The 54,363-nt window shown below is 69.0% G+C and carries 54 protein-coding genes, 2 tRNA genes and 2 pseudogenes (1 of these 58 only partly in view); 27 read left to right on the forward strand and 31 right to left on the reverse strand.

Features of this window, described 5'->3' with window-relative positions; all coding sequences use genetic code 11:
- Positions 1 to 127 precede the first annotated feature (127 nt).
- Together JHD63_RS05150 and JHD63_RS05155 are read left to right on the forward strand one after the other, a co-directional pair.
- Positions 128 to 757: pseudogene (locus JHD63_RS05150) on the forward strand (sensor histidine kinase); the annotation flags it as partial.
- A gap of 33 nt (positions 758 to 790) precedes the next feature.
- On the forward strand, positions 791 to 1,531 hold the full coding sequence (locus JHD63_RS05155; RefSeq protein ID WP_198969675.1) for a LytR/AlgR family response regulator transcription factor: 741 nt from the start codon (positions 791 to 793) through the stop codon (positions 1,529 to 1,531).
- A 1-nt stretch (position 1,532) separates the two neighbouring features.
- Here the strand turns inward: JHD63_RS05155 and JHD63_RS05160 are convergent, their stop codons facing one another.
- From JHD63_RS05160 to polA, 3 genes are all read right to left on the reverse strand, one after another.
- The gene (locus JHD63_RS05160) at positions 1,533 to 2,453 is read right to left on the reverse strand and encodes a ZIP family metal transporter (RefSeq protein ID WP_198969676.1); all 921 of its coding nucleotides are present in this window, start codon (positions 2,451 to 2,453) and stop codon (positions 1,533 to 1,535) included.
- 133 nt (positions 2,454 to 2,586) lie between these two features.
- A complete protein-coding gene (locus tag JHD63_RS05165) occupies positions 2,587 to 3,483 on the reverse strand; it encodes a dienelactone hydrolase family protein (protein WP_198969677.1) in 897 nt (298 codons plus the stop codon).
- 176 nt (positions 3,484 to 3,659) lie between these two features.
- A complete protein-coding gene (polA, locus tag JHD63_RS05170; RefSeq protein ID WP_198969678.1) occupies positions 3,660 to 6,503 on the reverse strand; it encodes a DNA polymerase I in 2,844 nt (947 codons plus the stop codon).
- Between the two features lie 47 nt (positions 6,504 to 6,550).
- Here polA and JHD63_RS05175 point away from each other — a divergent pair, with 47 nt between their 5' ends.
- Genes JHD63_RS05175 through JHD63_RS05185 form a run of 3 tightly spaced genes read left to right on the forward strand, consistent with a single transcriptional unit; the run spans position 6,551 to position 8,808 of the window.
- Positions 6,551 to 6,901 carry a hypothetical protein gene (locus JHD63_RS05175; protein ID WP_198969679.1) on the forward strand — a complete coding sequence of 117 codons (351 nt, stop codon included), beginning with the start codon at positions 6,551 to 6,553 and terminating at the stop codon, positions 6,899 to 6,901.
- 55 nt (positions 6,902 to 6,956) lie between these two features.
- Entirely contained in the window at positions 6,957 to 7,943 is a 987-nt protein-coding gene (locus tag JHD63_RS05180) for a homoserine kinase (RefSeq protein WP_198969680.1), read from the forward strand.
- Positions 7,944 to 7,959: 16 nt separating this feature from the next.
- Positions 7,960 to 8,808 (forward strand): BPSS1780 family membrane protein, encoded by an 849-nt coding sequence (locus JHD63_RS05185; protein WP_198969681.1) that lies wholly within the window; start codon positions 7,960 to 7,962, stop codon positions 8,806 to 8,808.
- A 68-nt stretch (positions 8,809 to 8,876) separates the two neighbouring features.
- Here the strand turns inward: JHD63_RS05185 and JHD63_RS05190 are convergent, their stop codons facing one another.
- Positions 8,877 to 11,246, reverse strand: a complete 2,370-nt coding sequence (locus JHD63_RS05190; protein ID WP_198969682.1) for a UvrD-helicase domain-containing protein — start codon at positions 11,244 to 11,246, stop codon at positions 8,877 to 8,879.
- A gap of 39 nt (positions 11,247 to 11,285) precedes the next feature.
- Here JHD63_RS05190 and JHD63_RS05195 point away from each other — a divergent pair.
- The 6 genes and pseudogenes from JHD63_RS05195 to JHD63_RS05220 all read left to right on the forward strand — a co-directional run.
- Positions 11,286 to 11,950: pseudogene (locus tag JHD63_RS05195) on the forward strand (Bug family tripartite tricarboxylate transporter substrate binding protein); the annotation flags it as partial.
- A gap of 158 nt (positions 11,951 to 12,108) precedes the next feature.
- Positions 12,109 to 12,810, forward strand: coding sequence for a hypothetical protein (locus JHD63_RS05200; protein ID WP_233167660.1), 702 nt, complete (start codon positions 12,109 to 12,111; stop codon positions 12,808 to 12,810).
- Positions 12,811 to 13,048: 238 nt separating this feature from the next.
- Positions 13,049 to 14,026, forward strand: a complete 978-nt coding sequence (locus JHD63_RS05205) for a GMP reductase (RefSeq protein ID WP_198969683.1) — start codon at positions 13,049 to 13,051, stop codon at positions 14,024 to 14,026.
- Between the two features lie 104 nt (positions 14,027 to 14,130).
- Positions 14,131 to 14,206, forward strand: a tRNA-Ala gene (locus tag JHD63_RS05210).
- A 28-nt stretch (positions 14,207 to 14,234) separates the two neighbouring features.
- Positions 14,235 to 14,310: transfer RNA gene (locus JHD63_RS05215), tRNA-Lys, on the forward strand.
- A 61-nt stretch (positions 14,311 to 14,371) separates the two neighbouring features.
- Positions 14,372 to 15,607, forward strand: a complete 1,236-nt coding sequence (locus JHD63_RS05220; RefSeq protein ID WP_198969684.1) for a multidrug effflux MFS transporter — start codon at positions 14,372 to 14,374, stop codon at positions 15,605 to 15,607.
- A 106-nt stretch (positions 15,608 to 15,713) separates the two neighbouring features.
- On the opposite strand, the gene JHD63_RS05225 is transcribed toward JHD63_RS05220, so the two are convergent.
- The 3 genes from JHD63_RS05225 to orn form a co-directional block, all read right to left on the reverse strand.
- Positions 15,714 to 17,186 (reverse strand): sensor domain-containing diguanylate cyclase, encoded by a 1,473-nt coding sequence (locus JHD63_RS05225; protein WP_198969685.1) that lies wholly within the window; start codon positions 17,184 to 17,186, stop codon positions 15,714 to 15,716.
- A 120-nt stretch (positions 17,187 to 17,306) separates the two neighbouring features.
- A complete protein-coding gene (locus JHD63_RS05230) occupies positions 17,307 to 19,190 on the reverse strand; it encodes a DEAD/DEAH box helicase (protein WP_198969686.1) in 1,884 nt (627 codons plus the stop codon).
- 270 nt (positions 19,191 to 19,460) lie between these two features.
- Positions 19,461 to 20,060 (reverse strand): oligoribonuclease, encoded by a 600-nt coding sequence (orn, locus tag JHD63_RS05235; protein ID WP_198969687.1) that lies wholly within the window; start codon positions 20,058 to 20,060, stop codon positions 19,461 to 19,463.
- 38 nt (positions 20,061 to 20,098) lie between these two features.
- Here orn and JHD63_RS05240 point away from each other — a divergent pair, with 38 nt between their 5' ends.
- The 3 genes from JHD63_RS05240 to rsgA all read left to right on the forward strand — a co-directional run bounded on the left by JHD63_RS05240 (position 20,099) and on the right by rsgA (position 22,847).
- Positions 20,099 to 21,400: a M48 family metallopeptidase gene (locus JHD63_RS05240; RefSeq protein ID WP_198969688.1), complete on the forward strand. Its 1,302-nt coding sequence runs from the start codon at positions 20,099 to 20,101 to the stop codon at positions 21,398 to 21,400.
- On the forward strand, positions 21,397 to 21,732 hold the full coding sequence (locus tag JHD63_RS05245; protein WP_198969689.1) for a 4a-hydroxytetrahydrobiopterin dehydratase: 336 nt from the start codon (positions 21,397 to 21,399) through the stop codon (positions 21,730 to 21,732). Before JHD63_RS05240 ends, JHD63_RS05245 begins: the two co-directional genes overlap by 4 nt.
- 179 nt (positions 21,733 to 21,911) lie before the next feature.
- Positions 21,912 to 22,847, forward strand: coding sequence for a ribosome small subunit-dependent GTPase A (gene rsgA / locus JHD63_RS05250; RefSeq protein WP_198969690.1), 936 nt, complete (start codon positions 21,912 to 21,914; stop codon positions 22,845 to 22,847).
- On the opposite strand, the gene hisC is transcribed toward rsgA, so the two are convergent.
- From hisC to rpsP, 7 genes are all read right to left on the reverse strand, one after another.
- Complete coding sequence (hisC, locus tag JHD63_RS05255; RefSeq protein WP_198969691.1) at positions 22,841 to 23,953, reverse strand: histidinol-phosphate transaminase; 1,113 nt, start codon at positions 23,951 to 23,953, stop codon at positions 22,841 to 22,843. The two genes, rsgA and hisC, sit on opposite strands and share 7 nt — an antisense overlap.
- A 52-nt stretch (positions 23,954 to 24,005) precedes the next feature.
- Complete coding sequence (locus JHD63_RS05260; RefSeq protein ID WP_198969692.1) at positions 24,006 to 24,989, reverse strand: CobD/CbiB family protein; 984 nt, start codon at positions 24,987 to 24,989, stop codon at positions 24,006 to 24,008.
- A 113-nt stretch (positions 24,990 to 25,102) separates the two neighbouring features.
- Positions 25,103 to 25,822 (reverse strand): CoA pyrophosphatase, encoded by a 720-nt coding sequence (locus tag JHD63_RS05265; RefSeq protein WP_370590398.1) that lies wholly within the window; start codon positions 25,820 to 25,822, stop codon positions 25,103 to 25,105.
- Between the two features lie 77 nt (positions 25,823 to 25,899).
- Positions 25,900 to 26,292 (reverse strand): 50S ribosomal protein L19, encoded by a 393-nt coding sequence (gene rplS, locus JHD63_RS05270; protein WP_198969693.1) that lies wholly within the window; start codon positions 26,290 to 26,292, stop codon positions 25,900 to 25,902.
- Between the two features lie 109 nt (positions 26,293 to 26,401).
- Positions 26,402 to 27,106 carry a tRNA (guanosine(37)-N1)-methyltransferase TrmD gene (gene trmD, locus JHD63_RS05275; RefSeq protein WP_198969725.1) on the reverse strand — a complete coding sequence of 235 codons (705 nt, stop codon included), beginning with the start codon at positions 27,104 to 27,106 and terminating at the stop codon, positions 26,402 to 26,404.
- A gap of 14 nt (positions 27,107 to 27,120) precedes the next feature.
- On the reverse strand, positions 27,121 to 27,684 hold the full coding sequence (rimM, locus tag JHD63_RS05280; protein WP_198969694.1) for a ribosome maturation factor RimM: 564 nt from the start codon (positions 27,682 to 27,684) through the stop codon (positions 27,121 to 27,123).
- 43 nt (positions 27,685 to 27,727) lie between these two features.
- A complete protein-coding gene (gene rpsP / locus JHD63_RS05285) occupies positions 27,728 to 28,006 on the reverse strand; it encodes a 30S ribosomal protein S16 (RefSeq protein WP_198969695.1) in 279 nt (92 codons plus the stop codon).
- Between the two features lie 127 nt (positions 28,007 to 28,133).
- On the opposite strand from rpsP, the gene JHD63_RS05290 reads away from it, so the two are divergent.
- Together JHD63_RS05290 and JHD63_RS05295 are read left to right on the forward strand one after the other, a co-directional pair.
- The gene (locus JHD63_RS05290; protein WP_198969696.1) at positions 28,134 to 28,658 is read left to right on the forward strand and encodes a GNAT family N-acetyltransferase; all 525 of its coding nucleotides are present in this window, start codon (positions 28,134 to 28,136) and stop codon (positions 28,656 to 28,658) included.
- A 31-nt stretch (positions 28,659 to 28,689) separates the two neighbouring features.
- Positions 28,690 to 29,136: a hypothetical protein gene (locus JHD63_RS05295; protein ID WP_198969697.1), complete on the forward strand. Its 447-nt coding sequence runs from the start codon at positions 28,690 to 28,692 to the stop codon at positions 29,134 to 29,136.
- Between the two features lie 27 nt (positions 29,137 to 29,163).
- Here JHD63_RS05295 and JHD63_RS05300 read toward each other — a convergent pair whose 3' ends face one another.
- Positions 29,164 to 30,174, reverse strand: coding sequence for an inorganic phosphate transporter (locus JHD63_RS05300; protein WP_198969698.1), 1,011 nt, complete (start codon positions 30,172 to 30,174; stop codon positions 29,164 to 29,166).
- 19 nt (positions 30,175 to 30,193) lie between these two features.
- On the reverse strand, positions 30,194 to 30,841 hold the full coding sequence (locus JHD63_RS05305) for a DUF47 domain-containing protein (protein ID WP_198969699.1): 648 nt from the start codon (positions 30,839 to 30,841) through the stop codon (positions 30,194 to 30,196).
- Positions 30,842 to 31,080: 239 nt separating this feature from the next.
- Between JHD63_RS05305 and JHD63_RS05310 the strand changes: the two genes are divergently transcribed.
- Positions 31,081 to 31,689: an outer membrane beta-barrel protein gene (locus JHD63_RS05310; RefSeq protein ID WP_198969700.1), complete on the forward strand. Its 609-nt coding sequence runs from the start codon at positions 31,081 to 31,083 to the stop codon at positions 31,687 to 31,689.
- A 21-nt stretch (positions 31,690 to 31,710) separates the two neighbouring features.
- Here the strand turns inward: JHD63_RS05310 and JHD63_RS05315 are convergent, their stop codons facing one another.
- The 5 genes from JHD63_RS05315 to JHD63_RS05335 all read right to left on the reverse strand — a co-directional run bounded on the left by JHD63_RS05315 (position 31,711) and on the right by JHD63_RS05335 (position 37,052).
- A complete protein-coding gene (locus tag JHD63_RS05315) occupies positions 31,711 to 32,472 on the reverse strand; it encodes an ABC transporter ATP-binding protein (RefSeq protein WP_233167664.1) in 762 nt (253 codons plus the stop codon).
- Positions 32,473 to 32,610: 138 nt separating this feature from the next.
- A complete protein-coding gene (locus tag JHD63_RS05320; protein WP_198969701.1) occupies positions 32,611 to 33,381 on the reverse strand; it encodes an ABC transporter ATP-binding protein in 771 nt (256 codons plus the stop codon).
- A gap of 13 nt (positions 33,382 to 33,394) precedes the next feature.
- Positions 33,395 to 34,570, reverse strand: a complete 1,176-nt coding sequence (locus tag JHD63_RS05325; RefSeq protein WP_198969702.1) for an ABC transporter permease subunit — start codon at positions 34,568 to 34,570, stop codon at positions 33,395 to 33,397.
- A gap of 13 nt (positions 34,571 to 34,583) precedes the next feature.
- Positions 34,584 to 35,513 carry a branched-chain amino acid ABC transporter permease gene (locus tag JHD63_RS05330; protein WP_198969703.1) on the reverse strand — a complete coding sequence of 310 codons (930 nt, stop codon included), beginning with the start codon at positions 35,511 to 35,513 and terminating at the stop codon, positions 34,584 to 34,586.
- Positions 35,514 to 35,738: 225 nt separating this feature from the next.
- Entirely contained in the window at positions 35,739 to 37,052 is a 1,314-nt protein-coding gene (locus JHD63_RS05335) for a replication-associated recombination protein A (protein ID WP_198969704.1), read from the reverse strand.
- Between the two features lie 154 nt (positions 37,053 to 37,206).
- On the opposite strand from JHD63_RS05335, the gene JHD63_RS05340 reads away from it, so the two are divergent.
- On the forward strand, positions 37,207 to 37,605 hold the full coding sequence (locus tag JHD63_RS05340) for a polyhydroxyalkanoate granule-associated phasin (RefSeq protein WP_233167666.1): 399 nt from the start codon (positions 37,207 to 37,209) through the stop codon (positions 37,603 to 37,605).
- A 171-nt stretch (positions 37,606 to 37,776) separates the two neighbouring features.
- On the opposite strand, the gene lolA is transcribed toward JHD63_RS05340, so the two are convergent.
- From lolA to JHD63_RS05355, 3 genes are read right to left on the reverse strand one after another with little or no spacing between them, the layout of a single operon-like run.
- Complete coding sequence (gene lolA / locus JHD63_RS05345) at positions 37,777 to 38,442, reverse strand: outer membrane lipoprotein chaperone LolA (RefSeq protein ID WP_198969705.1); 666 nt, start codon at positions 38,440 to 38,442, stop codon at positions 37,777 to 37,779.
- 37 nt (positions 38,443 to 38,479) lie between these two features.
- Complete coding sequence (locus JHD63_RS05350; protein WP_198969706.1) at positions 38,480 to 40,819, reverse strand: DNA translocase FtsK; 2,340 nt, start codon at positions 40,817 to 40,819, stop codon at positions 38,480 to 38,482.
- Positions 40,820 to 40,856: 37 nt separating this feature from the next.
- Positions 40,857 to 41,558, reverse strand: coding sequence for a Crp/Fnr family transcriptional regulator (locus JHD63_RS05355; protein WP_198969707.1), 702 nt, complete (start codon positions 41,556 to 41,558; stop codon positions 40,857 to 40,859).
- Between the two features lie 183 nt (positions 41,559 to 41,741).
- Between JHD63_RS05355 and trxB the strand changes: the two genes are divergently transcribed.
- The 3 genes from trxB to rpmG all read left to right on the forward strand — a co-directional run bounded on the left by trxB (position 41,742) and on the right by rpmG (position 43,314).
- Complete coding sequence (trxB, locus tag JHD63_RS05360) at positions 41,742 to 42,698, forward strand: thioredoxin-disulfide reductase (protein ID WP_198969708.1); 957 nt, start codon at positions 41,742 to 41,744, stop codon at positions 42,696 to 42,698.
- Positions 42,699 to 42,892: 194 nt separating this feature from the next.
- Positions 42,893 to 43,126: a 50S ribosomal protein L28 gene (rpmB, locus tag JHD63_RS05365; protein WP_087496789.1), complete on the forward strand. Its 234-nt coding sequence runs from the start codon at positions 42,893 to 42,895 to the stop codon at positions 43,124 to 43,126.
- Between the two features lie 17 nt (positions 43,127 to 43,143).
- Positions 43,144 to 43,314, forward strand: coding sequence for a 50S ribosomal protein L33 (gene rpmG / locus JHD63_RS05370; RefSeq protein WP_198969709.1), 171 nt, complete (start codon positions 43,144 to 43,146; stop codon positions 43,312 to 43,314).
- 64 nt (positions 43,315 to 43,378) lie between these two features.
- Here the strand turns inward: rpmG and JHD63_RS05375 are convergent, their stop codons facing one another.
- Entirely contained in the window at positions 43,379 to 44,863 is a 1,485-nt protein-coding gene (locus tag JHD63_RS05375) for an aminotransferase-like domain-containing protein (RefSeq protein WP_233167667.1), read from the reverse strand.
- Here JHD63_RS05375 and JHD63_RS05380 point away from each other — a divergent pair.
- Positions 44,862 to 45,416, forward strand: coding sequence for a hypothetical protein (locus JHD63_RS05380; protein WP_198969710.1), 555 nt, complete (start codon positions 44,862 to 44,864; stop codon positions 45,414 to 45,416). The two genes, JHD63_RS05375 and JHD63_RS05380, sit on opposite strands and share 2 nt — an antisense overlap.
- Here the strand turns inward: JHD63_RS05380 and infA are convergent.
- Positions 45,367 to 45,615, reverse strand: a complete 249-nt coding sequence (infA, locus tag JHD63_RS05385) for a translation initiation factor IF-1 (RefSeq protein ID WP_198969711.1) — start codon at positions 45,613 to 45,615, stop codon at positions 45,367 to 45,369. The two genes, JHD63_RS05380 and infA, sit on opposite strands and share 50 nt — an antisense overlap.
- Before the next feature lie 127 nt (positions 45,616 to 45,742).
- Here infA and JHD63_RS05390 point away from each other — a divergent pair, with 127 nt between their 5' ends.
- Positions 45,743 to 45,973 (forward strand): hypothetical protein, encoded by a 231-nt coding sequence (locus tag JHD63_RS05390; RefSeq protein ID WP_198969712.1) that lies wholly within the window; start codon positions 45,743 to 45,745, stop codon positions 45,971 to 45,973.
- Between the two features lie 17 nt (positions 45,974 to 45,990).
- On the opposite strand, the gene JHD63_RS05395 is transcribed toward JHD63_RS05390, so the two are convergent.
- Positions 45,991 to 47,205, reverse strand: coding sequence for a DesA family fatty acid desaturase (locus JHD63_RS05395; RefSeq protein ID WP_198969713.1), 1,215 nt, complete (start codon positions 47,203 to 47,205; stop codon positions 45,991 to 45,993).
- A gap of 132 nt (positions 47,206 to 47,337) precedes the next feature.
- Positions 47,338 to 48,612 (reverse strand): RsmB/NOP family class I SAM-dependent RNA methyltransferase, encoded by a 1,275-nt coding sequence (locus JHD63_RS05400; RefSeq protein WP_198969714.1) that lies wholly within the window; start codon positions 48,610 to 48,612, stop codon positions 47,338 to 47,340.
- A 22-nt stretch (positions 48,613 to 48,634) separates the two neighbouring features.
- Between JHD63_RS05400 and JHD63_RS05405 the strand changes: the two genes are divergently transcribed.
- A complete protein-coding gene (locus JHD63_RS05405; protein ID WP_198969715.1) occupies positions 48,635 to 48,877 on the forward strand; it encodes a DUF1653 domain-containing protein in 243 nt (80 codons plus the stop codon).
- A 16-nt stretch (positions 48,878 to 48,893) separates the two neighbouring features.
- On the opposite strand, the gene JHD63_RS05410 is transcribed toward JHD63_RS05405, so the two are convergent.
- The 3 genes from JHD63_RS05410 to purN all read right to left on the reverse strand — a co-directional run bounded on the left by JHD63_RS05410 (position 48,894) and on the right by purN (position 51,436).
- Entirely contained in the window at positions 48,894 to 49,916 is a 1,023-nt protein-coding gene (locus JHD63_RS05410) for an ATP-binding protein (RefSeq protein WP_198969716.1), read from the reverse strand.
- Positions 49,917 to 49,937: 21 nt separating this feature from the next.
- Positions 49,938 to 50,651, reverse strand: coding sequence for a response regulator (locus tag JHD63_RS05415; RefSeq protein WP_198969717.1), 714 nt, complete (start codon positions 50,649 to 50,651; stop codon positions 49,938 to 49,940).
- A gap of 197 nt (positions 50,652 to 50,848) precedes the next feature.
- Entirely contained in the window at positions 50,849 to 51,436 is a 588-nt protein-coding gene (gene purN, locus JHD63_RS05420) for a phosphoribosylglycinamide formyltransferase (RefSeq protein WP_198969718.1), read from the reverse strand.
- A 13-nt stretch (positions 51,437 to 51,449) separates the two neighbouring features.
- Here purN and JHD63_RS05425 point away from each other — a divergent pair, with 13 nt between their 5' ends.
- From JHD63_RS05425 to JHD63_RS05435, 3 genes are all read left to right on the forward strand, one after another.
- Positions 51,450 to 52,091, forward strand: a complete 642-nt coding sequence (locus tag JHD63_RS05425) for a YceH family protein (RefSeq protein ID WP_198969719.1) — start codon at positions 51,450 to 51,452, stop codon at positions 52,089 to 52,091.
- Positions 52,092 to 52,160: 69 nt separating this feature from the next.
- On the forward strand, positions 52,161 to 53,342 hold the full coding sequence (locus tag JHD63_RS05430; protein WP_198969720.1) for an acyl-CoA dehydrogenase family protein: 1,182 nt from the start codon (positions 52,161 to 52,163) through the stop codon (positions 53,340 to 53,342).
- Positions 53,343 to 53,442: 100 nt separating this feature from the next.
- On the forward strand, positions 53,443 to 54,363 hold the 5' portion of the coding sequence (locus JHD63_RS05435; RefSeq protein ID WP_198969721.1) for an acyl-CoA dehydrogenase family protein. Its footprint extends 195 nt past the window's final position; 921 of the gene's 1,116 nt are visible here — the first part of the coding sequence; its start codon is at positions 53,443 to 53,445; its stop codon lies off the right edge, out of view.

The raw sequence follows: 54,363 nt of genomic DNA on the forward strand, positions 1-54,363 counted from the left end.
CCCCCCCCCCCCCCCCCCCCCCCCCCCCCCCCCCCCCCCCCCCCCCCCCCCCCCCCCCCCCCCCCCCCCCCCCCCCCCCCCCCCCCCCCCCCCCCCCCCCCCCTTTTAGATGTGTATAAGAGACAGGCTGATGGCCGGCCTGGTGCTGCGCGCGCGCGGGCGCGCCCCGGCGGCCGTGGCGGCGCAACTGGCCGAACTGCAGGCGCGCATCCGGCCGCACTTCCTGTTCAACACACTCAACAGCGCCGTCGCCCTGGTACGCGCCGAACCCTCGCGCGCCGAGGCGCTGCTCGAGGACCTGAGCGACCTGTTCCGCCATGCGCTGGTGGAGCGCGGCGAGTCGAGCACCCTGGCCGAGGAGATCGTGCTGGCCCAGCGCTACCTGGCCATCGAACAGGTGCGCTTCGGCAGCCGCCTGCAGGTGGATTGGGCGCTCGATCCGGCCGCGGGCACGGCCCGGGTGCCGCCGCTGCTGCTGCAGCCGCTGGTGGAGAACGCGGTGATCCACGGCGTGGAGGCCAGCGCGCGCGGCGCGCGCCTTCGCATCTCCACCGAGCGCCGCGGCGGCTCGGTGATCCTGAAGATCACCAACGACGTGCCGCCGCAGGCCGAGGGCGCGCCCGCGCCCCGCGCCGGCCATGGCATGGCCCAGGACAACGTGCGCGCGCGGCTGGCGCTGCTGCACGACGTGGAAGGCAGCTTCCGCGCCGAGCGCCGCGGCAACCTCTACCGCGTGCGCATCCGGCTGCCGGCATGAGGCCCCTGTTTTCCCTGCCGATGGAACCCGACCATGCCTCTTGACATTCTTCTGGTGGACGACGAGCCCCTGGCGCGGCAACGGCTGCGCACCCTGCTGGGCGACTGCACCGCGCCCGCGCCGGGGCGGGTGGAGGAAGCCGCCAACGTGCAGCAGGCGCGCGCCCTGCTGCGCAGCCGCGGCTTCGACGTGGTGCTGCTGGACATCCACATGCCGGGCGAGGACGGCCTGGCCCTGGCCGCCACCCTGCGCGGTCTGGACCGGCCGCCCGCGCTGGTCTTCGTCACGGCGCACGCCGAGCATGCGCTGGCGGCCTTCGAGCTGGACGCGGCCGACTACCTCACCAAGCCGGTGCGGCTCGAGCGCCTGCAACAGGCGCTACAAAAAGCAGAGCGCATAACCCATGCACCTTCTGGGCTACAGCCCGATTCAGCGCCGAACACCCTGGTCATCCAGGAGCGGGGCCGCACCGACCGCATACCGATCGAGGAGGTGCTCTACCTCAAGGCCGAGCTGAAGTACGTCACCGTGCGCACCGCCGAGCGCAGCTACATCCTCGACGGTGCGCTGCAGGACCTGGAAGAGCGCTACGCCCCGCGTTTCCTGCGGGTGCACCGCAACGCCCTGGTGGCGCGCCGCGCGCTGCGCTCGCTGGAGCGGCTCGACGACAGCGAGGAAGGCGAAGGCTGGGCCGTGCGGCTGCACGGCGTGAGCGAGCCCATGTTCGTCTCGCGCCGGCAACTGACGGTGGTGCGCGACGCGCTCGGGGCGTGAATCAGCCTGGGGCGGGCGCGCTCACGGCATGCCCGTCATGCCCGCTGGGGCCATGCCCGTGGCCCTCGTGCGCGTGGCCGCCGTGCGCCAGGCCGCTCACCAGCGTGACCAGCACGATGCCGGCCAGCAGCCAGCTCACCTGGATCGCCGTCTGGCGCACGTCCAGGCGCCGCTGCAGCTGCGGGATCAGGTCGGCCAGCGCCACGTAGACGAAGCTGCTGGCGGCCACCACCAGGAAGAACGGCAGCCAGCCGCGCAGCTGCTCCACCAGGAAGTGGCCCGCCAGGCCGCCGAGCACCGTCAGCGCGCCGGCCAGCGACACCTTGAGCAGCGCCGCGCGCCGGTTGTCGCTGCTCTGGCGCACCACCACCAGATCGCCCATGTGGTGCGGCACCTCGTGCGCCAGCACCGCCAGCGCCGCCGCCAGGCCCAGCCGCAGGTCGGCGGCGAAGGCCGAGGCGATCAGGATGCCGTCGCCGAAGCAGTGCACGCCGTCGCCGGTGAGGATGGCCCAGCCGCCGGCGCGCGGCGGCGCATGGGGGTGCGCATGGCCGTGGTGGTGGTGGTCATGGCCGTGATCGTGGCCATGCCCGTGCAGCGCGGTACCGTCCGAACCCTCGGGGCCGGCGCCGTGCTCATGGCCGTGGTGCCACAGCTCGGCCTTGTCCAGCAGGAAGAAGAACACCAGCCCCACCAGCAGCGTCGTGAACAGCGCGTGCGGCGCCACCGTGCTCTCGAAGGCTTCGGGCAGCAGGTGCATGAAGGCCGTGGCCAGCAGCGCGCCAGCGGCCAGGCTCAGCAGATGCTGCGGCCCCACGCCGCCCTCGCGCCCGCCCAGCCCCATGCGCAGCAGCCAGGCCGCCAGCCACACGCTACCGATTCCCGCTGCCAGCGTCGCCAGCACGATTGCTACCAATACCATAGCTAGTACCCCAGATTGGACGCCGGCTGGCGCCACATTTCATTCAGAAAACACGATCACCACGAAAAAAAGCCGCCACGCAGGAAGCGGGGCGGCTCGGCATGCAGCCGGGGCCGGGCGCGGCGGGCAGACGCTATGCCACGCCGTTCGTGCGGAACCACTCCAGCGCGCGCCGCCAGCCCTCCTCGGCCGGCGCCTGGCGGTAGCTGGGACGGTAGTCGGCGTGGAAGGCATGCCCCGCGCCCTGGTAGACCACGAACTGCGAGGCCCGGGCGGCGGCAGTGCCGGACGCCAGGGCCATTTTCATCTTAGCAATCGTGTCAAGGGGAATGCCGGAGTCCTCAGCGCCATACAGGCCCAGCACCGGCGCGCGCAGGCTGGCGCCGACATCCACCGGCTGCTGCGGCGTGAGCGCGGTCTTGTCACCCACCAGCCGGCCATACCAGGCCACGCCGGCCTTGACCGGCCCCTGCGCGGCATAGAGCCAGGCGATGCGCCCGCCCCAGCAGAACCCGGTGATGCCGGCGCGCGACACGTCGCCGCCATTCGCCGCGGCCCAGGCCAGCGCGCCGTCCAGGTCGCCCAGCACCTGCGCATCGGGCACCTTGGAGACGATGTCGGCCATCAGCCTGGGGATGTCGGTGTAGCCCCTGGCATCGCCCTGGCGCGCATACAGCTCGGGCGCGACGGCCAGGTAGCCCCGCCTGGCGAAGCGGCGGCAGACGTCCTCGATGTAGGCATGCACGCCGAAGATCTCCTGCACCACCAGGATCACCGGCAGGCCGGTCTTGCCCGCCGGCGCCGCGTGGTAGGCCGGCACGTCGAAGCCGCCGACGGGATAGCTGGTGCGCCCGGCCGCGAGCCCGTCGAGCGAGGTGACGATCACCGTCTGCGCCGTGATCGGCAGCGCAGCCGCCGCGTAGCCCGCGCCCAACGCCGCCTTGAGCGCGGTGCGGCGCGTGGCGCCGGATCCGGTCGAGGCGCCGGGGCGCAGGGAGTCGAAGTCGGTGCGCAGGTCTTTGGGCAGCATGGCGGCACTCCTGGTGGGGTGAGGAGGGGGCCAGTCTAGGGGGCTGCCGGGGCGGCGGGTAAATCACTGTATCGGCAAGTTGACGAGCGTTGATGCCCGACAAGACCGCACATGAAAATACCGAACGCGCCGCTTGCGCATGCCACTCGCTTTTCAGGGCCGGGACGTGATGCGCCTCAATGCGCCCTGTCCCAATTCGCGCCAAACCCGATCTCCGCCAGCAGCGGCACCTTCAACTGCGCCACGCCGGCCATGATGCGCGGCACCTCGGTGCGCACCCAGTCGGCCTCGGACTCGGGCAGCTCGAACACCAGTTCGTCGTGCACCTGCATGATCATGAGCGTGCCGCGGCCTTCGGCGTCCAGCAGGCGCTGGACCTCGACCATGCTCTTCTTGATCAGGTCGGCGGCCGTGCCCTGCATGGGCGCGTTGATGGCGGCGCGCTCGGCGCCGGCGCGGCGCGGGCCGTTGGGCGAGTTGATCTCGGGCAGGTACAGGCGGCGGCCGAAGACGGTTTCGACGTAGCCCTTTTCCTTGGCGCTGGCGCGGGTCTCGTCCATGTAGGCCTTGACGCCGGGGTAGCGCTGGAAGTAGCGGTCGATGTAGGCGGCCGCGGCCTTGGTCTCGATGCCCAGGTTCTTCGCCAGGCCGAAGCTGCTCATGCCGTAGATCAGGCCGAAGTTGATGACCTTGGCATAGCGGCGCTGCTCGCTGGTGACCTGCTCCAGCGCCACGCCGAAGACCTCGGCGGCGGTGGCGCGGTGCACGTCCAGGCCTTCGCCGAAGGCGCGCAGCAGGCTGGCGTCGTCGCTCAGGTGGGCCATGATGCGCAGCTCGATCTGGCTGTAGTCGGCGCTGGCGATCAGGCGGCCGGGGGGCGCGATGAAGGCTTCGCGCACGCGCCGGCCCTCGGGCGTGCGGATGGGGATGTTCTGCAGGTTCGGGTCGTTGCTGGAGAGGCGGCCGGTGACGGCCACCGCCTGCGCGTAGTGGGTGTGGACGCGGCCGGTGCGCGGCAGCGCCAGCTGCGCGAGCTTGTCGGTGTAGGTGCCCTTCAGTTTGCTGAGCGAGCGGTGCTCCAGCAGCTTGGCCGGCAGGGGGTAGTCTTCGGCGAGTTTCTCCAGCACTTCCTCGTCGGTGCTGCGCGCGCCGGTGGCGGTCTTCTTGACCACGGGCATGCCCAGCTTGTCGAAGAAGATCTCGCCCAGTTGCTTGGGGCTGGCCAGGTTGAACGGCTGGCCGGCGATCTCGAAGGCTTCGGCCTCCAGTTGCAGGATGCGCTGGCCGAGTTCATGGCTTTGCGCGGCCAGCGTGGGCGCGTCGATCAGCACGCCGTTGCGCTCCACACGGTAGAGCGCCTCGCTGCTGGCGATCTCCAGTTCGTAGATCTGGCGCAGCTGCGGCACGGCTTCGAGCTGGGGCCAGAGCACGCGGTGCAGGTCCAGGGTCTGGTCCGAGTCCTCGCAGGAGTATTCGGCCGCCTTGTCGATCGCCACCTGGCTGAACGGGATCTGGTGCGCGCCCTTGCCGCACAGGTCCTCGTACTGGATGCCGCTGCGGCCCAGGTGGCGTTCGGCCAGGCTGGCCAGGCCGTGCGGCTTGTGCACTTCGAGCACGTAGCTCTGCAGCATGGTGTCGTGGGCGTAGCCCCGCACCTCAATGCCGTGGTTGGCGAACACGTGGCGGTCGTACTTCACGTGCTGGCCGAGCTTCTGGCGGCTGCCGTCCTCCAGCCAGGGCTTGAGCCGGGCCAGCACCTCGTCGCGCGGCAGTTGTGCCGGCACGCCGGGGTAGTCGTGCGCCAGCGGAATGTAGGCGGCCGCGCCGGGCGTGACCGAGAGGCTGATGCCGACGATTTCGGCGCGCATCTCGTCGAGCGAGCTGGTCTCGGTGTCGATGGCCACCAGGTCCGCGGCCTGCGCCTTCGCCAGCCAGGCGTCGAAGGCGGGCCAGTCGAGGACCGTCTCGTAGCGGAGGTTGCTGGCCGGGGCCGCGGCGGTGTCGGCCTCGTCGTCGAACAGGCCGGGGCCCGGGTCGGATTTGGCCTTCTTCTTGGCCTGCTCGAGCAGCTCCGGCGGCGCGTCCTGCGCCTCCAGCGACCTGACCAGGCTCTTGAAGCCGTAGCGTTCATAGAAGGCCTTGAGCGCCTCGGTCTGCTGCACGGCGGGGGCCAGGGCGTCGAGCGCGGGCAGGCCGTCCACGTGGCCGGCCAGATCGCAGTCGGTGCAGATGGTCAGCAGCTCGCGGGCCTTGGGCAGCCAGTCGCGGCTGGCGCGCAGGTTCTCGCCGGCCACGCCCTTGATCTCGTCGGCGCGCGCCATCAGCGCTTCGAGCGAGCCGTATTCCATCAGCCACTTGGCGGCGGTCTTGGGGCCGACCTTGGGCACGCCCGGCACGTTGTCCACCGCGTCGCCCACCAGCGCCTGATAGTCCAGCATGAGCGAGGGCGGCACGCCGAACTCGGCCGTGACGCCGGCCACGTCGCGCTTCTTGCCGTTCATGGTGTCGATGATGGTGATGCGCGCATCCACCAGCTGGCTCAGGTCCTTATCGCCGCTGGAGACGATCACCTCCACCGCCTGCCGGGAGGCCGTGGCGGCCAGGGTGCCGATGACGTCGTCGGCCTCGACCTCGGGCACCACCAGCACCGGCCAGCCCAGCAGGCGCACCACTTCGTGGATCGGCGCGATCTGGCTGCGCAAGTCGTCCGGCATGGGGCTGCGGTTGGCCTTGTAGTCCGGGTAGAGCTGGTCGCGGAAGGTCGGCCCGCTGGCGTCGAAGACGCAGGCCACGTAGTCGGCCCGCACCTCGCGCCGCAGCGCCGCCAGCATGTTGACCATGCCGCGGATCGCGCCGGTGGCAGGGCTCCTGGGGTCGCCCGGCACGGCCCGCAGGTCGGGCATGGCGTGGAAGGCACGGTACAGGTAGCTGGAGCCGTCGACCAGCAGCAGGGTCTTGGGCGGGTGCGCGGGTGCGGCGTCGGGGGTGTCGGCCGCTTGCGCGGAAGGGGTTTCGCTCATAGGGGGGATTGTGCATGGCAGCCCGCGCCGAGCCTACAATCCAGCCCATGCGCGCCGCCCTTGACCCCCACCCCTTCGCCCCAGGCTTGCGGCGCCTTGCGGCGCTGGCCGCCGGCCTGTGCAGCCTGGCCGCCCTGGCGCAGGCGCCGGCCGACGTTCCCGCGCCGGCCGACAAGCGGGTGGAGCAGCGCATCGAGCGCATCCGGGTGGAAGACGGCGGCAGCCGCGTCGACGAGGTGCGCTACGGCGGCCAGACGCAGAGCATCACGGTGCAGCCCAAGGCCCAGGTGCCCGAATACCAGATCACCCCGACCGACGGCGCCCGGCGCCGCCCGGCCGCGCGCGATGGCGCCGAATCCGACACCGGCCAGCGCGTCTGGCGGGTGATGGGCTTCTGACCCCGCGCTTCCTTCTCTCCCGCCGGGTCATGCCCGGCCCGCTTTTTTTGATCGCATGGCCGTATTCACCGAAGTCTCCACGGACGAGGCACGCAAGCTTCTGCGCCACCTGCGCCTGGGCGAACTGCTGGAGCTGCGCGGCATCTCCGGCGGCATCGAGAACACCAACTACTTCGCCACCACCTGGCAGGAGGGCTCCGCGGAGGAGCCCGGCCGGCAGGCGGAATTCGTGCTCACGCTGTTCGAGCGTCTCAGCGCCGCACAACTGCCCTTCTACCTGTACCTGATGCAGCACTTGGCCGCGCGCGGCATTCCGGTGCCGGACCCGGCGCCCGACCGCACCGGCAACGTGCTGCACTGCGTGGCCGGCAAGCCGGCCGCGGTGGTCAACCGCCTGCGCGGCAAGAGCGAACTCCACCCCGGCCCGGCGCACTGCCGCGCGGTCGGCGACATGCTGGCGCGCATGCACCTGGCCGGCCGGGACTTCGGCCGCAGCCAGCCCAACCTGCGCGGGCTGCCCTGGTGGAACGAGGTGGTGCCCACGGTGCTGCCGCACCTGGACCCGGACCAGGCGGCGCTGCTGCGCGCCGAGCTGGCGTACCAGAACCACGTCGCCACCCAGCCCGCCTACGCCGCCCTGCCGCGCGGACCGATCCACGCCGACCTGTTCCGCGACAACGTGATGTTCGAGGGCGAGGCGCTCACCGGCCTTTTCGACTTCTACTTCGCCGGCTGGGACAGCTTCCTGTTCGACCTGGCGGTGTGCCTGAACGACTGGTGCATCGACCTGGCCACCGGCGAGCACGACCCCGTGCGCGCGCAGGCCATGCAGGGCGCCTACGAGGCGGTGCGCCCGCTGGAGGCGGCCGAGCGCCGCCTGCTGCCGGCGCTGCTGCGCGCGGCGGCGCTGCGCTTCTGGATCTCGCGCCTGTGGGACTTCCACCTGCCGCGCGAGGCGGCGCTGCTCACGCCGCACGACCCGACCCACTTCGAACGCGTGCTGCGCGGCCGCATCGCGACGCTGCAGCCTGCCATGGCCTGACCCCCACTCCTCTCCCATGCACCTCCATATCGTCCCCGCAAGAACCGGCCTGGAGTGGGCCCGCGCGGGCGTGCGCACCTTCCTGCGCCAGCCGGTGGCCCTGTCGGGCATGTTCTTCCTGTTCATGGCCCTGATGTCGCTGGCCACCGTGGTGCCGCTGGTGGGCTTCGCGCTGGCGCTGGGTCTGCTGCCGACGGCCACGCTGGGCATGATGGCCGCCGCGCGCGAGGCTGCTGCCGGCCGCTTCGCCCGCCCCGCCCTGCTCTTCGTCGGCCTGCGCTCGGGCCGCGAAAAGGCCCGCGCCATGGGCGTGCTGGGGCTGCTCTATGTGCTGGGCTTCCTGCTGATGATGGGCGCCTCGGCGCTGTGCGACGGCGGCACGTTCGCCGGCGCCTACGTCCTGGGCTCGCGGATGGACGCGCAGACCATGGGCGCGCCCGGCGTGCAGGCGGCCATGTGGGTGGCCCTGCTGCTCTACCTGCCGCTGTCCATGCTGTTCTGGCACGCCTCGGCGCTGGTGTTCTGGCACGGGGTGGCGCCGGTCAAGAGCCTGTTCTTCAGCTTTGTCGCCTGCCTGCGCAACATGGGCGCCTTTGCGGTCTACGCGCTGGCCTGGACCGGCATCTTCGTCGTCGGCGGGCTGGCGGCGGGCCTCGTCACCACGCTGCTGGTGGTCAGCGGCATCCTGGGCAGCGGCGAGTCGGCCCTGGCCACGGCGCTGATCACCGGGGTGATGGTGGGCACGGCCCTGGTGATGGCGGCGATGTTCTTCACCTCGCTCTACGCCACCTTCGTCGCCTGCTTCGGCGCACCGCCGGAGGCGGACGACGCCGCCGCGCGGCAGGACCATGATGCTATTAAATAGATAGCATAAAACCTAGGAAAATCCTGGGCTTCAGGCCTTTTTCGCTGAGAATTGCCGTCAGGAGGCACTCAGGTCACCGGCGTGAGCTTGGCGACCGACAGCGCCAGCCACTTGGTGCCGTGCCGCGGGAAGTTGACCTGCGCGCGGGCGTCGGTGCCGCTGCCCTCCAGGGCCAGCACCGTGCCTTCGCCGAACTTGGTGTGGAACACCTGCATGCCCGAGCGCAGGCCGTGCGAGGGCGCGGCCTTCTGCGGCGGGACCGGCGGGCTGGAAAAGCTCGCATCCTTTGAGCCAAAAGCGCCCCAAGCCGCGGTGGGACGCCGGCCACCAGCCATGGAATCAGGAGCAAACCCGGCGTTGCGCGGCGTGATCCACTTGAGCGCGGCCTCCGGCAGTTCCTCGAAGAAGCGGCTCTTGAGGTTGTAGCGCGTCTGCCCGTGCAACAGGCGGGTCTGCGAATAGCTCAGGTAGAGCCGCTTGCGCGCGCGCGTGATGGCCACGTACATCAGCCGGCGCTCTTCCTCCAGGCCGCCGCGGTCGCTCAGGGAGTTCTCGTGCGGGAACAGGCCCTCTTCCATGCCGCCGATGAACACGCAGTCGAATTCCAGCCCCTTGGAGGCATGCACGGTCATCAGTTGCACCGCGTCCTGCCCGGCCTGGGCCTGGTTGTCGCCGGCCTCCAGCGCGGCGTGGGTCAGGAAGGCGGCGAGCGGGCTGAGCGTTTCGCCGGTGTCGGCGTCGGGCGCGAGCGGCTCGTCGAGCACCGGGCGCGAGGGGTCCAGGCCCTGGCTGGCGGGCGACTGGCGCAGCTCGTCGATCGGCAGGGCCACGGCGTCGCGGCCGAAGCCCTCCTGGGTGACGAAGCTCTCGGCGGCGTTGACGAGTTCTTCCAGGTTCTCGATGCGGTCGGCGCCTTCGCGCTCGGCCCGGTAGTGCTCGATCAGGCCGCTGTGCGCCAGCACCGCGTCGATGATCTCGCGCAGCGTGATGCCGCTGGTCTGCTCGCGCAGCACGTCGATCCTGGCGACGAAGGCGCCCAGGTTGGCGCCGGCCTTGCCCGGCACGGCGGACACCGCATCGTGCAGCGAGGTGCCGGCGGCGCGCGCCGCGTCCTGCAACTGCTCGATGCTGCGCGCGCCGATGCCGCGCGGCGGGAAGTTGACCACGCGCAGGAAGCTGGTGTCGTCGTGCGGGTTCTCCAGCAGGCGCAGGTAGGCCAGCGCGTGCTTGATTTCGGCGCGCTCGAAGAAGCGCAGGCCGCCATACACGCGGTAGGGCACGGCGGCGTTGAACAGCGCGGTTTCGATGACCCGGCTCTGCGCGTTGCTGCGGTAGAGGATGGCGATCTCGCGGCGCGCGAAGCCGGGCTCGCCGCCCTGGTCGCGCACCAGCTGGCGGATCTCCTCGACCATCCACTGCGCCTCGGCGAAGTCGCTGGTGGACTCGAACACGCGCACCGGCTCGCCCGGGCCTTGCGTGGTGCGCAGGTTCTTGCCCAGGCGGCTGGTGTTGTGGCTGATCAGCGCGTTGGCCGAATCCAGGATGTTGCTGAAACTGCGGTAGTTCTGCTCCAGCTTGATCTGGTGCTTGACATCGAATTCGCGCACGAAGTCGGCCATGTTGCCGACGTTGGCGCCGCGAAAGGCGTAGATGCTCTGGTCGTCGTCGCCCACCGCCAGCACGCTGCTCCCGGGGCCGGCGAGCTGCTTCAGCCACGCGTACTGCAGCTTGTTGGTGTCCTGGAATTCGTCCACCAGGATGTGGCGGAAGCGCCGCTGGTAGTGCTCGCGGACCGGATCGTTGTCGCGCAACAGCTCGTAGCTGCGCAGCATCAGCTCACCGAAATCGACCACACCCTCGCGCTGGCACTGCTCCTCGTACAACTGATAGAGCTCGACCTTCTTGCGATCGTCCTCGTTGCGCGCCTGCACGTCGCCGGGGCGCAGGCCGTCTTCCTTGGCGCCGGCGATGAACCACTGCGTCTGCTTGGCCGGAAAGCGCTCGTCGTCCACGTTGTACTGCTTCATCAGCCGCTTGATGGCCGAGAGCTGGTCCTGCGTGTCCAGGATCTGGAACGCCTGCGGCAGGTTCGCCAGCTTGTGGTGCGCGCGCAGCAGCCGGTTGCACAGGCCGTGGAAGGTGCCGATCCACATGCCGCGCACGTTCACCGGCAGCATGGCCGACAGCCGCGCGGACATTTCCTTGGCCGCCTTGTTGGTGAAGGTCACGGCCAGGATGCCGCCGGGCGAGACATAGCCGTTCTGCAGCAGCCAGGCGATGCGGGTGGTCAGCACCCGGGTCTTGCCGGAGCCCGCGCCGGCCAGGATCAGCGCATGGCCGGCGGGCAGCGTGACGGCTGCGAGCTGCTCGTCGTTCAGGTTCTGGAGCAAGGGCGCGACGGACGGCGGCGCGCCGGAAAGCAGGTCGTGAGAGAGCATCCCGCCATTGTAGGAACCCGGTCCGGTTCAACGTCCGCGCCGCTGGGCCGCATCCTGGGCGTGCCCATGGTGGTGGACAACAGGCCCGGCGCGGGCGGCTCGATCGGCGCGCAGTTCGTGGCCGGCTCCAGGGCCGACGGCTACACCCTGGTCGTGTCATCGCAAAGCAGCCATCTGGCCAATCTATCAACTTCTGCAGCGCCGGCGCAGGCAGCATGGGCCAGCTCAACGCGGAGATGATGCAGCTCGCCGTCGCCACCAAGGCCGTGCACATCCCCTGCCGTGGCGGCTCGCCGCTCATCACGGCCGTGCTGAGCAACGAAGTGCAGTTCGCGCTCGACAACCTCGTCATCTTCCTGCCGCACATCCAGGCCGGCAAGCTGCGGGCGCTGGCCGTGGCCTCCCCGGCGCGCCTGCCGCAGTTGCCCGACGTGCCCACCTTCGCCGAGCTGGGCCATGCGCCGCTCAACCATCCTTCGTGGACCGGCATTGCCGCGCCGGCCAACACCTCGCCCGCCATCGTCCAGGCCCTGCACGAGGCCATCCGCGCCGCGGCCACCGAGCCGGCCATGATCGACAACCTGAAGAACCGCGGCGTGATCCCGCCCGAGGAAATGGCGCCCGCAGCCTTCGAGAAGATGATGTCGGAGCGCCTGGCGGCCTACGGCGAGGTGGTGCGGCGCGCCAACATCAGGCCCGAATAGGGCCATGCCCGCGTTGCGGGGCCCTTGGCGGGAGAGTCCGGCAGCATGGCCGGCAGCGCGGGCCCGTCACCGGGCATGCCCCGATGGAACCGGCGCAAAGGCATGGGACCGCTGCCAGAATGGGGCCACCCAAGGCTGAACGACTGGAGCGATTCGCCATGCTCTCCCTGCCCTTCCCTGCCCCTTGCGGGGCTCTGGCCCTGGTCGCAGCCTTGCTGGCAAGCCCCTGCGCGCTGGCCCAGACCGCCTGCAGCAGCGACGGCGAGCCCGCCCCGCGCATGCTGCTGGAGCGCTTCCTGAACGCGGACTGCGAAGCCTGCTGGGCCGACGCCGCCACGCCGCGCCCCGACGCCGGCACGCTGGTGCTGGACTGGATCGTGCCGCGCGGCGAAGACGGGCAGGCGCCGCTGGCAGCCGGCGCCACGCGCGACGCCGAACGGCGCCTGGCGGCACTGCGCCGCGCCACGCCCCGAGCCGGCACCGAGGCCGTGCGCACGCCGGTCGCGGGCACGCGCGGCACGGCGCTGCGCGTGGCGCGTGGCCCGGTCGTGGCGGACTATGTGGGCGCCTCCATCGCCTGGACCGCCCCCTTGCCGCGCGGCGGCGCCACGGCCTGGCTGCTGCTGGTGGAGGCGCTGCCGCCGGGCACCGACGGCTCGCCGGTCGCACGCATGCTGGTGCGCAATGCGCTGGTCACCACCTGGGCGCCGCAGCCCGGCGTGCGCCGCTTCAGCGAGTCGCGGCCCATGAACATCCCCGACGGGGCCGACCCCGAGCGCCTGCGCGTGCTCGGCTGGCTGCAGGACGCACAGGGCCGCATCGTGGCGGCGGCGCAGAGCCGCTGCAGGCCGGTTCGATAGCGCTCGCCCAGTTTTTCCCACATAGGGTCTTACACAGGGCCGCAGGCGCGACGGCCGGGGGGCCCTACAATCAACCACCGGGCCCAAGTTTCTTGTCGCCCGGTTTTTTGTGGCCTGCGCATGCAGGCACCGGCAGCGCCTCCCCCGGCTCTGCACACATGGAGCCGGCCCAAGCCAAGCGCCCACGCTGCGCGGAATCCCTCCGCCGGCGATCCTTCCTCAGGAGCTTGGAGTCTCAATGGAAATCTTCGACTACGACAACGTCCTGCTGCTGCCGCGCAAGTGCCGCGTGGAGAGCCGCTCCGAATGCGACGCCAGCGTCGAGCTCGGCGGCCGCAGCTTCCGCATCCCGGTGGTGCCGGCCAACATGAAGACGGTGGTGGACGCGTCGATCTGCCTGCGCCTGGCGCAGAACGGCTACTTCTACGTGATGCACCGCTTCGACCTGGACAACGTGCAGTTCGTGCGCGACATGCATGCGCGGAATGCCTTCGCCTCGATCTCGGTCGGCGTGAAGAAGGCCGACTACGACACGGTGGACCGCCTGGCGGCCGAGGGCCTGGTGCCCGAGTACGTCACCATCGACATCGCGCACGGCCATGCGGACACGGTGAAGAACATGATCGCCTACCTGAAGGAGAAGCTGCCCGCCTCCTTCGTGATCGCCGGCAACGTCGGCACGCCCGAGGCGATCATCGACCTGGAGAACTGGGGCGCGGATGCGACCAAGGTCGGCATCGGGCCGGGCAAGGTCTGCATCACCAAGCTCAAGACCGGCTTCGGCACCGGCGGCTGGCAGCTCTCGGCGCTCAAGTGGTGCGCGCGGGTGGCGACCAAGCCGATCATTGCCGATGGCGGCATCCGCGAGCATGGCGACATCGCCAAGAGCATCCGCTTCGGCGCCACCATGGTCATGATCGGCAGCATGCTGGCCGGCCACGAGGAGTCGCCCGGCCAGACGGTGGAGGTGGAGGGCAAGCTGTTCAAGGAGTACTACGGCAGCGCAAGCGACTTCAACAAGGGCGAGTACAAGCACGTCGAAGGCAAGCGCATCCTCGAGCCGGTCAAGGGGCGCCTGGCCGACACGCTGGTCGAGATGGAGCAGGACGTGCAGAGCTCGATCAGCTACGCCGGCGGCAAGAAGCTGATGGACATCCGCAAGGTCAACTACGTGATCCTGGGCGGCGACAACGCCGGCGAACACCTGCTGATGTAGGAGCAGAAAATTACGGGCGTGATTTGCAGGCTGGCAAGAAAATGGTGCATAATCTGAGGCTTGCTTCCTCTGCCAGTCAACTGGCAACGACAACACGCTTTGTGGGGGGGGTAGCTCAGCTGGGAGAGCGTCGCGTTCGCAATGCGAAGGTCGGGAGTTCGATCCTCCTCCTCTCCACCACACAGCACAGGTTTTGAAGTTTCGAAGTGGGCTCTTAGCTCAGTTGGTAGAGCAGCGGACTCTTAATCCGTAGGTCGAGTGTTCGAGTCACTCAGGGCCCACCACTTCAACAGGGATCTGACCACACGGTCAGGTCCCTTTTTGCTTTTCTGGGCGATGGAGCGCATGAATCCCGACGCACACAAGATCTGGCAGGCGCCGCAATGGGCGCTGGCGGCCCTGCTGGCGGTGCTCGGCATGCTCGGGCCGTTCTCGATCGACACCTACATACCCGCATTCTCCGGCATTGCCCAGGCGCTGGGCGCGTCCCCCGTGGAGATGCAGCAGACGCTGTCGGCCTACCTGTTCGGCTTTGCCTTCATGAACCTGTTCCACGGCGCGCTGGCCGACAGCTTCGGCCGGCGGCCCGTGGTGCTGGTGGGCCTCGTGATGTTCACCATCGCCTCGGCCGGCTGCGCGCTGTCGCAGACGGTCGGGCAACTGGTGCTGTTCCGCGCGCTGCAGGGCCTGTCCACGGGGGCCGGCATCGTGGTCTCGCGCGCGGTGATCCGCGACATGTTCCCGCCGGCGCAGGCGCAGAAGGTGATGAGCCAGGTCACCATCTATTTCGGCGTGGCGCCGGCCATCGCCCCGATCATCGGCGGCTGGCTGTTCGTGCACCTGGGCTGGCACAGCGTGTTCTGGTTCCTGACCGGCGTCGGCGTGCTGCTGTGGAGCGCCAACTTCAAGCTGCTGCCCGAGACGCTGCACGTCACGCAGCGCCAGCCCTTCAACGTGCGGCATCTGATGCGCGGCTACTGGCAACTGGGCTCGAGCCCGCGCTTCCTGCTGCTGGCGCTGGCCAGCGGCGTGCCCTTCAACGGCATGTTCCTTTACGTGCTGGCGGCTCCCGCCTTCCTGGGCGAGCACCTGCATCTGGCGCCCACGCAGTTCTTCTGGTTCTTCCTGCTGAGCATCTCCGGCATCATGGGCGGGGCCTGGGCCAGCGGGCGGCTGGCCGGCCGCATCGCGCCCAAGCGGCAGATCCGCCACGGCTTTGTGATCATGCTGCTGACCTCGGTCGCCAATCTGGTGGCCAACCTGCTGTTCACGGCGCATCCGGCCTGGGCGCTGTTGCCGATCGCGGTGTTCGCCTTTGGCTGGGCGCTGATGGTGCCGGTGGTGACCCTGCTGGTGCTGGATCTGTACCCGGAGCGCCGCGGCATGGCCTCGTCGCTGCAGGCCTTCATCGGCTCGCTGGCCAACGGCATCGTGGCGGGGGTGATCGCGCCGCTGGTGATGCACTCGACCGCGGCGCTGGCCGCCGCCTCGCTGCTGATGATGTCGGTCGGCCTGCTGTCCTGGATGCTGCTGCACCGCGGCTGGCCGGAGATCGGTCGGGCCACGGCTGGAGATCAGTGAATCCAAGCCAAGGATAGCTACAAAAAATATAGCTACTAGCCCAGGAAATTCCTGGGCTGGAGGCATATTTCAGTAATATTTCCCGGTTTGGCGCACAGCAAGCCTCTCAGGAGCGGCGCCGGTCCTGCTCATTGATTTCGCTATAGAACCGCTGCTTGTCCTGGTACATCGCCTGATCGGCGCGGGCGAGCATCTGCTCGATCTGGTCGCCCGAGGTGCAGGTGGCAAGTCCCATGGACAGGCTCAGCACCTGACCGCTCTGGCCTGCGTAGAACTGGTTGTTGAGCTCCAGCAGCGAGTTGATGCGCTCGCGCACCAGCGCGGCGCCGCGGGCGTCGATGCCGGGCAGCAGCACGGCGAACTCGTCGCCGCCGATGCGGGCCGGACAGGCCGACTCGTCCACGGCATTGGCCAGGACTTCGCCGACGCGGCGCAGCAGCGCGTCGCCCGCGCCATGCCCGTACTCGTCGTTGACCTGCTTCAGGCCGTTGAGGTCGATCGCCAGGACCGACAGCGGCCAGGGCCCCTTGCGCGACAGGCGGTTCAGCTCGTCAGTGTAGAAGGCACGGTTGCGCAACTGGGTCAGCACGTCGTGCTTGCCCAGGTATTCCAGGTAGGCCTCGGCCTTCTTGCGCGCGGTGATGTCCACCAGCGATACCAGCACCAGGTCCCAGGTGGCAAGCCGGTGCTCCAGCACGGTGAACTGCATGTGGATGTGGACCGTGTCGCCGCCGAGCGAATAGTTGACCACCTCGCGCTGCTGGAAGGTCCTGCCCTCCCACAGGTCGCGCAGTTGCTCGGCGAAGGAGTCGCGCATCTCGTCGCGGAACACCCGACCGATGTTGCGCAGCAGATCCTCCTTGCTTTCTGCGCCGAACATGCGCAGCGTCTCCCGGTTGACGTCGATGATGCGGATCTCCCGCATGCAGCGCGCGATGAATTCGGGATGCACCTTGAGGAAGGTCGGGAAGTCGCGGATGCCCTGTGAACGCACCTCGTCGAGCAGGATCTTGACCGCGCTGAAGTCCTCCACCCAGAGCGAGACCGGCGAATGTTCGAACAGGTCCCGCGCGTAGCGCTCGCTTTCCACCAAGCGCCGCTCGGCCTGCACCCGCGCCGTGATGTCGTCCAGCGACACCAGCACCCGGCTCCAGGACGCTTCGTGCCCCGGCAGCACGCGCGCGCGCACCTGCACGTCGAGCCGCCGGCCGTCCAGGGCGTAGTTGACGGTCTGGTTGGAGAACGACAAATCCCCGTTCCAGAGCTGGCCCCACTCCCGGGCGACGTTGGCGGCCATATCGCCACGGAACACATCGCCCAACCGCCCGAGCAGCTCCTGCTGGTCGCGCGCGGCGAACAGTTCCAGCGTGCGCTGGTTGACCCGCAGCACCCGCAATTCGGCCAGGCCGGCCTGAACCGCCTCGGGATGCAGCCTCAGGTAGTGCTGCAGGTCGCGCACACCTTCCGCACGCCATTGGTCCAGCAGCCTCTTCAGCCTGCTGTAGTCTTCCAGCCAGAGGGAAACCGGGGCGAGCTCGAAACCCTGCTCAAGGTCGGTGGATACGGAGTGCTCGGACACAGGGAACTCCTCGATGCACGGGGAAGAAGGGCTCCTATTGTCCACACTGCCCAAAAAAAACCGGCCTCGCAAGGAGGCCGGCAGTTCAAGCCGATTTCCGGCTCGCCATGTCGAGGAAACTCAGCGCACCGGCTTGCCGGCGCGGCGCGGGCCGTCGTGGGGCATGTAGGCCTTGCCGGCCGGCGCGGGACGGCCGAAGCCGCCGGGCTTGCCGCCGCCATGGCGTGCCCCTTCGCCGCGCGGCGCGAAGCCGTCGCTGCGGCCGCCACCCTCGGGCCGGCCGCCGAAGCCTTCGGCGCGCGGCACGAAGCGGCCGGCACCGGCGGCGCTGTCGCCGAAGCCGGGCTTGCGGCCATAGCCGCCGCGCTCGTCGCCACCGCCACGCTGGTTGAAGCCGCTGGCGTTCTGGTAGCCGGAGGCCGGGCCTGCGCCACGGCCAGGACCGGCGCGGTCGCCGAAGCCGCCGCCGAAGCCGCCACGGCCGGCACCGCCACCGCCGAACTTGCGGTCACGGCTCTCGCCGCCGCGGCCACGGCCGCCGAAGTCGCCACCGCCGCGCGGGGGACGCGCATCGGGCATGCGCTGCTGCGGCTCCAGGCCGGGGATCACGTCGGCCTTGAACTGCTGGCGGCTGTAGCCTTCGATGTCGAAGATCTTGCGGCGGTCGCGGAACTCGGCAAAGGTCACGGCCAGGCCGTCGCGCCCGGCACGGCCGGTGCGGCCGATGCGGTGGGTGTAGTCCTCGGCCTTCATCGGCAGGCCGAAGTTGAAGACGTGGGTGATGGTGGGCACGTCGATGCCGCGCGCGGCGACGTCTGTCGCCACCAGGATCTGCACCTGGCCCTGCCGCAGCGCCATCAGGCGGCGGTTGCGCAGGCCCTGGCTCAGGGCGCCGTGCAGTGCGACGGCGCTGAAGCCCTCTTGCTGCAGGTCGTTGGCCAGGCCGTCGCACTCCACTTGCGTGCTGGCGAAGACGATGGCCTGGTCGATGGTGGTGTCGCGCAGCCAGTGGTCGAGCATCTTGCGCTTGTGCTGGGAGTTGTCGGCCCAGAACAGCTTCTGCTGGATGTTGGCGTGCTTTTCCTGCGGGCTGTCGATCTGCAGCTTCTGCGGCTCGCGCATCACGCGCGAGGCCAGTTGCTGGATGCGCGGCGCGAAGGTGGCGCTGAACATCATGGTCTGGTGGCGCTCGATGGTGAGCTGGTTGACTTCGGCCAGGTCGTCGGAGAAGCCCAGGTCGAGCATGCGGTCGGCCTCGTCGACCACCAGGAACTTGACCTGGTCGAGTTTGATCTGCTGGGAGCGCTGCAGGTCCAGCAGGCGGCCGGGCGTGGCCACCACCAGGTTGGCGTTCTGCAGCTTGGCGATCTGCAGCTGGTAGGGCATGCCGCCGACGACGTTGGCGATGCGCAGGCCGCGGCAATGCTGCACCAGGCCGATGGCGTCGTGCGCCACCTGCTGGGCCAGCTCGCGCGTCGGGCACAGGATCAGCGCGCCGGGCGTGGCGGCCTTGAAGTGGCGCGGGTTGGTCGGGTCCTTGCGCTTGGCGCGCTTGGGGGCCGGCTCGCCCCTGGCGGAGGCTTCGGCCACGGCACGCTCGAAGGCGGCGCGTTCCTCGGCCTCCTCCTCGGCCTGCAGGCGGATCAGCGTGTGCAGCACGGGCAGCAGGAAGGCTGCGGTCTTGCCGCTGCCGGTCTGGCTGGAGACCATCAGGTCGATGTAGCGGCGGGCGCCGCCCTCTTCCTGGGCGTCCGAGCCCATGGCCAGCGGAATGGCCTTTTCCTGCACGGCGGTGGGCTGGGTGAAGCCCAGGTCCGCCACGGCGCGCACCAGTTCGGGCGCGAGGCCCAGGCGCACGAAGCCGTTGGGGGCGGCTTCGACTTCGGCGGCAGCCTCCGCGGCCAGTTCGGCCGAGACGGCGGCGAGCGCGGCGTCAGGAGCGGTTTGGGAGATGGGGAAATCGGCAGGCGCGAAAGCGTCCTGCACGGCAAGCGTGTCGGTCATGAAGTGTCTTTCACACGAAAAGCACACCGCAGGCGCTGCCTGCGGACGCTTCGTGATGGTGAGTAAAAACATCCACCATCAAACGAAGCCTGCGCGGCCACGGGGCGTGGCCTGCGCTGGGGACTCTTTTCTGCCGAAGGCGCCGAGGGTCTCGGGGCTCTGTCGGGGCGTCAGCCAGTCCAGTGCGTGAGGGGAGATGTGCAAATGCGCCAATAGGCTTCTATAAGCGCAGCCTGCGATTATGGCAGGCTCCGGGTTTCCCCGCAAGCGTCAGGCGGTAACCGCGGCGGGATCGGCCTTGAGGAAATGCGCGCGGTAGTGCGCCAGCTCGTCGATCGACTCGTGCACGTCGGCCAGCGCGGTGTGCTTCTGCGCTTTCTTGAAGCCCGCATAGACGTCCGGCCGCCAGCGCTTGGCCAGTTCCTTGAGCGTGCTCACGTCCAGGTTGCGGTAGTGGAAGAAGGCTTCCAGCCGGGGCATGTAGCGCACCAGGAAGCGCCGGTCCTGGCCGATGCTGTTGCCGCACATGGGCGTGCTGCGCTTGGGCACGTATTTCGAGAGGAAGTCGAGGATCTGCTGCTCGGCCTGCTCCTCGGTCACGCTCGAGGCCCGGGACCTGTCGATCAGGCCGCTGCGGCCGTGCGTGCCCTTGTTCCAGGCGTCCATGGCGTCCAGGCGTTCGTCGGACTGGCGGATGACCAGCACCGGGCCTTCGATGCGGGGTTCGAGGTTGGGGCCGGTGACGATGACGGCGATCTCCAGCAGGCGGTCGGTATCGGGCTCCAGGCCGGTCATTTCGCAGTCGAGCCAGACCAGGTTCTGGTCGGATTTGGCCAGCGTGGCGACAGAGGGGGTGTTCGGTTCGGACATGGCGGCCATTGTCACCGATGGCCTACACTGGCCGCCCCATGCCTGCCGCCGCCCTCGCCGCCCCGACCACCACTTTCGCCGGCCTGCCCGCGCCGCTGGCGCTGACGCTGTTTTTTGCGCTGGCGCTGGTGGCCAGCGTGCTGGCCAAGCTCTGGCTGGCCTCGCGCCAGGTGCGCCACGTGGCCGCCCACCGCGACCGCGTGCCGCCGGCCTTCGCCGGGCGCATCACGCCGCAGGCGCACCGCAAGGCAGCCGACTACACGCTGGCGCGCAGCCGTTTCGGCCTGCTGGAGCTGGCCCTGGGCACCGTGCTGCTGCTGGGCTGGACCCTGCTCGGCGGCCTGGACCTGCTCAACCACGCCCTGGTGGACTGGCTCGGCACCGGCATGCTGCAGCAGATCGCGCTGGTGGCGGCCTTCGTGGCCATCGGCAGCCTGGTGGACCTGCCCGGCGCGCTCTACCAGACCTTCGTGCTGGAGGAGCGCTTCGGCTTCAACAAGATGACTCTCGGCCTGTGGCTGGCCGACCTGGCCAAGTCGACTCTGGTGGGCGCGGTGATCGGCCTGCCGCTGCTGGCGCTGATGCTCTGGCTGATGGGCGCGGCCGGGCGCTTCTGGTGGCTCTGGGCCTGGGGCGTGTGGATGGGCTTCAATTTGCTGCTGCTGGTGGTCTACCCGAGCTTCATCGCGCCGCTGTTCAACAAGTTCCAGCCGCTGCAGGACGAGTCGCTCAAGGCCCGCGTCACCGCGCTGATGCAGCGCTGCGGCTTCTCGGCCAAGGGGCTCTACGTGATGGACGGCAGCCGCCGCAGCGCGCATGCCAATGCCTACTTCACCGGCTTTGGCGCGGCCAAGCGGGTGGTGTTCTATGACACGCTGCTGTCCAAGCTCTCGCCCGGCGAGGTCGATGCGGTGCTGGCGCACGAGCTGGGCCACTTCCGCCACCGCCACATCCCCAAGCGCATCGCCACGCTGTTCGCGCTGAGCCTGGCCGGCTTCGCGCTGCTGGGCTGGCTCTCGACCCAGGGCTGGTTCTACCTGGGCCTGGGCGTGCGGCCCAACATGAGCGGGCCCAACGACGCGCTGGCGCTGCTGCTGTTCCTGCTGGTGATGCCGGTGGCCGGCTTCTTCTTCGGGCCGCTGTCCGCGCGCCTGTCGCGCAAGCACGAGTTCGAGGCCGACGCCTTCGCCGTGGCGCAGACCAGCGGAGCCGACCTGTCGCAGGCGCTGCTCAAGCTCTACGAGGACAACGCCTCCACGCTCACGCCCGATCCGCTGTACGTGAAGTTCTATTACTCCCACCCCCCCGCGGCCGAACGCCTGGCCCGCATGACGGCATGACCCAAAACCTCAAGCAAAAAGACTGGAAAGCCCAGGAAAGACGCAGGCTTTCAGCTACAGAAATAGTAGCAAACCTGGCACAGCTCGACGGCTGGAGGCTGTCCGGCGACGGCAGCGACGTGGCCATCGAGAAGACCTACACCTTCGGCGACTACTACCAGACGCTGGCCTTCGTGAACGCGCTGGCGCTGATCGCGCACAAGCAGGACCACCACCCCGAGCTGGTGGTGGGCTACGGCCGCTGCACCGTGCGCTGGAACACGCACGACGTGCAGGGCATCTCCGACACCGACATCGCATGCGCCACCCTGGCCGACGCACTGCTGGCGTGAAGTGATACACCCCCAGTCTCCACGCACCGCGTGCCGCTTCGCCGGCCCCTTCAAGGGGGCGCATCCAGCGGCCCGGCGCAGCCGGTTCCGCGGGTGCTTTCGCTTGGCCTGCTCCGCGGCCTTCGGCGCCCGCCAGACGCATGCGCGGCGGACGGCCGTCAGCGCCATGCAAAACGGCAATGCCCGCTAAGCCCGATCTCGACCAGGGCCTGGTGGTCGGCAGCCATGGCCGGCACTGCGTGGTCGAGACGCCCGAGGGCGCGCGCTGGATCTGCCACCCGCGCGGCAAGAAGAGCCAGGCCGTGGTCGGCGACCGCGTGCTGTGGCAGCGCCCGCCGGCCGGCCAGGGCGACGAGGGCACGCTGGAGAAGGTGCTGGAGCGGCGCAACCTGTTCTACCGCCAGGACGAGATCCGCACCAAGTCCTTCGCCGCCAACCTGGACCAGATCCTGGTGCTGGTGGCGGCCGAGCCGGAATTCTCCGCCCACCAGTTGGCGCGCGCACTGGTGGCGGCCGAGGCCGAGCGCATCGTGCCGATCATCGCGCTCAACAAGAGCGACCTGGTCGAGCCCTTCGCCCAGGCCTGGGCGCGGCTGCAGCCGCACCGGCGCATGGGCTATGGCGTGCTGCCGCTGGCGCTCGAGGCCTCGGCCGAGGTGGACCGGGCCGCGCTGGGCAAGCTGCTGCAGGGCAAGACGACGCTGGTGCTCGGCCCGTCCGGCGCGGGCAAGAGCACGCTGATCAACCTCATGGTGCCCGGCGCGCTGGCCTCCACCGGCGAGATCTCGCAGGCGCTCAATTCCGGCAAGCACACCACCACCACCACCACCTGGTACTGGGTGGATGCAGAGCGCAGCACCGCGCTGATCGACTCCCCGGGCTTCCAGGAATTCGGCCTGCACCACATCCCGCCGGCGCGGCTGGCGGCCTGCATGCCCGACCTGGCGGCCCACATGCAGGACTGCCGCTTCTACAACTGCAGCCACCTGCACGAACCCGGCTGCGCGGTGCGCGCCGCCGTGCGCGAGGACGGCGGCGAAGGCGCGATCGACCCGCACCGCTACAGGATCTACGCCGACCTCTTCGCCGAACTGAGCCAGCCGCAGCGCTACTGAGCCGCCGCCGCGCCGGCCAGCAGCTCGCCCAGGGCGCGCACCAGCGCCTCGCACTGCGCGGGCGTGCCGATGCTGATGCGCAGGTACTGCGCGATGCGCGGCAGCCGGAAGTGCCGCACCAGCACGCCACGCTCGCGCAGGCCCGCGGCCAGCGCCGCGGCGTCATGCTGCGGATGGCGCGCGAACAGGAAATTGGCCTGCGACGGCAGCACCTCGAAGCCCGCGTCTTCCAACTGCAGCGCCAGGCCTTCGCGCGTGTGCATCACCGCCTGGCGCGTCTCGTCGAAATAGGCCTGGTCCTCGAGCGCGGCCACGGCGCCGGCAATGGCGAGACGGTCCAGCGGGTAGGAATTGAAGCTGTTCTTCACGCGCTCCAGCGCGTCGATCAGCGGCCGCTGGCCGCAGGCAAAGCCCACGCGCAGGCCGGCCAGCGAGCGCGACTTGGACAGCGTCTGCACCACCAGCAGGTTCGGGTAGCGGTGGACCAGCGCAATGGCGCTGTCGCCGCCGAAGTCGACATAGGCCTCATCGACCAGCACCACGCGCCGCGGGTGCAGCTGCAGCAGCCGCTCGATCGCCGCCAGCGGCAGGCCGATGCCGGTCGGGGCGTTGGGGTTGGCCAGCACCACGCCGGCGCAGGGCGTGCTGCGCGCGAAAGCCTCGACATCGACTCGCATGCGCGCGTCCAGCGGCACCGTCTCATGGCCGATGCCGTAGAGCCCGCAGTAGACCTGGTAGAAGCTGTAGGTCACGTCCGGGAACAGCAGCGGCGCACCGTGCTGGAAGAACGCGAAGAAGGCATGGGCCAGCACCTCGTCCGAGCCATTGCCGGCGAACACCTCGCCCGGGGCCACGCCATGGCGCGTGGCGATCGCGTGGCGCAGCGCGCCGGCGTCCGGGTCGGGGTAGAGCTGCAGGCCATGCGCGGCGGCAGACTGGATCGCCTGCACCGCGCGCGGCGACGGCGGGTAGGGGTTCTCGTTGGTGTTGAGCTTGACCAGGCGCGCCACCCTGGGCTGCTCGCCCGGCACGTAGGGAACCAGGGTGGCGACCACGGGGCTCCACAGGGGCGATGCGGAGGAGGACAGGTTTGCTCCTGAATTCATAGCATAATTCCCAGGTAGATCCTGGGCTACAGGCACTTTTCTTCTGAAAACATCAGCCCAGCAGGCGCGCGAGGGTGAGCAAGGCCAGCAAGCCCATCCACACCACCACCGAGCGCCAGACCAGGCCGACCACCTGCGCCAGGTGCGCCACCTCGGGCTCGCGGCCGGGCGTGCTGCCGGAGTCCGGCGGCTCGACCTCGCCCTCGACCAGCAGCGTGGTCTGCGGATGCGCGGCGCGCAGCGCGCTGCCGCCCAGGCGCACGTTGATCGCGCCCGAGGTCGCCGCCAGCACCACGCCGTCGTTGTCGTTCGGGAAGCGCTGCGCGTGGTAGCGCCAGCCGTCGATCGCCTCCTCGAAACTGCCGACCACGGCAAAGCTCAGCGCGGTCATGCGCGCGGGCAGCCAGTCGATCACGGTCCAGGCCTTTGCGGCGGCGCGCTCCAGCGAGGGGCTGGCCGGCTGCGCCTGCAGGCGGCTGGCGTGCTTCCAGTAGCGCGAGGCGAATTCCGCGAGCCGGTAGAACACCGCGCCGGCCGGCCCCAGGCCGAAGGCGGCCAGCACCGAGAACCAGGCCAGCGTGCCGAACACGTGGCGGTGCGCGGCCAGCACCGAGTACTCGATCACGTGGCGCACGATCTCGCTGCGCGGCAGCTCGCTCGCGTCCACCTGCTGCCATTGCGCCAGCAGTTCGCGCGCGCGCATCTCGTCGCCCTCCAGCAGCGCGATGCGGATGCTGGTGAAGTGGTGGCTGAACTGGCGGAATCCCAGCGTCAGGTACAGCACCGCCGTGCTCCACACCACGGCGAACGGCCAGCCCAGGCCCCACAGCAGTAGCCAGTGCACGCCCAGCGTCAGCAGCGAAGGCAGCAGCACCGCCAGCCCCCAGGCAACCCAGCCGTGGTGCGACTTGCCCGCATCGAAATTGCGGCTCACCGACAGCGCCCAGGCACGCAGACCGGCGCGGATCGGGTTGCTGCGGGCCAGCGGACGCGCCTGCTCGAGCAGCAAGGCGAACAGGATGGCGAAAAAACTCATGGCCCGCATGATATGCGAGCCCCGCGAGGGCCTCCGCACCGGCACGACGGCGGCACCCTTCGCGCCGCAGAAGGGGGTAGGCGAAGCGCGCAGCCTGGGGGGATGCTCCTTCGCTACGCCGACAGGAACCGGTAGAAGTTGCGCAGCATGCCCGCCGTCGCGCCCCAGATGAAATGCTCCTTGCCGGTCGCCGGATCGGTCCAGGGCATGGAGAACCACTCGCGCGCGCCGCCCGGCAGTTGCAGCACGTGGCGCCGGTGGTGTGCCGGATTCATGAGGAAGGCCAGCGGCACCTCGAACAGGTCGGCCACCTCGAAGGGGTTGGGCTGCAGCCGGCAGCCGGGCGCCACCAGGCCCACCACCGGCGTGACGATGAAGGAGGTCACCGTCGCATACGTCGGCAGGCGGCCCAGCACCTGCACGTGGCGGCCGTCCAGCCCCACCTCCTCCTGCGCCTCGCGCAGCGCGGTGGCGGCCGCGTCGGCGTCGCCTGGGTCGGCCCGCCCGCCGGGAAAGGCGACCTGGCCGGAGTGGGTGGACAGGTGCGCTGTGCGCTCGGTCAGCAGCACCGTCGGCTCCTCGCGCTGCACGATGCCCAGCAGCACGGCGGCGTCGGACGGTGCGCGGCCCCCGAAGGCCGGCTCGCGCCGCACGTCCGGCTCCCACGCCGGCGGCGCATGGAAGCGCGCGCGCAGCGCCGCCGGGCTGCAGCGCTCGGCCGGCACGGCGGGCAAATGCCCGTCCACGCCGGCCACCGGCACCTGGCGCGGATCGAAGCCCGGCAGGCTGGACAGGGACGCGAGCGGAGTCGCAGGAGTGGCGGGCGATGTCACGGCGAGGGCTTGAAACGAAAAAGCCGCTGGCGCGCGGGCGGCAGCGGCTGGTTCGGAAGCGAAGCGCTTCGCGTCTGTCAGGCGGCGGTCGCAGCGGCCTGCTTGTTGACGCGCGCGGGCAGCTTCTCCTTGATGCGGGCCGACTTGCCGCTGCGATCGCGCAGGTAGTACAGCTTGGCGCGGCGCACGTCGCCGCGGCGCTTGACTTCGATGCTGGCGATCAGCGGGCTGTAGGTCTGGAAGGTACGTTCCACGCCTTCGCCGCTGGAGATCTTGCGCACGGTGAAGCCGCTGTTGAGGCCACGGTTGCGCTTGGCGATGACCACGCCTTCGAAGGCCTGGGCGCGCTTGCGGGTGCCTTCGACCACGTTGACGCTGACGATGACCGTATCGCCCGGGGCGAACTGGGGAATCTTCTTGCCCAGGCGGTCGATCTCTTCCTGCTCGAGGATCTGGATGAGGTTGCTCATGATTTCCTGTATGTCGATCTTGCCTGCGCTGCGCTAAAGGCGGCGTGGGTCTGTGCCCGGGGCACGAGGCCCGCTTGCCGCGGCCAGGTAGAGGATCGGAAACCGCGCATTATAGCCTTTTCCCGCGCAGCAGATCGGGGCGGTGCTGCGCCGTGAGGGCGGCGCGCTGTTCGGCGCGCCAGCGCTCGATCCTGGCGTGGTCGCCCGACAGCAGCACGGCGGGCACCTCGCGCCCATGCCAGGACTCCGGCCGGGTGTAATGCGGGCAGTCCAGCAGGCCGTCGAGCGCGGGGTTGAAGCTGTCGAACTGGTGGCTGCCGGCGTCGTTGAGCACGCCGGGCTGCAGCCGGGCCACGGCGTCGAGCAGGGCCATGGCGGGAATCTCGCCGCCGGAGAGGACGAAGTCGCCCAGGCTCAGCTGCGCGTCGACGAAGGCGTCGATGAAGCGCTGGTCGATGCCTTCGTAGCGCCCGCAGACCAGCACCGCGCCGGCACTGGCGGACCAGCGCTCGACCACCGCATGGTCGATGCGCGGACCGATGGGGGAAAACAGCAGCACGGGTGCCGGCACCGCCTCGGCGCGGTCGGCGCGGATCGCCTCCAGGCAGCGCGCCAGCGGCTCGGCCAGCATCACCATGCCCGGACCGCCGCCGAAGGGACGATCGTCCACGCGGCGGTAGTTGCCATGTGCATGCTCGCGCGGATTCCACAGCCGCACCGAGACCTGGCCGCTCTCGTAGGCGCGGCGCGTCACGCCGCTGGCCATGAAAGGCGCGAACAGTTCGGGGAACAGGGTGATGACGTCGAAGCGCACGGCGCCGCCCGCCATCAGTAGTCGGGTTGCCAGTCGACCGTGATGCGGCGGCCCGGCAGATCCACGCCGTCCACGTAGGCAGAGACGAAGGGAATCATGCGCTCCTGCGGCCTGCCCTCGGCCTCGCAGGCCAGCACCAGCACGGTCTGCGGACCGGTGGACAGGAGCTCGCGCACCTGGCCCAGCGCCACGCCCTCGCGGTTGACCACGTCCAGGCCGATCAGGTCGACCCAGTAGTACTCGTCAGGGGCGGAACTCGGGAAGCTCGAGCGCGGAATGAATACGCGCGCGCCCTTGAGGGCTTCGGCGGCATTGCGGTCGGGGATGTCATGCGCCGTCGCCACGACGGAATCGGAATGCTCCCTGGCTTCCTTGATCGCGAGCTTGAGCGTGCCGGCGAAGGTCTTGGCGCCGCGCTCGGCCGGCTGGAGGAACCAGCGCTTGGAAGAAAAAAGCGCCTCGGGATCGGCGCTGTAGGGCAGGACGCGAAACCAGCCCTTGATGCCCCATGCATCGGCGATGCGGCCGACCTCGACCGCATCGGCCGGCAGCTCGACGGACTCGAGGCTGGTCAGCATGGAGCGGGCTTCGCCCGCACCGGACGGCGCAGGCGCAGCCACCTCAGGCAGCGGCAGCCGTTTCGGCAGCCGCCGGCACCGCCTTGGCGGCCTGGCGGATCAGGCGCTCGACCGTGGGGGATGCCTGTGCGCCGACGCCGGTCCAGTAGGACAGGCGGTCCTGGGCAATGCGCAGACCTTCTTCCCCGCCGCGGGCGGTGGGGTTGTAGAAGCCCAGGCGCTCGATGAAGCGGCCGTCGCGGCGGGTGCGCTTGTCGGCAACCACGATGTTGAAGAACGGACGGCCCTTGGAGCCGCCGCGAGAGAGTCGAATGACGACCATGATTTATCCTTCGGGTGGGGAACGGGGCAAAAAGCGCCCCATTCCGGTTCTTGCGGCGTTGAGACACGCGACATGGCCACCCGGCCAGCGACACGCAGCAAAGCCGCCGATTATATCTTTTCCGTCCATGATGCCCATACGTCCAGCATGCGATGCCGACCTGCCGGCCATTGCCGCGATCTACGCCCACTACGTACTGCACAGCACCTGTACCTTCGAGACCGAGCCCCCCAGCGCCGAGGACATGGCCGCGCGCCGCGCCGAAGTGCTGGCCCGCGGCCTGCCGTGGCTGGTGGCCGAGGACGGCGCATGCAAGGTGATCGGATACGCCTACTGCAACTGGTTCAAGCCGCGCCCGGCCTACCGTTTCTCGGCGGAGAACTCGATCTACCTGGCCCACGATGCCACCGGCGGCAGCCACGGCCGGCGCCTGCTGGATGCCCTGTGCACCGCCGCCGAGGTGGCGGGCGTGCGCCAGATGATCGCGGTGATCGGCGGCGCCGACAATGCCGCCTCCATCGGCCTGCACAAGGCTGCGGGCTTCACGCAGACCGGTGTGTTTCAATCCTGCGGCTGGAAGTTCGACCGCTGGCTCGACGTGGTGTTGATGCAACGCCCGCTCGGCGCTGGCAATAGCAGCAGCCCCGTCTGACGTCCCTCCCCTCCTCTCCTGGGCCCACTCCATGAAAAGCAAGACCCTGGCAGCCTGGCTGACCTTTCTCGGCGGCCCGCTCGGGCTGCACCGGTTCTACCTGCGTGGCTTCGGCGACCTGCTGGGCTGGCTGCTGCCGATCCCCACCGCGCTGGGGCTCTACGGCATCGAGCGCGTCAAGCAGCACGGCATCGACGACCAGTGGAGCTGGGTGCTGATCCCGCTGTTCGGCTTCACGATTGCCGGCTGCGCGCTGACGGCGATCGTCTACGGGCTCATGACGCCGGAAAAATGGAACGCCCGATTCAACCCGCAGGCCGCGCCGGACGCCCCGCCCGGACGCACGCGCTGGGCCACGATTTTCGCCATCGGCGGCGCGCTGATGATCGGCACGGCGGTGCTCATGGCCACCCTCGCCTACAGCTTCGAGCACTTCTTCCAGTACCAGATCGAGGAGGCCCGCAAGATTTCGCAGTAGCCGCGGTCTCCGGCCGCCAGGCCGGATCTAGAACAGGCGCAGGCTGACCCAGTAGCCGATGGCGGCGACGAAGGCCGCCGCCGGAATGGTCAGGATCCAGGCCCAGACGATGTTGCCGGCCACGCCCCAGCGCACCGCGCTGGCGCGCTGGGTGGAGCCGACGCCGACGATGGCGCCGGTGATGGTGTGGGTGGTGGAGACCGGCACGCCCAGGAAGGTGGCCATGAACAGCGTCAGGGCGCCGCCCGTCTCGGCGCAGAAGCCGCCGACGGGCTTGAGCTTGGTGATCTTCTGCCCCATGGTCTTGACGATGCGCCAGCCGCCGAACATGGTGCCGAATGCGATCGCGGTATAGCAACTCACGATGGACCAGGTCGGCGGCGCCGGGTCCGTGGCCGCGCCGTATCCGGTGGCGATGAGCAGCATCCAGATGATGCCGATGGTCTTCTGCGCATCGTTGCCGCCGTGGCCGAGGCTGTAGGCGCCGGCCGAGACCAGCTGCAGCCGCCGGAACCAGCGGTCCACGCGCGAGGGCGTGGCCTTGCGGCAGATCCAGGCCACCAGCACCATCATCAGCGAGCCCAGCAGGAAGCCCAGCAGCGGCGACACGAAGATGAACAGCACGGTGCGCCAGATGCCCGAAGCCACCAGCGCGCCGGTGCCGGCCTTGGCGATCACGGCGCCGACGATGCCGCCCACCAGCGCATGCGAGGAACTGCTGGGAATGCCGTAGTACCAGGTGATCAGGTTCCAGGTGATGGCGCCGGACAGCGCGCCGAACACCACGTTGACGTCCACCACGTCGGGATGCGCGATGCCCTTGCCCACCGTGGCCGCCACGCCCAGGTGAAACACGAACACGGCCGCCAGGTTGAAGAACGCCGCGAAGACCACCGCCTGCCCAGGCTTGAGCACGCCGGTGGAGACGACGGTGGCGATGGAATTCGCCGCGTCGTGGAAACCGTTCATGAAATCGAAAACCAGCGCCATCGCCACCAAGAGCACGATGACCCAGAACGCCGCCTGCACCGTTGCCATCCCGGTCAGCCCCGTAAGCTCAGGAGTTCTCGAGGACGATGCCCTCGATCAGGTTGGCGACGTCCTCGCACTTGTCGGTGATGGTTTCCAGCAGCTCGTAGATCGCCTTGAGCTTGATCACCTCGCGCACGTCCGGCTCCTCGCGGAACAGCTTGCTCATGGCCGAGCGCATGACGCGGTCGGCGTCGGACTCCAGCCGGTCGATCTCCTCGCAGGTCTTGAGCGCGGCCTCTGCCGTCCTGGGGTCGCTGATTTTTGCCAGCAGGCCCACGGCGTCCTTCACACGCTCGCAGCACTTGACGCTGAGCTCGGTCAGGCGCGAGATCTCCTCGGTCATGTGGCGCACGTCGTACAGCGCCATGGTCTCGGCCGAGTCCTGGATCAGGTCGGCCACGTCGTCCATGGTGTTGATCAGCGAGTGGATCTGCTCGCGGTCGATCGGCGTGATGAAGGTCTTGTGGATGGCGCGGTTGACTTCGTGCGTCACCCGATCGGCCGCGCGTTCGGCGTTGTCGACTTCCTGGTTGTATTTCTGGCGCAGATGGACGTCGTTGTAGTGGGCCACCAGCAGGGAAAAAGCGTGCGCGGCCTCGACGATGCGCTCGGCATGCTGGTTGAACATCTCGAAAAAATTGCCCTCGCGGGGCAGCAGCTTGCCAAACAGCATGGCATCTCCAGATGGGTCTCGACGGGGCCGGCAGCGGCCCGGCGCGAAAGGCGCGAGTGTACTTCGGGCGCGCCGGGCGTTTCACGTCGCGTACACAGACGCATCCAGATTTATACGTACGCAGCGAAACGCAACGCAGCCCGCGTCCTACAGCGCGGCCAGGGACGAAGCCCTAGATTGGTACGCAGCAGCACCCCGGAAAGATGCTGCATCCGTTCACAAGATCCAGAGGACTTTTCATGCGCTCCACTCGCCTACTTTCCCGCAGCCTGCTGGCCAGCGCCGCGGCGCTCGCCGCCCTCGGCGCCCAGGCCCAGACCTACGGCAGCTCCGCGGCCACGGGCAACTCCTTCATCCCCGGCACGAGCAACGGCTACATCGGCCTGAACCTGGGCCGCTCGAAGTACGACATCGACGGCGGTACCGGCGGCTACGGCTTCGACAACAAGGGAACCGCAGGCAGCATCTACACCGGTGCCATGGTCAATCCCAACTTCGGCCTGGAGTTCGGCTATCTGAATACCGGCAGCGTCGATCGCGCGGGCGGCAGTACCCGGGCCCAGGGCCTGAACCTGAGCCTGGTGGGCAAGGCGCCGCTGGGCGATCGCTTCGGCATCTACGGCAAGCTCGGTACCACGTATGGCTGGACGCGCACCTCGGCGGCATTGGACAGCGGGATCAATGGCGGCAAGGACCATGGCTTCGGCCTGTCTTACGGCGTTGGCGCGAGCTACCAGTTCACCCCGCAATGGGCCGGTATCGTCGAATGGAACAGTAATGACTTCCACTTCGCCAGCGGCCGCGACTCGGTGCGCGCCGTGATGGTGGGTGTGCAGTACCGCTATTGAGCCAAGCCGGCGGCACGGCGGCTACTCGCCGAGGTAGGCCGCCCGCACCCTGGGGTCGTGCAGCATCTCCCGGCCGCCGCCGCTCATGGTGATGATGCCCGACTCCATGACGTAGCCGCGGTCGGCGATCTGCAGCGCGCGGCTGGCGTTCTGCTCCACCAGCAGCACGGTCATGCCCTGGCGCGAGACGTCGGCAATCACCTCGAAGATCTTGTCGACCATGAGCGGCGACAGGCCCATGGAAGGCTCGTCCAGCAGCAGCACCCGGGGACGGCACATCAGCGCGCGGCCCATGGCCAGCATCTGCTGCTCGCCGCCGCTCATGGTGCCGGCAAGCTGGTCGCGCCGCTCTTTCAGGCGTGGAAAGGTCGTGAAGACACGCTCGATGTCGGCCGCGATGCCGGCCTTGTCGTTGCGGATGTAGGCGCCCATCTGCAGGTTCTCGACGATGGTCATGCGGGCGAACACGCCGCGTCCCTCGGGCACCATGGCCAGGCCTTGGTGCACCAGGTCCCACGCGCCCTTGCCGCGGATGCTGGCGCCCAGGTAGTCGATCTCGCCACCGGCCAGCGGCAGGGTCCCCGTGATGGCCTTCATGGTGGTGGTCTTGCCCGCGCCGTTGGAGCCGATGAGCGAGACCAGTTCGCCCTCGCGCACCTCGAAGTCCACGCCCTTGACCGCCTGGATGCCGCCGTAGGACACCCTGAGGTCTCGGACCTGCAGCAGTACTTTGCGCGCCCCCATCGCGGCGTCATGGGGGATGGTGGAATCAGTTGTCGTCATCGCGGTGTTCCATGGCGCAGCGCCACGGAGCGGGCCCTGTGAGCACTTCCACGGAGCCGGCCGCGCCGGTCCGCAGGACGTGGGCCCGCGCAGGGGCTTGGCGAAGGCGCGAGGCGCGCGGCCTGGGGGTGTGTCATGTCAATGTGCTCCGGTGCCGAGGTAGGCCTCGATCACCTTTTCGTTTCTCTGTACCTCGGCGGGCGTGCCTTCGGCGATCTGCTTGCCGTAGTCGAGCACGGTCACCCGGTCGCACAGGCCCATGACCAGCTTCACGTCGTGCTCGATCAGCAGGATGGTGCGGTCGTCACGGCGGATGCGGTCGATCAGCTCGCGCAACTGCACCTTCTCGGTGGCATTCATGCCGGCGGCCGGCTCGTCCAGGGCGATCAACTGCGGGTCGGTGGCCAGCGCACGCGCGATCTCCAGCCGGCGCTGGTCGCCGTAGGCCAGGGTGCGCGCCTTGTAGTCGGCGTAGCGGCCTATGCCCACGTAGTCGAGCAGTTCCCGCGCACGCTGGCGGATCGCCGCTTCCTCCGCCTTGAATGCGCGCGTGCGGAATATGGCGCCCAGCAGACCCGAGCCGGTGCGGGTATGGCGCCCGACCATCACGTTCTCCAGCGCCGTCATGTCGGCGAACAGCCGGATGTTCTGGAAGGTGCGCGCAATGCCGGCGCGCGCTACCTCATGCACCGCCGTGGGGCTGTAGGGCTTGCCGTTGAGCCGGAAGCTGCCGCTGTCGGGCGTGTACAGGCCGGTGATGACGTTGAAGAAGGTCGTCTTGCCGGCGCCGTTGGGCCCGATCAGCCCATAGACCTGGCCACGCTGGATGCGCATGCCCACGTCCGACAAGGCCTGCAGGCCGCCGAAGCGCTTGGAGATGCCCCGGACCTCGAGAATGGTGTCGGTCATGCGTTGCGCCGGCTCAGGGGTTGATGGACATCGGCCGCGAAGTGCCCGGCAGTTCATCCGTCGGGCTGTGCACGCCCGGTGCACCGCCGCCTGGCGGCGCGGGCGTCTTCTTCAGCACCTTGCCGTGCTCCGGCGCGGGCCACAGGCCGCGCGGCCGCAGCAGCATGATGATGATCATGGCCAGCGCGATCAACAGTTGCCGCAGGATGGAGGCATCCAGCCGGCCGTCGGTCATCTGCTGCAGCGGGCTGGCGACGTAGCGCAGCACCTCGGGCAGCGCGGCCAGCAGCACCGCCCCGAGCACCACGCCCGGCAGGTGGCCGATGCCGCCCAGCACCACCATGGCGACGATCATCACCGACTCCATCAGGCTGAAGGATTCCGGCGAGACGAAGCCCTGGAACGCCCCGAACATGGCACCGGACACGCCACCGAAGGAAGCCCCCATGCCGAAGGCCAGCAGCTTCATGTTGCGGGTGTTGATGCCCATGGCCTTGGCGGCGATCTCGTCCTCGCGGATCGCCATCCAGGCACGGCCGATGCGCGAATCCGCCAGCCGCGAGCAGACCACGATGCTCACCAGCACCAGCAGCAGGAACAGGTAGTAGTAGAGCGTGACCGAGGAGATGTCGTAGTCGCCGATGGACAGCCGCTTGCCCATGTCCAGGCCGAAGAACGTGATCGAGTCGATCTGCCCCAGCCCCTTCGGCCCGTTGGTCAGGTTGACCGGATGATCCAGGTTGTTGAGGAAGATGCGCACGATCTCGCCGAAGCCGAGCGTGACGATGGCCAGGTAGTCGCCGCGCAGCTTGAGCGTGGGCGCGCCCAGCAGCGCGCCCGCGACCGCCGCCACGACGGCGGCCAGCGGCACCACCAGCCACACCGAGATGTGCAGCCCGCCGGGGAACATGTTGGCGACCGCCTGGAAGTTGTCGGTCAGATGGGGCGAGGCCAGCAGGCCGAACAGGTAGGCCCCCACCGCGTAGAAGGCGACGTAGCCCAGGTCCAGCAGGCCCGCATAGCCGACCACGATGTTCAGGCCCAGCGCCAGCATCACGTAGAGCAGGGCCACGTCGGCGATGCGCACCCAGGCATTGCCGAAGTACTGCAGCACGTGCGGCAGCACCAGCAGCACGATGGCGCCCGCCACCCAGGCGGCGGTGCGGGTCTTCTTGTCCTGCAGGTCCATGCGGATGCTCCTTTCAGGCGCGGTCGGCCACGCGCTCGCCGAGCAGGCCGGAGGGCCGCAGCGTGAGCACCACGATCAGCACGACGAAGGCGAAGATGTCGGTGTACTGGCTGCCCAGCAGCCCGCCGGTGAGCGGGCCGATGTAGCCCGCGCCGATGGACTCGATCAGCCCCAGCAGGATGCCGCCGAGCACCGCCCCGCCCAGGTTGCCGATGCCGCCGAACACCGCGGCGGTGAAGGCCTTGAGGCCCGGCAGGAAGCCCATGGTGTGCTGGGCCGTGCCGTAGTTGGCGGCATACATCACGCCGGCGATCGCCGCCAGGATGGCGCCGATGATGAAGGTGGCGGAAATCACCAAGTCGGGCCGCACGCCCATCAGCGCGGCCACGCGCGGGTTCTCGGCCGTGGCCCGCATGGCGCGGCCCAGGCGGGTGTAGTGCACCACCCACATCAGCACCGCGAGCGACACCGCGGTGAGCGCCAGGATCATCACCTGCGTCGGCGTGATGACGGCACCGCCGATGTGCAGGGGCTCGGTCGGCAGCAGCGCGGGATAGACCTTGTAGTTCGGCTTCCAGATGATCATCGCCAGCGTCTGCAGCAGGATGGACATGCCGATGGCGGTGATCAGCGTGGCCAGCTTGGGCGCGTTGCGCAGCGGCCGGTAGGCCAGTTTCTCGATCGTGAAGTTGAGCACCGCCGCGACCACGCAGGCCACCAGCAGCGACACCAGCAGCACCAGCCAGCCCGGCGCCGAGGGCGTGGCGTCCTGCATCAGGCCGATGATGGTCCAACTGGTGAGCGCCCCCACCATGAGCACTTCGCCATGCGCGAAATTGATGAGGTTGATGATGCCGTACACCATGGTGTAGCCGAGGGCTACGAGGGCATACATGCTGCCGAGAACCAGACCGTTGATGATCTGCTGCAGCAGAATTTCCATAGCGTGCTTACTCCATTGTTCAGCGCGCATCCCACCCTGGATTTCGCGGCCCCGTGAGCTTGTGGCTCGCGACGGCCCGGATGCGCGTCTTTCTGGGTTCTAGCAAAAAACCCGCCAGGCATCGAGTGGCGGGTTCGTCTGGGGCATTCTAGACACGGGCCCGATCGCATGGGCTCGTGTCGTGCGTGGGGTTTTCCCTGCGCCTTGGTGCAAAGCCAGGGCGTGTCAACCGCCCACGTCGTCATTGCGCCGCCGCAGCTCGCGCAGCTTCTCGGCAATGCGGATCTCCAGGCCCCGCTCCACCGGCTGGTAGAAGCCGGGCGGCTCCATGCCCTCGGGCAGGTAGCGCTCGCCGGCGGCAAAACCGCCTTCCTCGTCATGCGCGTAGCGGTAGCCCTTGCCGTAGTCCAGCGCCTTCATCAGCCTGGTCGGCGCGTTGCGCAGGTGCATGGGCACGGGCCGCGTGCCGTCCTGCTTCACGAAGGCGCGGGCGGCGTTGTAGGCCTTGTAGACGGCGTTGCTCTTGGGCGCCACGGCCAGGTAGACCACGCATTCGGCCAGCGCCAGTTCGCCCTCGGGCGAGCCCAGGCGTTCGTAGACCTCGGCGGCGTCCAGCGCCAGGCGCAGGGCGCGCGGGTCGGCCAGGCCGATGTCCTCGCTGGCCATGCGCACCAGGCGCCGGGCCATGTAGCGCGGGTCGGCGCCGCCGTCGAGCATGCGCACCAGCCAGTAGAGCGCGGCATCCGGGTCGCTGCCGCGCACCGATTTGTGCAGCGCGCTGATGGTGTCGTAGAACTGCTCGCCGCCCTTGTCGTAGCGGCGCATGCGCTCGCCCAGCACGCGCAGCAGCCAGGCGTCGTCGATCGGGTCGCGCTGCTCGCTGGCGGCGGCCACCGACAGGGTCTCCAGCGTGTTGAGCAGCCGGCGCGCGTCGCCGTCGGCGTAGGCGATCAACCGGTCCTCCGCTATCTTTTCAATAGCTGGAACCGCACGGATCGCCTGGGCCCGCGCCACGATCTTTCGCAAATCGACCTCGGACAGCGGCTGCAGCACGTAGACCGCGGCGCGCGACAGCAGCGCCGAGTTGACCTCGAACGAGGGGTTTTCCGTGGTGGCGCCGATGAAGGTGAACAGACCCGACTCCACGTGCGGCAGGAACGCGTCCTGCTGGCTCTTGTTGAAGCGGTGCACCTCGTCCACGAACACGATGGTGCTCTGCGCCATGAGCCCGCTGCGCGCGGCCTGCGCCTGCTCCACGGCCTCGCGGATGTCCTTCACGCCGCCGAGCACGGCGCTGATGCTGATGAACTGCGCATCGAAGGCGTCGGCCATCAGCCGCGCGATCGTCGTCTTGCCCACCCCGGGCGGGCCCCAGAGGATGCAGGAATGCGGCCGGCCGGACTCGAAGGCGATGCGCAGCGGCATGCCCTCGCCCAGCAGGTGCTGCTGGCCGATCACGTCGCCCAGGCTCTTGGGCCGCAGGCGCTCGGCCAGCGGCTGGTGGGGGGAGGCGGCGCTTGCCGCGGGAGTCTTCGCCATCGGGGGGTTATAGCGCGCCGGCACGGCCAGCCCGGATACAAGCGTACACACGCTCCAAGGCACCTCCCGTCCAATGCGGAGTAGGCTGCGCCACGGACTCAAGGGTTTTCCCTTGATTCCGGCCCGCCCCTCACCATGCCGACCAGGAGAAAAAATGCCTAGTTCCACACGCCGCAGCCGCCATGTCGCAGCCCAGCTCACCGAGATCGCAATGGCCTCGCCCCAGGTGGTGGCGCATCGCATGGCCCGCATGGCCACCGCCGGCCCGCAGCCCACGGCGCGCGACCAGAAGGAGTTCCATCTGATGGGCGCCGAGAAGGTGGCCGCCTTCACCGAGTCCTGGAACGCCATGGGCCTGCAGATGCTGCGCGCGCAGCAGGAGATGGCCCTGTCCCTGGCGCGCGCATGCTGGTCGCTCTGGCTGGGCGGCGGCATGCCCTCGATGGCGCGCGCCGCCCAGCAGATGCAGGGCGCCACCCTGGACGTGCTGAACCAGGGGCTGACGCCCATCCGGCGCCGGGCCGTGGCCAACGCCAAGCGCTTGGCGCGCTGAGAATCCGAGCACGGACAATGCGGCGCGTGCTCTCGGAACGGGTAGAGGCAATGCCCACAGTCCAGGCCGCGCCAAACCTCACTTTCGCCAGGCGGATGGAGAAAATATCAGCAAAATAGGGCTGTAGCCCATATAGCACCTGGGCTTTTTGCTATTATAAATATAGCAAATCTATTGCCGGATCACATCCGCGCCCGCAGGCGGCTTGAAATCGAAGGTGCTGGCCGGCAGCGCGGGGTTGGATTGCAGGTTGCGAAAGCTCAGCACCGAGCGCTGGCCGAAGCTGTCCAGGATGTCGAGCGCGGCGAGCTGATCGTTCTTGAAGCCCACGCGCACGCGCTGCAACTGGCCGTCGCGGCTCTTGGGCGTGGCGCTCACCCACTGCAGGCCGTCCTGATCGGGTTCGGGCTGGAGGGTGAAGTCCTTCTCCAGCGCCTGCAGGTTGGGCGCCGAGGCGAGCAGCGCGGCCGGCGTGGAGCCCAGCACCTGCGACTGCTGGCGCGCGGTGACCTGGTTCAGGTCCATGTCGTACATCCAGAGCGTCTTGCCATCGGCCACCAGGGTCTGCGCGAAGGGCTTGGTGTAGACGAACCGGAAGCGGTTGGGCCGCTGGAATTCAAAGGTGCCTTCCGATGTCTTGCTGCGCGCGGCCTCGCCCGCGCGCGACGGCGCGGTGACGGTCTGGGTGAAGTCGGCGCGCCCGCTTTGCGCGCTGCGCATGAAGCCTTCAAGGCTGGACAGGCCATCAGCCCAGGCAGAACCTAGGCCTATAGCTACAAAAACAATAGCAAAAAGAGAGCGCGACAGCAGCGCGCGGCGGGCAATGGGCAGGGTCATGCAAGGAGCTTTCGGAAGCGGGCCCAGGGGGCCGCGCTCATTCGTCCCGCGACGGGACCAGGATGTCGCGCTGGCCGGCACCGTTCATGGCGCTGACCAGGCCGGCTTTCTCCATATCTTCCACCAGCCGCGCGGCGCGGTTGTAACCGATCTTCAGGTGGCGCTGCACCAGGGAGATGCTGGCCTTGCGGTTCTTGAGCACCACTTCCACGGCCTGGTCGTACATCGGGTCCTTCTCCGCATCGCCCGCGTCGCCGCCGGGGTAGTCGGTGCTGTCGCCGTCGACCGTGCCGCCTTCGAGCACGCCCTCGACGTAGTTGGGTTCGCCGCCCTGCTCCTTCAGGTAATGGACGACGCGATGCACCTCCTCGTCGCTGACGAAGGCGCCGTGCACGCGGATCGGCAGCCCGGTGCCGCTGGCCATGTAGAGCATGTCGCCCATGCCCAGCAGCGCCTCGGCGCCCATCTGGTCGAGGATGGTGCGGCTGTCGATCTTGCTGCTGACCTGGAACGCGATGCGGGTCGGGATGTTGGCCTTGATCAGGCCGGTGATCACGTCCACGCTGGGGCGCTGCGTGGCCAGGATCAGGTGGATGCCGGCGGCGCGCGCCTTCTGCGCCAGGCGGGCGATCAGTTCCTCGATCTTCTTGCCGACCACCATCATCAGGTCGGCCAGCTCGTCGATCACGACCACGATGTGCGGCAGGCGCTCCAGCGGCTCCGGGTCGTCGGGCGTCAGGCTGAAGGGGTTGTGGATGAACTCCTCGCGCGCCCTGGCCTCGTCGATCTTGGCGTTGTAGCCGGCAAGGTTGCGCACGCCGAGCTTGCTCATGAGCTTGTAGCGCCGCTCCATCTCCATCACGCACCAGTTCAGGCCGTTGGCTGCCTGCTTCATGTCGGTGACCACGGGCGCGAGCAGGTGCGGAATGCCTTCGTAGACCGACATCTCCAGCATCTTGGGGTCGATCATGAGCAGGCGCACGTCGCGCGCCTCGGCCTTGTAGAGCAGCGACAGGATCATGGCGTTGATCCCCACCGACTTGCCCGAGCCGGTGGTACCGGCCACCAGCACGTGCGGCATCTTGGCCAGGTCGGCCACGATGGGGTTGCCGACGATGTCCTTGCCCAGGCCCATGGTCAGCATGGACTTGGCCTCGTGGTAGACCTGCGAGCCGAGGATTTCGCTGAGCTTGATGGTCTGCCGCTTGGCGTTGGGCAGCTCCAGCGCCATGAAGTTCTTGCCGGGAATGGTCTCGACCACGCGGATCGAGACCAGCGACAGCGAACGCGCCAGGTCCTTGGCCAGGTTGACCACCTGCGAGCCCTTGACGCCGGTGGCGGGCTCGATCTCGTAGCGGGTGATGACCGGGCCGGGCGAGGCCGCGATCACGTGCACCTGCACGCCGAAGTCCTTGAGCTTCTTCTCGATCAGGCGGCTGGTCATCTCCAGCGTCTCGGGCGAGACGGTCTCGCGGTGCTGCTGCGCCCCGTCGAGCAGGTCGACCTGCGGCAGCTTGCTGTCGGGCAGTTCGGTGAAGAGCGGCTTCTGCCGCTCCTTCACCACGCGATCGCTCACCGGCACATCGCGCAGCACCGGCTCGGTCGCCACCGGCATCTTGACCTCCAGCGGATGGTGGTCGATCTCCACCCGCTCCTCCTCCAGCACCACCTCGCGCTCGCGCGCGGCGCGCTGGCCGACGGCCTTGTCCTCGGCGATCTCGCGCTTCTCGCGCCGGATCTCGACCAGCGCATAGAGCCAGCCACCCAGGCGCTCGGCCAGGTACCCCCACGAGAAGCGGAACACCAGCGCCAGGCCGAACACCATGGCCGCGATGCACAGCAGGCCCGAGCCGGTGAAGCCCAGCCACTTCACGCTGGCCGGGCCGGTGACGAAGCCGAGCACGCCGCCGCTGTGCCCGCCGGGCAGCCGGTCCTCGAAGCGGTAGAGGCGCGACCATTCGAGCGCCGTGCTGGCGCACAGCAGCACCGCCAGGCCCAGCCAGAAAGCGATGCGGGTGGCATCCCAGGACTTGGGCTCGACCGCATCGCCGCCCCGCATCCAGCGCGCCAGCGACGCCAGCCAGGCGCGCACGCCCGCCGCCAGGCACCACCAGACGGAATAGCCGAGCAGGAAATAGCTGGCGTCGGCCACGATGGCGCCGATGCGGCCGCCCCAGTTGGTGACGCGGGCACCGATGGCGCCGGTGGTGGACCAAGCCGGGTCCTGCGCCGAATAGCTCAGGACGGCGATCAACCAGAACACCAGCCCGATCAGGCCCACGACGAGCGCCAGTTCATGCCCGAAGCCGCCAGGGGCGGCCTTCTGCTGCCCCTTGCCGGCAGCGCTGTTGTTCAAGGTGTTGAGGGAGTAGGTCATAGGCCAGGCGCTTCGAGCTTACCCGAAGCGATTGCGCTTACCCCGCGTCCAGCGAGGCGGCCTGGCCGGGCGGGGTAGCGCCCGCATACACGCGCATGGAGCCGTCCGCCTGCACCTCGATGAAGCCGCGCTCCTCCAGGTCTTTCATGACGCGGCTGACCATCTCGCGCGAGGCGCCGACCATCTTGGCCAGATCCTGGCGCGAGATCTTCTCGCACACCAGGGCGCCGTTCGATCCGCCCTGCGGCACCGCGGCGTCCAGCAGCACGCGCGCCACGCGGCCATAGACGTCCATCAGCGCCAGCGACTCGATGGTGCGGTCGGCCTGCCGCAGGCGCAGCACCAGCCCGTGCATTACCACGTGGCCCACCGAGCCCCCGGGCGGCAGGCAGCGCAGGAAGGAGTCGCGGTCGAGCACCAGGGCGTCGGTCAGGACCTCGGCGCGCACCGTGGCCGAGTGCGGCAGGCCGTCGATCAGGCTCATCTCCCCCACCGGATCGCCGGGGCGCAGCGTGGCGTAGATGACCTCGCGGCCACGCACATCGGCCGACACCACCCGGGCGCGCCCGGAAATCAGCACGAACAAGGCATCGGAGCGCTGGCCGACCTCGACCAGGGTCTCGCCGCGCTTGAAGCGCCGCTTGCTCACCGCGCCTGAGAGAAACCGCGCCTGCTCGGCCGTGAGCAAGGCAAACAGCGGCACGCGGCGCAGCAGTTCCAGATCGGTCACCATCGACATGATTCGCTCATTTCTGTTGCAGGACGCGGCCTGCCTTCATCGCTTCTTACAATCATGGCGATTGAAACCCGGCACGCCGCGGCAGCACGTGCAGCGCCATACTCGGCTGGCACCCCGCTAGACACTTTTCCGGGCGCAGGTCCGAAGCCTGCGGCCTTTCCTGTTGTTATCGCCACTTTTACCATGTCCACCCACCCGCAGCACGCCAAAGTTCTCATCCTCGGTTCCGGCCCAGCCGGCTACACGGCGGCAGTCTACGCGGCGCGCGCCAACCTCGATCCGGTGCTGATCACCGGCATGGCACAGGGCGGCCAGCTCATGACCACCACCGAAGTCGACAACTGGCCGGCCGACGTCATGGGCGTGCAAGGCCCCGAGCTGATGCAGCGCTTCCTCGAACACGCCGAGCGCTTCAAGACCCGGATCGTGTTCGACCACATCCATACGGTCGACTTCAGCCGGCGTCCGTTCGCCCTGAGCGGCGACAGCGGCCCCTACACCTGCGACACCCTGATCATCGCCACCGGCGCCTCCGCCAAGTACCTGGGCCTGCCGTCCGAGCAGGAATTCATGGGCCGCGGCGTCTCGGGCTGCGCCACCTGCGACGGATTCTTCTACCGCGATCAGGAAGTCTGCGTCGTCGGCGGCGGCAACACCGCCGTCGAAGAAGCGCTCTACCTCTCCAACATCGCCAGCAAGGTCTACCTGGTGCACCGCCGCGACAAGTTCCGCGCCGAGCCCATCCTGCTCGACAAGGTTGCCGAGAAAGTCGCCGCCGGCAAGATGGTGCTCAAGACGCACCGGGTGCTGGACGAGGTGCTCGGCGACCAGAGCGGCGTCACCGGCGTGCGCCTGAAGCACGTGGACGCAGGCACCACCGAGGACCTGGCGCTCAAGGGCTGCTTCATCGCCATCGGCCACCACCCCAATACCGACATCTTCCAGGGCCAGCTGGACATGAAGGACGGCTACATCGTCACCCGATCGGGCCTGCAGGGCTTCGCCACCATGACCAGCGTGCCCGGCGTGTTCGCCGCCGGCGACGTCCAGGACCACGTCTACCGCCAGGCCATCACCAGTGCCGGCACCGGCTGCATGGCGGCGCTGGACGCGCAGCGCTTCCTGGAACAGGAAGCTTAGCCGCATTCCTGGCAGCTGGCGCCGCTGCCTCTCCCAAGACAGTCTTGCCGGGCTATAATCCGCGGCTTTGCTGAATTTGGCGCTTCTTGAGGGGCGCGACTTTCCGGTAAACCCCGGGTTACCGCCACCCATTCCTGGCGAGGTGAGGCTCCCACACTCCTCGTGGCAGCCGTTTCAAGTATCGGAGTGTCCTCATGGCACGCGTATGTGAAGTCACGGGCAAGGGCCCGATGGTCGGGAACAACGTTTCCCACGCCAACAACAAAACCAAGCGCCGGTTCCTGCCGAACCTGCAATACCGCCGTTTCTGGGTCGAGTCCGAAAACCGCTGGGTGCGCCTGCGCATCAGCAATGCAGGCCTGCGCCTGATCGACAAGAACGGCATCGACTCCGTGCTCGCAGACCTGCGCGCCCGCGGTCAAGCCTGATTTAGGAGCACTGCACCATGGCAACCAAAGGCGGACGCGAAAAGATCAAGCTGGAATCCACTGCGGGTACCGGCCACTTCTACACCACCACCAAGAACAAGAAGACCATGCCCGAGAAGATGTCGATCACCAAGTTCGACCCGAAAGCTCGCAAGCACGTCGCATACAAGGAAATCAAGCTGAAGTAATTCAGCCTGCCTCCCAAGAAAGCCGCCCGGCTCCGTGCCCGGCGGCTTTTTTTGTGGATCGGAGCTACGCCAGCTGGCCGGCGATCAGGCGCCCCATGTCCCGGTACGCCGCCTCCACCTCCGGCGTGAAGGGCATGCCGCAGCTCAGGCGCAGGAAACGCTCGTAGCGCCCGGTGTTGGAGAACATCGGCCCGGGCGCCACCCGGATGCCGATCGCCAGGGCTTCATCGAAAAGACGCATGGACGACACCCCGGGCGGCAATTCCAGCCACAGGCTCAGGCCGCCCTGCGGCAGGCTAAGCCGGGTGCCGACGGGGAAGTGGCGTGCGATCGCCTGGGCAGCGCTCTCGCGCTGGTGACGCAGCCGGGTGCGCATGCGGCGCAGCTGGCGGTCATAGGCCGGGGTGTCCACGCTGCGCGCGGCCAGCAACTGCGACCAGGTCTGCATGTTGCGCGTGCGCGCGAACTTCAGCATCTGCACCCGCTGCTGCCAGCGCCCGGCACTCATCCAGCCTTGCCGCAGCCCGGGCGCAGAACTCTTGCTGAGCGAGGCGCAGTAGATGATGTGGCCGTTCTCGTCCCACGCCTTGGCCGGGCGCAGGGGCCTCGGGGATTCGACGAACTCGCGGTAGATGTCGTCCTCGATCAGCGCCAGGCCATGCTCGGCGCAGAAGGCCACCAGCCGCTGCTTGTGGGCATCGGGCATGACCGCCCCCTGGGGCATCTGCAGATGCGGCACCACCACCACCGCCTTCAGCCGCGGCTGGCTGCGCGCTGCCAGTTCCAGCGCCTCCAGCGAGATCCCGGTGTGCGGGCTGCAGGGGATCTCCAGCGCCTGCAGGCCCTGCGCTTCGATCGCCTGCAGGATGCCAAAGAAGGTGGGCGACTCCACCGCCACCACGTCTCCCGGCCCGGCCACCGCGTCCAGCGCGAGGTTCACAGCCTCCGAGTTGCCATGGGTGGCCAGCACCTCCGCCGGCGCCACGTTGACGCCGAAGGTCAGCGCGTGGCGGGCCATGGCGCCCTGGAATTCGGGGTGCGTGGTCGGCGCCGAAGGGCCGTAGACCAGGATGTTGGGCTGCTCGCGCAACAGCACGGCGGCCAGCCGGTTGAGCGCGGCGGCGTCGAACAACTCGGGCGCCGGCATCGCACTGCCCAGATCCAGGCGCAGAGGCGAGGCGCGCCGCCCCTTCTCCAGGATCAGCGAAATGCGCTCGTTGATGCCGACAAAGCAAGCCGCCTCTGGCGCCAGCGGCGCCTGCAGATCGGGCTCGCGTGCCGCCGGCAGCCGCGCCAGCGCCAGATCGCGCACGAAATAGCCCACCCGCGGCCGGGCCTCGAGGCAACCCTGCTCCTCCAGCAGCCGCAGCATATGCAGCGCCGTGGACAGACTCACGCCGTGGCGCTGCATCAGCTCGCGCACGGAAGGCATGCGCGCGCCGGGAGCCAGCGTGCCCTGGCTGATCGCCTGCCGGTAGTGGCCGGCAAGACGCTGGTAGAGCGGCTCCTCGGCCATCAAAGGGACTGGGGTTTGTACGGAAGACAGCATGGTGCAGCCATGTTGCATCAGAAGCCTGTACCGCAACAGATACAGCAGCCGCGGGAACGAGGCACAACAGAGATCAGAAAACCGCCCTGCTCCGCATGCGGCAGGCCTGGGCTGTGCCTGCAAGGAAATCGCCCGCGCTTCTACGCTGGAGCCTCACATTTCAGCCGAGGTTTTCATGCCATTTCCCTGCCTCACCTATCGCCTGGCGGCGCGCCAGGAACGCTTCCTCGTCTTGCAGCAGGGCGACGAGTTGCGCTGCCTCGCAGGTCGCGTGGCATTGCGCCACGCCAGCAGCGACCTCTATCCGACAGGAGAACAACTGCTCATTCCATCGCAGGCCTGGCGCGCCAACGGCACCGCGGCGCTGACCGTGCAGCCGCTGGAAAGTGCGGTGGTATGCGTGACATGCGCCCCATCGCCGCAAGAGATTGCGAACGGCAGCGGCGGCGTGATGCGCCTGCTGCAACGGTGCGGCGCCGCCGTGCTGCGCTGGCGCCGCAGCCTCAGCGGCGCGGCGTGGCCGGCGGACGGCCGGGGATGTGCCGGAAAGTGATGCGGCCCTTGGTCAGGTCGTAGGGCGACAGTTCCAGCGAAACCGCATCGCCCGCGATCACTCGGATGTTGTGCCGGCGCATCTTGCCGCCGGTGTAGGCCACCAGTTGGTGGCCGTTGTCCAGCGTCACGCGGTAGCGGGAATCGGGCAGGATTTCGTCTACCCGGCCTCGCATTTCAATCAGTTCTTCCTTGGACATGGCTTTCCTTTACGTATGGGTGATGAATCTGCCCGGCGCGGCATGACGGAGGTGGCTCGCGCATTCCCGCCAGCGGGCGGAAATGTGGGGGCGAAGGCGATAGGCACTTCGCCCGCAGCAGGAGGTCGTGGCGACGGTGCTGCTGCGGCAGGCAGGGTGGAAAGACGGCCGGGTACGCCTGGCAAGCGGGGCCGAGAATCCGCAGAAAAACATCCTCCGGGGATGCTGCGCGAACATGGCGACAAAAGCCGCCGCGCTGCGAACTCTCTATTGTAACGATCTGGGCACGTTTCTGCTGATAGCCACGGCCCCCAAGACAAAAGCCGCCGGGCCTCGCGGGCCGGCGGCGTGGGGATGATGTCGGTACCAGGCGCTTCAGGCGTGGGCTGCGCGCAGGCGGACGGAGAAATCACGCAGGGCGGCAATGCCGCTCTCCTCCGCGCGGCGGCACCAGGCCTGCAGCTCGGCGGTCAGCTGCTCACGTGAGTGCGTCGTGTTGAGCCAGAGCTGGCGCAACTCCTCGCGCATCACCAGCATCTTGTCGAGCACCGGGTGCGCGGCGCGCGCCTGGGCCACCTGCGGCAGCGCGGAGGCCGGCACCTTCTCGGTGTCGCGGTGCAGCCAGCGCTTGACGCTCTGGAGCGTGGAGACGTCGCCCTGGCGCGCCCTGAGCGCGGCGATTTCCTCGCGGCAGGCGCGGCGCACGCCGCGCGCATAGCCGGCCATTACTTCATAGCGGTTGGCGATGAGCGCCTCCAGGGTCTTCTCGTCGGCCACGGGCTTGACGGCGCCCATCTGCAGCTTGGGCGGGGTCTTCTTGACGGTGGCCCAGCCGATCTTCTGCATCAGGCTGATGTAGACCCAGCCGATGTCGAACTCGTACTTCTTGACCGAGAACTTGGCCGAGGTCGGATAGGTATGGTGGTTGTTGTGCAGTTCTTCGCCGCCGATGATCAGGCCCCAGGGCGAGATGTTGGTGCTGGCGTCCTGCGCCTCGAAATTGCGGTAGCCCCAGTAGTGGCCGATGCCGTTGACGACGCCGGCGGCCCAGAACGGGATCCACAGCATCTGCACGGCCCACACGGTCGCGCCGAGGGCGCCGAACAGGGCCAGGTCCAGGATCAGCATCAGGCCCACGCCCTGCCAGCCGTAGCGGCTGTAGAGGTTGCGCTCGACCCAGTCGTTGGGCACGCCGTGGCTGAACTTGGCGATGGTTTCCTTGTTCCTGGATTCCGCGCGATAGAGCTCCGCACCACGCCACATCACGGTGTCGATGCCACGGGTCTGCGGGCTGTGCGGATCTTCCTCGGTTTCGCACTTGGCGTGGTGCTTGCGGTGGATGGCGACCCACTCGCGCGTGACCATGCCGGTGCCGATCCACAGCCAGAAGCGGAAGAAGTGCGAAGGAATGCGGTGCAGATCCAGCGCCCGGTGCGCCTGCGCACGGTGCAGGAACACCGTCACCGCGACGATGGTGATATGGGTGGTCACCAGCGTGTACAGCACGATCTCCCACCAGGAGAAGTCCAGCAAGCCATTGCTGAGCCAGTCGATGGCGGCGTTCAAGACGACAGAGTCAGGGAGAACCATATTCACAAAACCTCGGGAAGAGGGAATCGCCAGGTGATCGGCGGATGCCGGAGTGGCGAGCCCGCATTTTAGAGGGACCAGCCGCGGGAAAAGTTCGGTTGCCCCCAACTTTTCACAGCCATTGCACGAACTTCAGGGCTTTTTCGACCAGACAGCGGCAAAAAAGCCATCGGTTTGGTGCAGATGGGGCCACAGGCGGAGGTATTCGCCGCCGCTCACGGGGCCCTGGCACAGGCTCTGGGCCTGGGGCACCTTGAGCTGGGTCAGCAGCTCGGCGGCCTCCAGCGGCTGGAATTCCGGGTGCGCCTGGGAAAACGCGGCGGCGATCGCCTCGTTTTCCTCGGGCAGCAGGCTGCATGTGGCGTAGACCAGACGGCCGCCGGGTTGCACCAGGCGGGCGGCGCTCTCCAGGATGGCGGCCTGCTTGGCTGTCAGCTCCTGCACGGACTGCTGCGACTGGCGCCACTTCAGGTCGGGATTGCGGCGCAGCGTGCCCAGGCCCGAGCAAGGCGCATCCACCAGCACCCGGTCGATCTTGCCGGCCAGGCGCTTCACGCGCTCGTCGCGCTCGTGGGCAATGGCGGCCGGGTGGACGTTGGACAGGCCGCTGCGCGCCAGGCGCGGCTTGAGCGCGTCGAGCCGGTGTGCCGAGGTGTCGAAGGCATACAGCCGGCCGGTGCTGCGCATGGTGGCGCCGATGGCCAGCGTCTTGCCGCCCGCGCCGGCGCAGAAATCGACCACCATCTCGCCGCGTTTGGCGTCGAGCAGCAGGGCCAGCAGTTGCGAGCCCTCGTCCTGCACCTCGATGGCGCCGCGGGTGAAGGCGTCGAGCCTGGTCAGCGCCGGCTTGCCCTCGATGCGCAGGCCCCACGGGGAGAACGGGGTCGCTACTGATTTGATGGCAATCTTCTTGAGTTCCGCCTGGACCTCCGCTCTTTTTTCCTTCAAGGCATTGACGCGCAGGTCGAGCGGCGCGCCCTGCTGCAGGCTGTCGGCCAGCGCCCAGAACCCGCTGCCGGCCTGGGCCTTGAGCGGCGCGGCCAGCCATTCGGGCAGGTTGTGGCGGTGCGGCTCCATCAGGTCGGCGGTGTCGATCTGGTCGCACTGGTCGAGCCAGGTCTTCTCCTGGTCGAACAACGCGCTCTTGAGGAAATCGCGCGGGCCGTGGAAGCCCAGAATGGCCAGCCGCCGCTCCTTGGGCCCGCTGCCGGAGCGGGCCAGGTGTTCGTAGCGCAGCTTCTGGCGCAGCACGTTGTAGACGGTTTCGGCCAGCGTGGCGCGCTCGCGCGGTCCGAGGTTGCGATGGTCGCGGAAGTAACGGGAGACGACGGCGTCTGCAGGGTGTTCGAAGGTCAGCGTGAGCCGCACCAGTTCGGCGCAGGCGTCCAACAGGGCTTTAGGATGCATGGCCCGATTGTCCCACCCGCCCATGGACCACGACCTTCCCCCGCTGATCGAAACGCCGCCGGGCACCTACCGCCACTACAAGGGCGGGCTGTACGAGGTGCTCGGCGCCGCGCGCCACAGCGAGACGCTGGAGCCGATGACCCTCTACCGCGCGCTGTATGGCGAACGCGGCCTGTGGGTGCGGCCGGCGGCGATGTTTGCCGGTGAGGTGACGGTGGACGGCCTGCGGCAGCCTCGCTTCCGCCGGCTGGAGGCCAGCGCCTAAGCCGCCCCGAGCGTGCCTAAGCCGCCCCGAGCGTGCCGCGCGGCAGTTCCAGCGCGGCCACCAGCCCGCCGCCCATGCGGTTGCGCAGCACCAGCGTGCCGCCATGGCGCCGTGCGATGTCGTGGGCGATGGACAGGCCCAGTCCGATGCCGCCCGAGTGCCGGTTGCGCGAGGACTCGACCCGGTAGAACGGCGCAAGCACCTGCTCCAGCTCCGCCTCCGGCAGGCCCGGCCCTCGGTCTGCCACCTCGACGCGCAGGCGCTGCGGCGCGTCGATGAGATGGATCTCTGCGCCGCCGCCATAGCGCACCGCGTTCTCCACCAGGTTGGAGATGCAGCGGCGCAGGGCAGAGGGCTGGGCCTGCAGCGGCGCGCAGTGCCCGACGACGGTGACCGGATGGCCAGCGTCCTGCTGGTCGTCGGCCATGCTGGTGACCAGCGCCATGACGTCGAGCGGCACCAGCGCCTCGGCCTCCGCGGCGCCGCGCAGGTGGTCGAGCGTGGCGCGCAGCATGGCTTCCATCTCGGCGATGTCGCGGCCGAAGCGCTGGCGTTCCGCGGCGTCCTGAAGCGCCTCGACGCGCAGCCGCAGGCGGGTCAGCGGGGTGCGCAGGTCGTGCGACACCGCCGCCACGAAGCGGTCGCGCTCGTCGATCTGCCGGCGGATCTGGGCCTGCATGCCGTTGAAGACGCGCGTGGCTTCGCGGCACTCGATGGTGCCGGCCTCAGCCAGCGGCGTCCGGTGGATGTCCCGGCCCAGCGCGCGCGCCGCGGCGGCCAGCCGGCGCACCGGCTGCGACAGCCAGCGCGCGCCGACCCAGGCCGCCAGCCACAGCGCGGCCACGCGCACGCCGATGTCGAGCAGCAGCCCGAAGAGCGGGCGGTGCGGATGCAGCTCGAACTCCAGGGCCAGGGCCAGTACGTGGCTGACCAGCGCCGTCACGAAGAGCAGCAGCGCCAGCCTGCCGAACAGGGTGTCCGGCACCAGCCGCGCGGCCCGCGCCGACAGCGCCTGCCAGCGGGTGGGAGTCACGCCCATGCCAGGCTCACGCGGACCCGGTCAGGCCTGCACCGAGCGCGCGTTGAAGATGTAGCCGCCGCCGCGCACGGTCTTGATGATGGTGGGCGCGCGCGGGTCGTCGGCCAGCTTCTGGCGCAGCCGCGACACCAGCAGGTCGATGCTGCGCTCGAAGGCCTCCATGCTGCGGCCGCGCGCCTGCTCCATGAGCTGGTCGCGGCTGAACAGCCGGTGCGGCATGGCCAGGAAGGTGGAAAGCAGCCGGTATTCGGCGTTGGACAGCGGCACGACCACGCCCTGTGGCGACACCAGCCGCCGCTCCTGCCGGTACAGCTGCCAGCCGTCGAAACTGGCCACGTCCCGCCCTTGGGCGACGGCCGAGGCCTCCGCGCGGCGCAGCACGTTCTGTATGCGCGCCACCAGTTCGCGCGGCTCGAAGGGCTTGGCCATGTAGTCGTCGGCCCCCAGCTCCAGCCCCAGCACGCGGTCGTACGGATGGCCGCGCGCGGTCAGCATGATGATGGGGATGCGCGAGCCGGCGCGCACCTCGCGCGCCAGGGCCAGGCCGTCGGTGCCGGGCAGCATGATGTCCAGCACCAGCAGGTCGATGGGCCGCGCGGCCAGTTGCGCTCTCATGGCCTCGCCGTCGCCGGCGAGCTGTACGTCGAAGCCGAAACGCGCCAGATAGTCGCGCAGCAAGGTGGTGATCTCGGCGTCGTCGTCGACCACCAGGATCCGGGGCGGTGCTTTCGTCATGGAGAGGGTGTCCTGCCGCAAGGGACCGATTGTGCTTGGTTTCACAGCGCTCGCCAGCCGCGCAACGGGGGCCGGCGTGGGCCGACCGCCATGCTTTACCTCGCCTTTGCAGAAGCCCTGCACCCGCGCGCACGCCGGCCTGCGCTGGAAATCATCATCAAAAGTGCCACGAGCCCAGTTTCTACCTGGGCTTCATGCTACATTTTAGATAGCAAATCGGCGAGCACGCGCGGATACAGCAGATGCTCCTGCGAGAGCACGCGCGCGGCCAGCGCCTCGGGCGTGTCGCTGGGCAGCACCGGCACCACGGCCTGGCCGAGGATCGGGCCCAGGTCCAGCTCGGTGGTCACGCGGTGCACGGTGCTGCCGGCGAAGGCGCAGCCGGCCTCGATCGCGCGGCGGTGGGTGTGCAGCCCGGGGAAGGCCGGCAGCAGCGAGGGGTGGATGTTGAGCATGCGCCCTTCGTAGCGGCCGACGAAGCCCGGCGTCAGGATGCGCATGAAGCCGGCCAGCACCAGCAGCGCCGGGTCGTGGCCATCGACCAGCGCCGCCAGCGCGGCGTCGAAATCCTCGCGCGAGGCGTAGGCCCTGTGGTCCAGCGCGTGCGTGGCCACGCCCTGCGAGGCCGCCCAGGCCAGGCCGGGCGCGTCGGCGCGGTTGCTGATCACCGCCGCCACGCGGGCGCCGAAGCGCCCCTCCCAGTCGTCGCGCCGCGCGGCCTGCACGATGGCCTGCATGTTGGAGCCGGCGCCTGAGATGAGAATGACGAGGTTTTGCTTTTTCATGTGGGCCGGCATTATGGCAATCAGACCTCTCTCCCCTCTCGAAGCGCGCGTGCTCGGCACGCTGATGGAAAAGGCACGCACCGTGCCCGACAGCTACCCGCTGACGCTCAACGCCGTCGTCTCCGGCTGCAACCAGAAATCCAGCCGCGAGCCGGCCATGCAGGTGAGCGAGTCCGAGGCGCAGCAGGCGCTGGACGAGCTCAAGCGCCTGACCCTGGTGTTCGAGACCAGCGGCGGGCGCGCCACGCGCTGGGAGCACAACTTCGAGCGCGCCTACGGCGTGCCGGGCGCCGCCGCGGCGCTGCTGGGCCTGCTCATGCTGCGCGGGCCGCAGACCGCCGGCGAGCTGCGCATCCACGCCGAGCGCTGGCACCGCTTTGCCGACATCTCCTCGGTCGAGGCCTTTCTGGACGAGCTGCAGGAGCGCAGCGAGGAGAAAGGCGGCCCGCTGGTGCTGCGCCTGCCGCGCGCGCCCGGCGCGCGCGAGGCACGCTGGGCGCAGCTCGTCTGCGGCCCGGTCGACGCCAGCGCGCTGGCCATGGACGAGCGCCCCGCCCCGGCCCCCGCAGCCGGCCTGCTGGCGCGGGTGGAGGCGCTGGAGGCCGAGGTGGCCGCGCTGCGCGCGCAAGTCGCGGCGCTGGCGGCGCCGCGCTGAATGTCACCCCCCGGACATGCGACTTTCGAACGCCCGTGCTAAAACCCCGGCTTCCCTGGAGACACACCGATGGACTTGGCCTTTACCCCTGAAGAACAGAAGTTCCGCGAGGACATCCGCACCTGGGTGCAGGAGAACCTGCCCGCGGACATCGCCCACAAGGTGCGCAACGCCCTGCGCCTGACCCGCGACGACATGCAGCGCTGGGCCAGGATCCTGGGCAAGAAGGGCTGGCTCGGCCACGGCTGGCCCAAGGAATTCGGCGGCCCGGGCTGGAACGCGGTGCAGAAGCACCTGTTCGAGGAAGAATGCGCGCTGGCCGGCGCCCCGCGCGTGGTGCCCTTCGGGCCGGTGATGGTGGCGCCGGTCATCATGGCCTTCGGCAACAAGGAGCAGCAGCAGCGCTTCCTGCCCGGCATCGCCAGCGGCGAGGTCTGGTGGAGCCAGGGCTACAGCGAGCCGGGCGCGGGCTCGGACCTGGCCTCGGTCAAGACCCGGGCCGAACGCCGGGGCGACAAGTACATCGTCAACGGCCAGAAGACCTGGACCACGCTCGGCCAGTACGGCGAGTGGATCTTCTGCCTGGTGCGCACCAGCACCGAGGGCAAGCCGCAGACCGGCATCAGCTTCCTGCTGATCGACATGAAGAGCCCGGGCCTGAGCGTGCGGCCGATCCGGCTGCTGGACGGCGAGTGCGAGGTCAACGAGGTGTTCTTCGACAACGTCGAGGTGCCGGCCGAGAACCTCATCGGCGAAGAGAACAAGGGCTGGACCTACGCCAAGCACCTGCTCAGCCACGAGCGCACCAACATCGCCGACGTGAACCGCTCCAAGCGCGAGCTGGAGCGCCTCAAGCGCATCGCCAGGACCGAAGGCGTCTATGACGACCCGCGCTTCCGCGACGAGATCGCCAAGCTCGAGGTCGACGTGGTGGCACTGGAGATGCTGGTGCTGCGCGTGCTCTCGGCCGAGAAGTCGGGCAAGAACTCGCTCGACATCGCCGGCCTGCTCAAGATCCGCGGCAGCGAGATCCAGCAGCGCTACACCGAACTGATGATGCTGGCCGCCGGCCCTTTCAGCCTGCCCTTCATCGAAGAGGCCATGGAGGCCGGCTGGCAGGGCGACTTCCCCGGCGGCGAGGCCGCCAACGCCCCGCTGGCCTCGAACTACTTCAACTACCGCAAGACCACGATCTACGGCGGCTCCAACGAAGTGCAACGCAACATCGTGGCGCAGACCGTGCTCGGCTAGCGCGCAAGCACGGTCTGCGCCCCGCGCGACAGGACCGCTCCCCCACGCCCCCTTCAGGAGGGGGCTCCCGCAAGAGCTTCGCTAGAAAGAGTTTTCTTTTATGGACTTCGATTTTTCCGACGAGCAGCAGCAGTTGCGCGAGGCGGTGCACCGCTGGGTCGACAAGGGCTACGGCTTCGAACGCCGCCGCGGCATCGTGGCCGAAGGCGGTTTCTCGCGCGCGGCCTATGGCGAGCTGGCAGAACTGGGCCTGGCCGGCCTCTACGTGCCCGAGGCCGAATGCGGCTTGGGGCTGGGCCCGGTCGAAGGCATGGTGGTCATGGAAGAACTGGGCCGCGGCATGGTGCTGGAGCCGCTGGCGCAGGCACTGATCGCCGGCGCCGTGCTCACCGGCTACGCGCCGGCCCCGCTCAAGGCCGCATGGCTCGGCGGCATCGCCACCGGCGAAAAACTGGTGGTGCTGGCCTACCAGGAGCGCAAGGCGCGCTACCGGCTGGACCTGTGCGCGGCCACCGCCACGGCTGCCGGCGCGGGCTACACGCTGTCGGGCACCAAGAGCCTGGTGCCCGCGGGCGACCAGGCCGACGCCTTCCTGGTGCCGGCGCAACTGGGCGGCAGGATCGCCCTGTTCCTGGTCGAGCGCGGCGCCGCCGGCGTCCGCACCCAGGGCTACGGCACGCAGGACGGCAGCCGCGCGGCCGAGGTGACGCTGCAGGACGCGCCGGCACGGCTCGTCACGACTGACGGCCTCGCGGCCCTGGAGCACGCGGTGGACATCGGCATCGCCGCCACCTGTGCCGAGGCCGTGGGCGTGATGGACAGCACCCTGGCCGTCACGGTCGAGTACATGAACACGCGCAAGCAGTTCGGCGTGGCCATCGCCAGCTTCCAGGCACTGCGCCACCGCGTGGCCGACATGAAGATGCAGCTGGAGCTGGCGCGCTCCATGAGCTACTACGCCAGCCTCAAGCTCAACGCTCCGGCCGCCGAGCGCCGCGCCGCCATGGCGCGCGCCAAGTAC

The organism is Xylophilus sp. ASV27 (assembly GCF_016428875.1).
GTDB lineage: Bacteria > Pseudomonadota > Gammaproteobacteria > Burkholderiales > Burkholderiaceae_C > Xylophilus.

Bases quoted from the DNA above. Each gene is read 5' to 3' on its own strand.
- JHD63_RS05155 (WP_198969675.1), top strand. From the start codon at position 791: ATGCCTCTTGACATTCTTCTGGTGGACGACGAGCCCCTGGCGCGGCAA.
- JHD63_RS05160 (WP_198969676.1), bottom strand. From the start codon at position 2,453: ATGGTATTGGTAGCAATCGTGCTGGCGACGCTGGCAGCGGGAATCGGT.
- JHD63_RS05165 (WP_198969677.1), bottom strand. From the start codon at position 3,483: ATGCTGCCCAAAGACCTGCGCACCGACTTCGACTCCCTGCGCCCCGGC.
- polA (WP_198969678.1), bottom strand. From the start codon at position 6,503: ATGAGCGAAACCCCTTCCGCGCAAGCGGCCGACACCCCCGACGCCGCA.
- JHD63_RS05175 (WP_198969679.1), top strand. From the start codon at position 6,551: ATGCGCGCCGCCCTTGACCCCCACCCCTTCGCCCCAGGCTTGCGGCGC.
- JHD63_RS05180 (WP_198969680.1), top strand. From the start codon at position 6,957: ATGGCCGTATTCACCGAAGTCTCCACGGACGAGGCACGCAAGCTTCTG.
- JHD63_RS05185 (WP_198969681.1), top strand. From the start codon at position 7,960: ATGCACCTCCATATCGTCCCCGCAAGAACCGGCCTGGAGTGGGCCCGC.
- JHD63_RS05190 (WP_198969682.1), bottom strand. From the start codon at position 11,246: ATGCTCTCTCACGACCTGCTTTCCGGCGCGCCGCCGTCCGTCGCGCCC.
- JHD63_RS05200 (WP_233167660.1), top strand. From the start codon at position 12,109: ATGCTCTCCCTGCCCTTCCCTGCCCCTTGCGGGGCTCTGGCCCTGGTC.
- JHD63_RS05205 (WP_198969683.1), top strand. From the start codon at position 13,049: ATGGAAATCTTCGACTACGACAACGTCCTGCTGCTGCCGCGCAAGTGC.
- JHD63_RS05220 (WP_198969684.1), top strand. From the start codon at position 14,372: ATGAATCCCGACGCACACAAGATCTGGCAGGCGCCGCAATGGGCGCTG.
- JHD63_RS05230 (WP_198969686.1), bottom strand. From the start codon at position 19,190: ATGACCGACACGCTTGCCGTGCAGGACGCTTTCGCGCCTGCCGATTTC.
- orn (WP_198969687.1), bottom strand. From the start codon at position 20,060: ATGTCCGAACCGAACACCCCCTCTGTCGCCACGCTGGCCAAATCCGAC.
- JHD63_RS05240 (WP_198969688.1), top strand. From the start codon at position 20,099: ATGCCTGCCGCCGCCCTCGCCGCCCCGACCACCACTTTCGCCGGCCTG.
- JHD63_RS05245 (WP_198969689.1), top strand. From the start codon at position 21,397: ATGACCCAAAACCTCAAGCAAAAAGACTGGAAAGCCCAGGAAAGACGC.
- rsgA (WP_198969690.1), top strand. From the start codon at position 21,912: ATGCCCGCTAAGCCCGATCTCGACCAGGGCCTGGTGGTCGGCAGCCAT.
- hisC (WP_198969691.1), bottom strand. From the start codon at position 23,953: ATGAATTCAGGAGCAAACCTGTCCTCCTCCGCATCGCCCCTGTGGAGC.
- JHD63_RS05260 (WP_198969692.1), bottom strand. From the start codon at position 24,989: ATGAGTTTTTTCGCCATCCTGTTCGCCTTGCTGCTCGAGCAGGCGCGT.
- rplS (WP_198969693.1), bottom strand. From the start codon at position 26,292: ATGAGCAACCTCATCCAGATCCTCGAGCAGGAAGAGATCGACCGCCTG.
- rimM (WP_198969694.1), bottom strand. From the start codon at position 27,684: ATGCTGACCAGCCTCGAGTCCGTCGAGCTGCCGGCCGATGCGGTCGAG.
- rpsP (WP_198969695.1), bottom strand. From the start codon at position 28,006: ATGGTCGTCATTCGACTCTCTCGCGGCGGCTCCAAGGGCCGTCCGTTC.
- JHD63_RS05290 (WP_198969696.1), top strand. From the start codon at position 28,134: ATGATGCCCATACGTCCAGCATGCGATGCCGACCTGCCGGCCATTGCC.
- JHD63_RS05295 (WP_198969697.1), top strand. From the start codon at position 28,690: ATGAAAAGCAAGACCCTGGCAGCCTGGCTGACCTTTCTCGGCGGCCCG.
- JHD63_RS05300 (WP_198969698.1), bottom strand. From the start codon at position 30,174: ATGGCAACGGTGCAGGCGGCGTTCTGGGTCATCGTGCTCTTGGTGGCG.
- JHD63_RS05305 (WP_198969699.1), bottom strand. From the start codon at position 30,841: ATGCTGTTTGGCAAGCTGCTGCCCCGCGAGGGCAATTTTTTCGAGATG.
- JHD63_RS05310 (WP_198969700.1), top strand. From the start codon at position 31,081: ATGCGCTCCACTCGCCTACTTTCCCGCAGCCTGCTGGCCAGCGCCGCG.
- JHD63_RS05315 (WP_233167664.1), bottom strand. From the start codon at position 32,472: ATGACGACAACTGATTCCACCATCCCCCATGACGCCGCGATGGGGGCG.
- JHD63_RS05320 (WP_198969701.1), bottom strand. From the start codon at position 33,381: ATGACCGACACCATTCTCGAGGTCCGGGGCATCTCCAAGCGCTTCGGC.
- JHD63_RS05325 (WP_198969702.1), bottom strand. From the start codon at position 34,570: ATGGACCTGCAGGACAAGAAGACCCGCACCGCCGCCTGGGTGGCGGGC.
- JHD63_RS05330 (WP_198969703.1), bottom strand. From the start codon at position 35,513: ATGGAAATTCTGCTGCAGCAGATCATCAACGGTCTGGTTCTCGGCAGC.
- JHD63_RS05335 (WP_198969704.1), bottom strand. From the start codon at position 37,052: ATGGCGAAGACTCCCGCGGCAAGCGCCGCCTCCCCCCACCAGCCGCTG.
- JHD63_RS05340 (WP_233167666.1), top strand. From the start codon at position 37,207: ATGCCTAGTTCCACACGCCGCAGCCGCCATGTCGCAGCCCAGCTCACC.
- lolA (WP_198969705.1), bottom strand. From the start codon at position 38,442: ATGACCCTGCCCATTGCCCGCCGCGCGCTGCTGTCGCGCTCTCTTTTT.
- JHD63_RS05350 (WP_198969706.1), bottom strand. From the start codon at position 40,819: ATGACCTACTCCCTCAACACCTTGAACAACAGCGCTGCCGGCAAGGGG.
- JHD63_RS05355 (WP_198969707.1), bottom strand. From the start codon at position 41,558: ATGTCGATGGTGACCGATCTGGAACTGCTGCGCCGCGTGCCGCTGTTT.
- trxB (WP_198969708.1), top strand. From the start codon at position 41,742: ATGTCCACCCACCCGCAGCACGCCAAAGTTCTCATCCTCGGTTCCGGC.
- rpmB (WP_087496789.1), top strand. From the start codon at position 42,893: ATGGCACGCGTATGTGAAGTCACGGGCAAGGGCCCGATGGTCGGGAAC.
- rpmG (WP_198969709.1), top strand. From the start codon at position 43,144: ATGGCAACCAAAGGCGGACGCGAAAAGATCAAGCTGGAATCCACTGCG.
- JHD63_RS05380 (WP_198969710.1), top strand. From the start codon at position 44,862: ATGGTGCAGCCATGTTGCATCAGAAGCCTGTACCGCAACAGATACAGC.
- JHD63_RS05375 (WP_233167667.1), bottom strand. From the start codon at position 44,863: ATGCTGTCTTCCGTACAAACCCCAGTCCCTTTGATGGCCGAGGAGCCG.
- infA (WP_198969711.1), bottom strand. From the start codon at position 45,615: ATGTCCAAGGAAGAACTGATTGAAATGCGAGGCCGGGTAGACGAAATC.
- JHD63_RS05395 (WP_198969713.1), bottom strand. From the start codon at position 47,205: ATGGTTCTCCCTGACTCTGTCGTCTTGAACGCCGCCATCGACTGGCTC.
- JHD63_RS05400 (WP_198969714.1), bottom strand. From the start codon at position 48,612: ATGCATCCTAAAGCCCTGTTGGACGCCTGCGCCGAACTGGTGCGGCTC.
- JHD63_RS05405 (WP_198969715.1), top strand. From the start codon at position 48,635: ATGGACCACGACCTTCCCCCGCTGATCGAAACGCCGCCGGGCACCTAC.
- JHD63_RS05410 (WP_198969716.1), bottom strand. From the start codon at position 49,916: ATGGGCGTGACTCCCACCCGCTGGCAGGCGCTGTCGGCGCGGGCCGCG.
- JHD63_RS05415 (WP_198969717.1), bottom strand. From the start codon at position 50,651: ATGACGAAAGCACCGCCCCGGATCCTGGTGGTCGACGACGACGCCGAG.
- purN (WP_198969718.1), bottom strand. From the start codon at position 51,436: ATGAAAAAGCAAAACCTCGTCATTCTCATCTCAGGCGCCGGCTCCAAC.
- JHD63_RS05425 (WP_198969719.1), top strand. From the start codon at position 51,450: ATGGCAATCAGACCTCTCTCCCCTCTCGAAGCGCGCGTGCTCGGCACG.
- JHD63_RS05430 (WP_198969720.1), top strand. From the start codon at position 52,161: ATGGACTTGGCCTTTACCCCTGAAGAACAGAAGTTCCGCGAGGACATC.